This is a genomic window from Methylocystis echinoides, assembly GCF_040687965.1.
GTDB classification, from domain to species: Bacteria; Pseudomonadota; Alphaproteobacteria; order Rhizobiales; family Beijerinckiaceae; genus Methylocystis; species Methylocystis echinoides_A.
The window spans coordinates 945,796-1,000,963 of record NZ_CP156084.1 but is presented as its reverse complement, the minus strand read 5'-3'; the positions used below and the strand labels follow the sequence as shown (position 1 = coordinate 1,000,963).

The 55,168-nt window shown below is 65.9% G+C and carries 52 protein-coding genes (2 of these 52 running past the window's edge); 29 read left to right on the top strand and 23 right to left on the bottom strand.

What is annotated here, in order from left to right; all coding sequences use genetic code 11:
- Positions 1 to 995, top strand: the 3' portion of a protein-coding gene (locus RVU70_RS04800) for a zinc-dependent alcohol dehydrogenase family protein (protein ID WP_363349937.1). 1 nt of this gene lie to the left of the window's left edge; only the last 995 of its 996 coding nucleotides appear in the window; only part of the start codon is in view: it crosses the left edge, with 2 bases visible at positions 1 to 2; the stop codon is at positions 993 to 995.
- A 4-nt stretch (positions 996 to 999) separates the two neighbouring features.
- On the opposite strand, the gene RVU70_RS04795 is transcribed toward RVU70_RS04800, so the two are convergent.
- From RVU70_RS04795 to RVU70_RS04775, 5 genes are all read right to left on the bottom strand, one after another.
- Positions 1,000 to 2,505, bottom strand: a complete 1,506-nt coding sequence (locus tag RVU70_RS04795; RefSeq protein ID WP_363349936.1) for an AAA family ATPase — start codon at positions 2,503 to 2,505, stop codon at positions 1,000 to 1,002.
- Complete coding sequence (gene mgtA, locus RVU70_RS04790) at positions 2,498 to 5,092, bottom strand: magnesium-translocating P-type ATPase (RefSeq protein WP_363349935.1); 2,595 nt, start codon at positions 5,090 to 5,092, stop codon at positions 2,498 to 2,500. Before mgtA ends, RVU70_RS04795 begins: the two co-directional genes overlap by 8 nt.
- Positions 5,093 to 5,277: 185 nt before the next feature.
- Complete coding sequence (locus RVU70_RS04785; RefSeq protein ID WP_363349934.1) at positions 5,278 to 6,711, bottom strand: oligosaccharide flippase family protein; 1,434 nt, start codon at positions 6,709 to 6,711, stop codon at positions 5,278 to 5,280.
- Positions 6,712 to 6,742: 31 nt separating this feature from the next.
- Positions 6,743 to 8,332, bottom strand: coding sequence for an outer membrane beta-barrel protein (locus tag RVU70_RS04780; RefSeq protein ID WP_363349933.1), 1,590 nt, complete (start codon positions 8,330 to 8,332; stop codon positions 6,743 to 6,745).
- 89 nt (positions 8,333 to 8,421) lie between these two features.
- Complete coding sequence (locus RVU70_RS04775) at positions 8,422 to 8,664, bottom strand: DUF2312 domain-containing protein (protein ID WP_363349932.1); 243 nt, start codon at positions 8,662 to 8,664, stop codon at positions 8,422 to 8,424.
- A gap of 232 nt (positions 8,665 to 8,896) precedes the next feature.
- Between RVU70_RS04775 and RVU70_RS04770 the strand changes: the two genes are divergently transcribed.
- From RVU70_RS04770 to RVU70_RS04755, 4 genes are all read left to right on the top strand, one after another.
- Positions 8,897 to 9,379, top strand: coding sequence for an RDD family protein (locus tag RVU70_RS04770; protein WP_363349931.1), 483 nt, complete (start codon positions 8,897 to 8,899; stop codon positions 9,377 to 9,379).
- A gap of 70 nt (positions 9,380 to 9,449) precedes the next feature.
- A complete protein-coding gene (locus tag RVU70_RS04765; RefSeq protein WP_363349930.1) occupies positions 9,450 to 10,187 on the top strand; it encodes an arginyltransferase in 738 nt (245 codons plus the stop codon).
- A 99-nt stretch (positions 10,188 to 10,286) separates the two neighbouring features.
- Positions 10,287 to 10,829 carry a LemA family protein gene (locus tag RVU70_RS04760; RefSeq protein ID WP_363349929.1) on the top strand — a complete coding sequence of 181 codons (543 nt, stop codon included), beginning with the start codon at positions 10,287 to 10,289 and terminating at the stop codon, positions 10,827 to 10,829.
- 181 nt (positions 10,830 to 11,010) lie between these two features.
- Positions 11,011 to 12,309, top strand: coding sequence for a murein L,D-transpeptidase (locus tag RVU70_RS04755; protein WP_405044874.1), 1,299 nt, complete (start codon positions 11,011 to 11,013; stop codon positions 12,307 to 12,309).
- A 77-nt stretch (positions 12,310 to 12,386) separates the two neighbouring features.
- On the opposite strand, the gene RVU70_RS04750 is transcribed toward RVU70_RS04755, so the two are convergent.
- The 3 genes from RVU70_RS04750 to RVU70_RS04740 form a co-directional block, all read right to left on the bottom strand.
- A complete protein-coding gene (locus RVU70_RS04750; protein WP_363349928.1) occupies positions 12,387 to 13,637 on the bottom strand; it encodes an NAD(P)/FAD-dependent oxidoreductase in 1,251 nt (416 codons plus the stop codon).
- A gap of 86 nt (positions 13,638 to 13,723) precedes the next feature.
- On the bottom strand, positions 13,724 to 14,188 hold the full coding sequence (locus tag RVU70_RS04745; protein ID WP_363349927.1) for a hypothetical protein: 465 nt from the start codon (positions 14,186 to 14,188) through the stop codon (positions 13,724 to 13,726).
- A complete protein-coding gene (locus RVU70_RS04740) occupies positions 14,185 to 16,068 on the bottom strand; it encodes a methylmalonyl-CoA mutase family protein (RefSeq protein WP_405044845.1) in 1,884 nt (627 codons plus the stop codon). The genes RVU70_RS04745 and RVU70_RS04740 overlap by 4 nt, the downstream gene beginning before the upstream one ends.
- A 242-nt stretch (positions 16,069 to 16,310) precedes the next feature.
- Here RVU70_RS04740 and RVU70_RS04735 point away from each other — a divergent pair, with 242 nt between their 5' ends.
- From RVU70_RS04735 to RVU70_RS04705, 7 genes are all read left to right on the top strand, one after another.
- Entirely contained in the window at positions 16,311 to 16,586 is a 276-nt protein-coding gene (locus RVU70_RS04735) for a phosphopantetheine-binding protein (protein WP_363349926.1), read from the top strand.
- Positions 16,587 to 17,819, top strand: a complete 1,233-nt coding sequence (locus RVU70_RS04730; RefSeq protein ID WP_363349925.1) for a beta-ketoacyl-[acyl-carrier-protein] synthase family protein — start codon at positions 16,587 to 16,589, stop codon at positions 17,817 to 17,819.
- Entirely contained in the window at positions 17,812 to 18,201 is a 390-nt protein-coding gene (locus RVU70_RS04725; protein WP_363349924.1) for a hypothetical protein, read from the top strand. The genes RVU70_RS04730 and RVU70_RS04725 overlap by 8 nt, the downstream gene beginning before the upstream one ends.
- Positions 18,198 to 18,602, top strand: coding sequence for a MaoC/PaaZ C-terminal domain-containing protein (locus RVU70_RS04720; RefSeq protein ID WP_363349923.1), 405 nt, complete (start codon positions 18,198 to 18,200; stop codon positions 18,600 to 18,602). The genes RVU70_RS04725 and RVU70_RS04720 overlap by 4 nt, the downstream gene beginning before the upstream one ends.
- Positions 18,603 to 18,882: 280 nt before the next feature.
- The gene (locus tag RVU70_RS04715; RefSeq protein WP_363349922.1) at positions 18,883 to 19,677 is read left to right on the top strand and encodes an SDR family NAD(P)-dependent oxidoreductase; all 795 of its coding nucleotides are present in this window, start codon (positions 18,883 to 18,885) and stop codon (positions 19,675 to 19,677) included.
- The gene (locus RVU70_RS04710; RefSeq protein WP_363349921.1) at positions 19,674 to 20,834 is read left to right on the top strand and encodes a glycosyltransferase; all 1,161 of its coding nucleotides are present in this window, start codon (positions 19,674 to 19,676) and stop codon (positions 20,832 to 20,834) included. Before RVU70_RS04715 ends, RVU70_RS04710 begins: the two co-directional genes overlap by 4 nt.
- Positions 20,835 to 20,841: 7 nt before the next feature.
- The gene (locus RVU70_RS04705) at positions 20,842 to 22,143 is read left to right on the top strand and encodes a glycosyltransferase family 2 protein (RefSeq protein ID WP_405044873.1); all 1,302 of its coding nucleotides are present in this window, start codon (positions 20,842 to 20,844) and stop codon (positions 22,141 to 22,143) included.
- Positions 22,144 to 22,380: 237 nt separating this feature from the next.
- Here RVU70_RS04705 and RVU70_RS04700 read toward each other — a convergent pair whose 3' ends face one another.
- Entirely contained in the window at positions 22,381 to 22,584 is a 204-nt protein-coding gene (locus RVU70_RS04700) for a hypothetical protein (protein ID WP_363349919.1), read from the bottom strand.
- The gene (locus RVU70_RS04695; protein WP_363349918.1) at positions 22,581 to 23,399 is read right to left on the bottom strand and encodes a protein-disulfide reductase DsbD domain-containing protein; all 819 of its coding nucleotides are present in this window, start codon (positions 23,397 to 23,399) and stop codon (positions 22,581 to 22,583) included. The genes RVU70_RS04700 and RVU70_RS04695 overlap by 4 nt, the downstream gene beginning before the upstream one ends.
- A 77-nt stretch (positions 23,400 to 23,476) precedes the next feature.
- On the opposite strand from RVU70_RS04695, the gene RVU70_RS04690 reads away from it, so the two are divergent.
- On the top strand, positions 23,477 to 24,118 hold the full coding sequence (locus RVU70_RS04690) for a YqgE/AlgH family protein (protein ID WP_363349917.1): 642 nt from the start codon (positions 23,477 to 23,479) through the stop codon (positions 24,116 to 24,118).
- A 153-nt stretch (positions 24,119 to 24,271) separates the two neighbouring features.
- Here the strand turns inward: RVU70_RS04690 and RVU70_RS04685 are convergent, their stop codons facing one another.
- Genes RVU70_RS04685 through RVU70_RS04675 form a run of 3 tightly spaced genes read right to left on the bottom strand, consistent with a single transcriptional unit; the run spans position 24,272 to position 26,928 of the window.
- Complete coding sequence (locus RVU70_RS04685) at positions 24,272 to 25,321, bottom strand: aldo/keto reductase (protein ID WP_363351221.1); 1,050 nt, start codon at positions 25,319 to 25,321, stop codon at positions 24,272 to 24,274.
- A 9-nt stretch (positions 25,322 to 25,330) separates the two neighbouring features.
- On the bottom strand, positions 25,331 to 26,044 hold the full coding sequence (locus tag RVU70_RS04680) for a hypothetical protein (protein ID WP_363349916.1): 714 nt from the start codon (positions 26,042 to 26,044) through the stop codon (positions 25,331 to 25,333).
- A 35-nt stretch (positions 26,045 to 26,079) separates the two neighbouring features.
- On the bottom strand, positions 26,080 to 26,928 hold the full coding sequence (locus RVU70_RS04675; RefSeq protein WP_363349915.1) for a hypothetical protein: 849 nt from the start codon (positions 26,926 to 26,928) through the stop codon (positions 26,080 to 26,082).
- Between the two features lie 247 nt (positions 26,929 to 27,175).
- Between RVU70_RS04675 and RVU70_RS04670 the strand changes: the two genes are divergently transcribed.
- The 7 genes from RVU70_RS04670 to cysN are packed head-to-tail and all read left to right on the top strand — an operon-like array spanning position 27,176 to position 33,371.
- On the top strand, positions 27,176 to 27,544 hold the full coding sequence (locus RVU70_RS04670) for a 2Fe-2S iron-sulfur cluster-binding protein (protein ID WP_363349914.1): 369 nt from the start codon (positions 27,176 to 27,178) through the stop codon (positions 27,542 to 27,544).
- Positions 27,544 to 27,858: a DUF2849 domain-containing protein gene (locus RVU70_RS04665; protein ID WP_363349913.1), complete on the top strand. Its 315-nt coding sequence runs from the start codon at positions 27,544 to 27,546 to the stop codon at positions 27,856 to 27,858. Before RVU70_RS04670 ends, RVU70_RS04665 begins: the two co-directional genes overlap by 1 nt.
- Positions 27,858 to 29,579: a nitrite/sulfite reductase gene (locus tag RVU70_RS04660; protein ID WP_363351219.1), complete on the top strand. Its 1,722-nt coding sequence runs from the start codon at positions 27,858 to 27,860 to the stop codon at positions 29,577 to 29,579. The genes RVU70_RS04665 and RVU70_RS04660 overlap by 1 nt, the downstream gene beginning before the upstream one ends.
- Entirely contained in the window at positions 29,563 to 30,069 is a 507-nt protein-coding gene (locus RVU70_RS04655; protein ID WP_363349912.1) for a DUF934 domain-containing protein, read from the top strand. Before RVU70_RS04660 ends, RVU70_RS04655 begins: the two co-directional genes overlap by 17 nt.
- Complete coding sequence (locus RVU70_RS04650) at positions 30,066 to 30,824, top strand: phosphoadenylyl-sulfate reductase (RefSeq protein ID WP_363349911.1); 759 nt, start codon at positions 30,066 to 30,068, stop codon at positions 30,822 to 30,824. Before RVU70_RS04655 ends, RVU70_RS04650 begins: the two co-directional genes overlap by 4 nt.
- Entirely contained in the window at positions 30,821 to 31,738 is a 918-nt protein-coding gene (gene cysD, locus RVU70_RS04645; RefSeq protein WP_363349910.1) for a sulfate adenylyltransferase subunit CysD, read from the top strand. Before RVU70_RS04650 ends, cysD begins: the two co-directional genes overlap by 4 nt.
- A 1-nt stretch (position 31,739) precedes the next feature.
- On the top strand, positions 31,740 to 33,371 hold the full coding sequence (gene cysN / locus RVU70_RS04640) for a sulfate adenylyltransferase subunit CysN (protein ID WP_363349909.1): 1,632 nt from the start codon (positions 31,740 to 31,742) through the stop codon (positions 33,369 to 33,371).
- 50 nt (positions 33,372 to 33,421) lie between these two features.
- On the opposite strand, the gene polA is transcribed toward cysN, so the two are convergent.
- The 3 genes from polA to eno form a co-directional block, all read right to left on the bottom strand.
- Positions 33,422 to 36,418: a DNA polymerase I gene (gene polA, locus RVU70_RS04635; RefSeq protein ID WP_363349908.1), complete on the bottom strand. Its 2,997-nt coding sequence runs from the start codon at positions 36,416 to 36,418 to the stop codon at positions 33,422 to 33,424.
- 92 nt (positions 36,419 to 36,510) lie between these two features.
- A complete protein-coding gene (locus RVU70_RS04630; RefSeq protein WP_363351217.1) occupies positions 36,511 to 39,222 on the bottom strand; it encodes a valine--tRNA ligase in 2,712 nt (903 codons plus the stop codon).
- A 192-nt stretch (positions 39,223 to 39,414) separates the two neighbouring features.
- Complete coding sequence (gene eno / locus RVU70_RS04625) at positions 39,415 to 40,698, bottom strand: phosphopyruvate hydratase (RefSeq protein ID WP_363349907.1); 1,284 nt, start codon at positions 40,696 to 40,698, stop codon at positions 39,415 to 39,417.
- Between the two features lie 239 nt (positions 40,699 to 40,937).
- Between eno and RVU70_RS04620 the strand changes: the two genes are divergently transcribed.
- On the top strand, positions 40,938 to 41,693 hold the full coding sequence (locus RVU70_RS04620) for a hypothetical protein (RefSeq protein WP_363349906.1): 756 nt from the start codon (positions 40,938 to 40,940) through the stop codon (positions 41,691 to 41,693).
- Between the two features lie 192 nt (positions 41,694 to 41,885).
- The gene (queF, locus tag RVU70_RS04615) at positions 41,886 to 42,347 is read left to right on the top strand and encodes a preQ(1) synthase (protein WP_363349905.1); all 462 of its coding nucleotides are present in this window, start codon (positions 41,886 to 41,888) and stop codon (positions 42,345 to 42,347) included.
- Here queF and RVU70_RS04610 read toward each other — a convergent pair.
- Complete coding sequence (locus tag RVU70_RS04610) at positions 42,329 to 42,985, bottom strand: uracil-DNA glycosylase family protein (protein ID WP_363349904.1); 657 nt, start codon at positions 42,983 to 42,985, stop codon at positions 42,329 to 42,331. The genes queF and RVU70_RS04610 overlap by 19 nt on opposite strands.
- A gap of 8 nt (positions 42,986 to 42,993) precedes the next feature.
- A complete protein-coding gene (locus RVU70_RS04605) occupies positions 42,994 to 43,605 on the bottom strand; it encodes a glutathione S-transferase (protein WP_363349903.1) in 612 nt (203 codons plus the stop codon).
- 127 nt (positions 43,606 to 43,732) lie between these two features.
- Between RVU70_RS04605 and RVU70_RS04600 the strand changes: the two genes are divergently transcribed.
- The 4 genes from RVU70_RS04600 (at position 43,733) to ykgO (ending at position 48,602) form a co-directional block, all read left to right on the top strand.
- Positions 43,733 to 45,268 (top strand): ATP-binding protein, encoded by a 1,536-nt coding sequence (locus RVU70_RS04600; protein ID WP_363349902.1) that lies wholly within the window; start codon positions 43,733 to 43,735, stop codon positions 45,266 to 45,268.
- A gap of 49 nt (positions 45,269 to 45,317) precedes the next feature.
- Positions 45,318 to 46,049: a 7-cyano-7-deazaguanine synthase QueC gene (gene queC / locus RVU70_RS04595; RefSeq protein ID WP_363349901.1), complete on the top strand. Its 732-nt coding sequence runs from the start codon at positions 45,318 to 45,320 to the stop codon at positions 46,047 to 46,049.
- 149 nt (positions 46,050 to 46,198) lie between these two features.
- Positions 46,199 to 48,373, top strand: coding sequence for a TonB-dependent receptor domain-containing protein (locus tag RVU70_RS04590; protein ID WP_363349900.1), 2,175 nt, complete (start codon positions 46,199 to 46,201; stop codon positions 48,371 to 48,373).
- 103 nt (positions 48,374 to 48,476) lie between these two features.
- Complete coding sequence (gene ykgO, locus RVU70_RS04585) at positions 48,477 to 48,602, top strand: type B 50S ribosomal protein L36 (RefSeq protein WP_036283477.1); 126 nt, start codon at positions 48,477 to 48,479, stop codon at positions 48,600 to 48,602.
- Positions 48,603 to 48,723: 121 nt separating this feature from the next.
- On the opposite strand, the gene RVU70_RS04580 is transcribed toward ykgO, so the two are convergent.
- On the bottom strand, positions 48,724 to 49,608 hold the full coding sequence (locus tag RVU70_RS04580) for a histone deacetylase family protein (RefSeq protein ID WP_363351215.1): 885 nt from the start codon (positions 49,606 to 49,608) through the stop codon (positions 48,724 to 48,726).
- A 363-nt stretch (positions 49,609 to 49,971) separates the two neighbouring features.
- Between RVU70_RS04580 and RVU70_RS04575 the strand changes: the two genes are divergently transcribed.
- Together RVU70_RS04575 and RVU70_RS04570 are read left to right on the top strand one after the other, a co-directional pair.
- On the top strand, positions 49,972 to 50,580 hold the full coding sequence (locus tag RVU70_RS04575) for a L,D-transpeptidase (protein WP_363349899.1): 609 nt from the start codon (positions 49,972 to 49,974) through the stop codon (positions 50,578 to 50,580).
- 222 nt (positions 50,581 to 50,802) lie between these two features.
- A complete protein-coding gene (locus RVU70_RS04570; RefSeq protein ID WP_363349898.1) occupies positions 50,803 to 50,931 on the top strand; it encodes a hypothetical protein in 129 nt (42 codons plus the stop codon).
- 3 nt (positions 50,932 to 50,934) lie between these two features.
- On the opposite strand, the gene RVU70_RS04565 is transcribed toward RVU70_RS04570, so the two are convergent.
- From RVU70_RS04565 to RVU70_RS04550, 4 genes are all read right to left on the bottom strand, one after another.
- Entirely contained in the window at positions 50,935 to 51,522 is a 588-nt protein-coding gene (locus RVU70_RS04565) for a hypothetical protein (RefSeq protein WP_363349897.1), read from the bottom strand.
- A gap of 91 nt (positions 51,523 to 51,613) precedes the next feature.
- A complete protein-coding gene (gene lpdA, locus RVU70_RS04560) occupies positions 51,614 to 53,026 on the bottom strand; it encodes a dihydrolipoyl dehydrogenase (protein WP_363349896.1) in 1,413 nt (470 codons plus the stop codon).
- A 32-nt stretch (positions 53,027 to 53,058) separates the two neighbouring features.
- The gene (locus RVU70_RS04555) at positions 53,059 to 53,487 is read right to left on the bottom strand and encodes a DUF1772 domain-containing protein (protein WP_363349895.1); all 429 of its coding nucleotides are present in this window, start codon (positions 53,485 to 53,487) and stop codon (positions 53,059 to 53,061) included.
- A gap of 22 nt (positions 53,488 to 53,509) precedes the next feature.
- Positions 53,510 to 54,574, bottom strand: coding sequence for a GSCFA domain-containing protein (locus RVU70_RS04550; RefSeq protein WP_363349894.1), 1,065 nt, complete (start codon positions 54,572 to 54,574; stop codon positions 53,510 to 53,512).
- 155 nt (positions 54,575 to 54,729) lie between these two features.
- On the opposite strand from RVU70_RS04550, the gene RVU70_RS04545 reads away from it, so the two are divergent.
- Positions 54,730 to 55,168 carry the beginning of a WcbI family polysaccharide biosynthesis putative acetyltransferase gene (locus RVU70_RS04545; protein ID WP_363349893.1) on the top strand. 629 nt of this gene lie beyond the right edge of the window, so the window shows 439 of its 1,068 coding nt (coding positions 1-439); it begins with the start codon at positions 54,730 to 54,732; its stop codon lies off the right edge, out of view.

Genomic DNA, 55,168 nt, shown 5'->3' with positions numbered 1-55,168 from the left:
TGACCGAGACAGTCTCCGCCATGGTCCTGCGACGCCCGGGGACGCCGCTCGTGCGGGAGGAGCGCGCGCGTCCAACCGCGGGCCCCGGCGAAGTCTTGCTGCGCGTCGAGGCCTGCGGCGTCTGTCGCACGGATCTTCATGTCGTCGACGGCGAATTGACGCAGCCAAAGCTCCCGATCATTCCCGGCCACGAGATTGTCGGGCGGGTCGCGGCGGTCGGGCCGGGCGTTACGGGCTTCGCGCTCGGAAGTCGCGTCGGCGTGCCCTGGCTGGGGCGCGCCTGCGGCCATTGCCCCTATTGCGCCAGCGCGCGCGAAAACCTCTGCGACGATCCCCTTTTCACCGGCTATACGCGCGACGGCGGCTACGCCACGCATACCGTCGCCGACGCGTCCTTCAGTTTCCCGCTGCCGGAGGGCGTTGAGCCCGCGACCCTGGCGCCGCTGCTCTGCGCCGGCCTCATCGGCTGGCGCACGCTCAAAATGGCGGGGCCGGCGCAGGCGATCGGCGTCTATGGCTTCGGGGCGGCGGCGCATATCATCGCGCAGGTTGCGATCCTTCAGGGCAGGCGCGTGCACGCTTTCGTGCGGCCGGGCGACGCCGCCGCGGCGGCCTTCGCCTTGTCGCTCGGCGCGGCGAGCGCGCAAGGCTCAGACGCGCCCGCGCCGGAACCGCTCGACGCCGCGCTGATCTTCGCGCCGGTCGGCGCGCTCGTCCCGCAAGCGCTCGCGGCCGTGAAGAAGGGCGGCGCGGTCGTTTGCGGCGGCATCCATATGAGCGACATACCGAGCTTTCCTTACGCGCTGCTCTGGGAGGAGCGGCGGTTGCTCTCCGTCGCCAATCTCACCCGGGAAGACGCGCGCGAATTTCTCGCTTTGGCGCCGACGCTGCCGTTGAAGATGCACGCGACGCCCTATGCTTTGGCGCAGGCCAACGAGGCCCTGAGCGATCTGCGAGACGGGCGCCTGCAGGGCGCGGCGGTGCTCGTGCCCTGAGACGTCACCGCTCCCCTCGCCAAGCGGGCAGAACGTCCCGAAGTTGCCCCACGATCGCGGAAAGCTCACGCGCCGCGTCGATCGTTTCCCACGCGATCGCGCCCGTCTCCTTCTTCATCTGCGCCGCCAGCACCTCCGCCGTCGCGTCTGAGACGTCGTCGACGCGGCGCTCGACGCGCGCCCGTCGCTGCGCCAGATCGACGTCGAGCCAGAAGCCGAAGAAGGGAACGCCGGCCGTTGCGGCCGCCGTCTCGATCGCCGCGCGGTCCTGCGGCCGGTCGAAGACCGCCTCGACAATGACCGGCCAGCCGGCCCTCGCGACGCGGGCGGCGGCGGCGAACATTTCCTCATAAACCCGCTTAGAGACTTCGCTTGTGTAAGCTTGCGGCGGCAGCCGGTCGGCAGGCGCGGCGTTGAAGAGCCGCTTGCGAATCCTGTCGCTGTTCAAAATTCGCGCGGCCGGCGCCGGCGCCAAGCGAGGGGCGAGCGCCGCCGCGATGCTGGACTTGCCCGAGCCGCTGAAGCCGCCGATCGCGACTATGGCCCCCTCGCTGCGGCGGAGCACGGCGCGGGAGAGGTGGAAGAAGGCGCGCGCCGTCTCAGCATGACCCTGCGACGCCTCGACATGCGCGCGGATCGTCGCGCGCAGCGCCATGAAGAAGGGCAGGAGCGGCAACCCGTCGGCTTCGCTTTCGCGCCGCGCGTCCAGATAGCGGTTAAAGGCGACATTGGCGAGCGCGGGCAGGCCCACGCGCCAGAGATCCATCAGCAGAAAGGCGATGTCGTAAAGGACGTCGATCGTCGAAATCTCGTCCGAGAACTCGATGCAGTCGAAGGGCGTCGGTTCGTTCTCGAACAGACAGATGTTGCGCAAATTCAGATCGCCGTGGCAGGGCCGGACACGGCCCTGGGCGCGGCGCGCGTCGATGCGCCCGGCCTGCGCGGCGAGCGCGTCGCGCAAGGCTGCAAGATGCGCGTCGGTTTCCGCCGTGTCGGCGGCAGGGGCCCGCCCCAGGCTTTCCGCCATGCTGTCGACGATGCGCCGCATCGCGTCCGCGCCGCCATGGACCGTGTCCGGCGCCGCCTCGTCATGCGATCCCGCCACGCGTCGCGCCAGCGTCTCGATCATCTCGCCGGTGAGGCGGCCCGTGCGCGCCATATCTTCGAAGAGCGCGTCATCGGCGAAGCGGCGCATCTCCACGACCGCGTCGATAAATTCCCCGGCGCCGTCGAGCGCCAGCGCGCCGTCGGGCTCGCGCGTGACGCGCCGCACGCCGAGATAGAGCCCGGCCGAAAAGCGCTGGTTGAACGCCACCTCCCGCGCGCACATCTCGAGGCGCAGGGCGCGCGTCGAAAAATCCAGGTAGGGCAGACGCACGGCGCGCTTGAGTTTGTAGACGCGGTCGGCGCCCAGCAGGACGATTGAAATATGCGTCACGATCCGCCGCGGCGCGCCGAGCGTCTTTGAGAGGAAATCGACGATTTCCTGCTGGGGATCTCGGTCAGTCATCGCTGAATTGCTCGAAAAAGGCGGTCTTGGCGAAATGCGCGAGGATGGCGTAGCCGAGCAAGAAGAGACCGATCGCCGGCCAATAAGACCAGGGCAGGGGCGTAAAGCCAAAGATTGCGGCCAGAGGCGAATAGGGAAGGCTCGCGCCAATCAGGCAGACGACGATCGTCGTGAGCAGCAGCGCATTGCTCGCCCGGCTCTCGATGAACGGGATCTTGCGCGTGCGGATGATGTGAATGATGAGCGTCTGGGTGAAGAGCGATTCGACAAACCAGCCGGTTTGAAAGAGCTGGGGCTTTTCCCACGCGTTGAAAGCGACGAGCATCAGGATGAAGGTCGCATAGTCGAAGATCGAACTCACCGGCCCGAGATAGAGCATGAATTTGGCGATGCCGCCAATGTCCCATTTTCGCGGGCGCGCCAGAAATTCCTCGTCGACGTTATCGGTCGGGATGGCCGTCTGGGAGAAATCGTAAAGCAGGCTATTCGTCAGAATCTGGATCGGCGTCATCGGCAGGAAGGGCAGGAAGACGCTCGCGCCGAGCACGCTGAACATATTGCCGAAATTCGAGCTTGCGCCCATGCGCACATATTTGAGGATATTGGCGAAGACCTTGCGGCCCTCGAGCACGCCGTCGTTCAGCACGGCGAGGCTCTTTTCGAGCAGAATAATATCGGCGGATTCGCGGGCGATGTCGACCGCCGTATCGACCGAGATGCCGACGTCGCCGGCTTTCAACGCCGGGCCGTCATTGATCCCGTCGCCGAGATAGCCGACGACATGGCCTTGTCTGCGCAGCGCCGCGACGACGCGCGCCTTCTGCGGCGGCGACAGCTTGGCGAAGACCGTCACGTTAGAAACGCAGGCGGCGAGCGCGGCGTCGTCCATCGCGTCGAGGTCGGCGCCGAGCAGCAGGACGTCGATGTCGAGGCCGACGTCCCGGCAGACCTTGCGCGTGACGATGTCATTGTCGCCGGTAAGAATCTTCACGGCGACGCCGCCCTTGCGCAGATCGGCGATGGCGCGCGCGGCGCTCTCCTTCGGCGGGTCGAGAAATGCGATATAGCCGAGAAGCGTCAGCTCTCTCTCGTCCGCCGCCGTGAAGACCGACTGCTGCGGCGGAACCGTGCGATAGGCGACCGCGATCACGCGAAAGCCGTCGGCGTTGAGTTCGGCCGTCTCGCGCTGGGCGGTTTCGAGATGTGAAGGATCGAGGGCGCCGCTTGCCTCCGCGGTCTCGAACCAGCTGGCGACGGCGAAGATCTCTTCGACCGCGCCCTTGCAGATCAGCAGGCGTTGGCCGTCGTCGCTATCGACCACGACCGAGAGGCGGCGACGGTCGAAGTCGAAAGCAATTTCGTCGATCTTTTTGAAACTATGGCGAGGCGCGAGCCTTTCCTCGATCTCCGCGTGCTGAAGAACCGCGACGTCGAGCAGATTGCGAAGCCCCGACTGGAAATGGCTGTTGAGATAGGCGAACTCCAGCACCCGGTCGAAATTCTGGCCGTAGATGTCGAGATGGCGCTTGAGGATGATGCGGTCCTGGGTGAGCGTGCCGGTCTTGTCGGTGCAGAGCACGTCCATGGCGCCGAAGTTCTGGATGGCGTTCAAGCGCTTGACAATGACCTTTTCGCGCGAAATGGCCATGGCGCCCTTGGCGAGATTGACCGTGACGATCATCGGCAGCATTTCCGGCGTGAGGCCGACGGCGACGGAAATGGCGAAGAGAAACGCCGCGAGCCAGTCCCCCTTGAAATAGCCGTTGATGAAAAACACGGCCGGCGCCATCACCGCCATGAAGCTGATCATCAGAAGGGTGAACTTCTTCACGCTTTCGTCGAAGGCGGTCGAGTCGTCCGCTTCAGCGATCCGGTCGGCGATCTCGCCGAAAAGCGTGCCCGCCCCCGTGACGAGAACGACCGCCTCGCCATAGCCGCTCACCACATTGGAGCCCATGAAGGCGAGACAGGAGGCCTCGAAAGGCTCATGCGCCTGCGCGGCCGCGGCGAATTTTTCGACCGGCATTGACTCGCCGGTGAGCGCCGATTGATTGATGAAGAGATCCTTCGCTTCGATAAGCCGCACGTCGGCGGGGATCATGTCGCCCGCCGCGAGGCGCACGATGTCGCCGGGGACGAGCGCTTCGAGCGACGTTTCGACGAAGGGGTCGCCGCCGGAGTCGGGGCGACGCACGGAAACGTGGGTGCGCACCATGGCGCGGAGTTTTGCCGCAGCCGAGTTGGAGCGATGCTCCTGCACGAAGGCCAGCAGCACGCTGAGCACGACGATCGCCGAAATGACAATCGCGGCGCGCTGGTCGCTCAGCGCGAAGGAGGCGGCGGCGAGCGTCAGCAGCAGACCGTTCAACGGATTGAAGACATGCCGCGCCAAGAGGCGCAGGGCGCCGCCCGCCGCCTCGCGCGCGACGCGATTCGGCCCGAAGCGCTTCAGCCGCCGCGCCGCCTCGGTCTCCGAAAGCCCTTCCGGGGAGGCGCGCAGCTTGCGGAACAGCGCGTCGAGACTGACCGAGGAGGCTTGGACGAGCCTTGCGCGCGCGGCTTTGTCTTCATGGGGGCGAAAATTCATCCCGCTCCTCTTGGGCCAGATGGCCAAGCTCACGTCCAGGGTCACTGCCGGCCTGCAGGATAGAGAGCCGTCTCAATGGGAAAGTCCAGTGATCCTGTGACCGCCGAACGGGTCATCGTCAACACGACGCGCATATCGACGGGGACCGGCGAAGGTCGCGGCGGCCCGTCCGGGCCTCCTCGTCTCTAAGCCTTGCGGCGTCTGCGGAGCGCCGAGAGCGGCAGGCCAATGACGCTGCGAAGGCCGCCGATGTCGAAGGCGAAAGCGAGCGCGCCATACACGCCCGCGCCCACGACGAGTTGGAGGGAGAGAGTCGTGGCCCCGGGCGGCAAGGCGCGTAGCGGCAAGCCCGCGCCGATCATGACCGCAGTCGCGGCGATCGCGCCGAAAATGTCTCGCGCGCGCGGCCACACGGGCTCGAGCAGAAAGAGCATCGTCACCAGAGCGATGAGCCCGCTCATGCTCGAAATGGATTGCGCCGCGGCGAAGCGCGCGGCGCCCGGCGCCGGCGGCAAGAGCGCGAGGGACAGGAGGTTGGCGATCACCGCGACGAGCGCCGCAATGACGAGCGGCGCGAGACGATGCGCGAGCTGAAAGGCGGTGGCGACGCCGTAATTCAGCATGCCGAAAGCGAAGAAGGCGGGCGTCATCAGGGCGAAATAGGCGGCGAAGGCCCCATGGAACGCCCGCGGCGCGAACAGCGCCTCGAAGCTCGGCAGAATGAGCCAGGCGCCCGCGACCGCCGGCAGCAGCAGGGCGAAGACGACGCCGAGATTGCGCGAAATCTGCGCGCGCCCCGCGTCCGCGCCGAGCGTCGTCTCCCGATGCACCGCAATCTGAAACAAGACGACGTCGATCGCGGAGCCGACCGCGCCGACGACGCGGACCCCCGTCTCGAAGGCGAGCGACAGAAGCCCCACTTCCGCAAAGCCGTCGAGGCGCGAAAGCAGCGCGCGGTTGGCGAGCGGCACGCTCTGATAGAGCACGGCCGCGAGTATGATTGGCAGCCCATAAGCAAGATAGCGCCGCAGGCGCGCGGCCTCGGCCTTGTGAAAGCTCGTTCCCGGATCGATGAGGGTGCGGCGAGCGACGACGACGGCGCCGGCGACCGACGCCATCATGCCGATGAGCGCCGCTTCGGCGGAGCGAAAGACGAAGGCCCCGCCGACCGTGAAAATCAACGCCAGGCCGTTCTTGGCGATCACCAGGGCCCCATAGGCGCGGTTTTGGAAGCGGGCGCGTAGAAGAGCGGCCGAGACGTCGAACGAGGCGTTGGAAAGCGAGGCGCCCACGGCGAGCGCCGCGAGATCGGGCGCAAGCGGCAGGCAGGGGCGCAAAATCCACAGCGAAAAGGAGAGAAGAACGGCGAAACCGGCGAGCGCCGCGAAGGCGGCGTCGAGCGTCGAACGAATCTCGGGGCGTTCGTGTCGGTCGCGCTCGGCGTAAAAGCGCGTCGCGGCGAGGCGCAGCCAGTCGAAAACGAGCGTCTGAAAAACGACCGCGACGGCCAGCGCCAGCATGAAGCGGCCATATTCGGATGGTCCCAGCGCCTTCGCCACCATCAGGGCGACGGCGAAGTTCATCAGGCTGTTGAGAAGAAAGGGCGCCATCATCTCCATGGCGGGCGCCCCGGAGGGGGGAGCAGAAGCGTCAAAGCTGGAATCTCAGGCCGACGAGATAGACATTCGCCGTGTAGTCGGCGTTGGGGAAGGAGCTGTCGAGCAGCTCGTGCATGTAGCTGGCGCGAAGCGAGACGCTGCGGGTCACCTTGTATTCGAGCTTCGCGCCGAGATTGGCGCCGCGTTCGCGCACATCCGTTCCCTGGTAGTTGTTGACAAAATAAGCGCCGGTGAGCGTGACGTTGAGATTGCGCAGGAGGTCGTGCGAGAGGGTGGCGCTGATCGCGCGAGAGAGCGCGCCGCTCGCATAGGCGAGAGTCGTTTCGTTCATGCTCGTGGTCCCGCGCAGGGTCACGGTCGTCAACGCCGAGGGCGTGTAAATCAGCGCGGCGTCGATCACCGGCCCGCGAAGCGGCGGCAGGCGTGGATCGACATAGTCGCGTTGCCCGTAGCCGCCGGAGATCTCTCCCCTGACGAGCGACGTGACATTGACGTCGGCGCCGCCGCGCAGGATGTAGCCTTTGCTGTCGCGATAGAATCCATTGGGGTCGACGGGGGAATCGTGCACGCGCCGGTCGATCGTTCCCTCGACGAAGGGCTTGAGGTCGGGCGTCGCCTCATAGGCGACGCGCGCCAGGACGCCGTAACCATTGTAGCTCGTGCTCGCCAGATTGAAGGTGGAGCCGTCGGAATATTGCGCGTTCTGGTACCAGACCCGGTCATAGGTTCCGCGCAGCGAGACAGCGAACCGCCCGAGTTTGAGCGTCGGCCCCGCCTGCGTCCCGAAACCCAGAACCACCGGGCGGTTGATCACATAGACTCTGGGCTCGCCCGACGCGAGCGTCGGCGCGCCGGGGCGCAGGGTGTCGAGCGACATGCGACTGCGCAGGTCGATGGCGAGGTCCCGGGTCACGTCGTAGCGCGCCGCCGACTCGCCAGTCGCGTCCGGTCGGCTGGCGCTGGCATAGTTGAAATATTCCGAGTAGCCGCCGCGCAGTTCGCCTTCGAGACTATGGCGGTCCCAGTCGGATTTGACCTTCACGCCGCCCTCGCCGCGCACGAACGGCGACGGCCTGTGATTATAGCCGGGGGCGATGCGGTTGGGATTGTCGTCATAGCCGCTGCTCGCCTGGACGTATGGGAAAATCAGGGTCGATCCCACCGGGACGCCGAGCGGGTCGAACGGGTTCTGCTCCCGTCCGGGCTTCGGCCTCCCGGCCTTGGGGGCGGGCGACGTCGCAACGGTCGGGGCCGGCGCGGCGCGCGCCGTCGCCGGGCGCTGCCGCAGGCTCTGCCGCGCGGCATAGGAGGTTCGATAGGGCTCGAGCGGCGGCAGCGGATTTTTGGGCGAGAAGACCGGCGGATAGGCGACGCGGGGCGGCGGATAAGGCTTGGGGAGGGGCGGGCGCGGCTTGCCGAAGTTGGCGGCGGTGGAGACGGGCGGATCGCTTTCCCGGATGGGGCCGCGCAGCAGCGGCGCAGGCTGCGCCGGGATCGAGACGGGCTCGTCGGTCCGCGCCCGCGCCGCGGTTGACGCCGCCGCCGCTGTCCCGGCGAGCGCCGTCGACGCCGCGCAGAGCGCGGCGACGGCCATCCGGCTGCGCGGGTGTTGAGGCGGCACGTCATCCCTCGCCAAGGCGCGCGAAAAAAAAAGCGTAAGCGCAGCCTTAGCGTTAGGGGCCTATGGTTAACGCAACCTTACCGGCGGACCTACTCCATGCCGAGGGCGGAGAGGTAAAGACCGAGAATCTCTTCTTCTTCCTCGCGCTTGTGCTTGTCCTGCCGGCGCAGCGACACGATCTTGCGCATCACCTTCGGGTCGAAGCCCGTGCCTTTCGCCTCGGCGTAAACATCCTTGATGTCGTCCGAGATGGCGCGTTTTTCCTCCTCGAGCTTTTCGATTCGCTCGATGAAGGCGAGCAGATGGCCGCCGTCGACGGCGTTGGTGTCCATGTCGTTATCCTGCGAAGATTGCGCCGGAAGCCGCGTCGCGCCCGCCGGGAGTGGCCGCGAGGCTTGCGACAGCTTCTTGACCTCGTCAAGGCGCGCGTCCGCCTAATCCCCATAATCCCAAGCATGGACCTTCGCGCTCCTGCGGCGCGGCGGCCTTGAAAGCCTTTCGCGCGCGTCCGACATTGGATCGACGCCAGGCCGACTTCGGCCCGCGCGCATCTGGAGCCAAGACATGAGCGGCGACTTTCGTGGGGATTACCCGGGCGGCGCGCCCTATTCGCGCCCGCAGCCTCAGGCCCCCTACATCCCGGCGGCGGCGCTCGAGGGCGTGCGCACGCGCCGGATCATGGCCGTGGGCCTGGATCTGATCCTGGTCTCGGGACTCTCGGTGGCGCTGTTCTTCGCGCTCTTCATCCTGAGCTTCGGCATGTCGGCGCTGCTGCTGCCGCCGATCTTCCCGCTCGTCGCGTTCTTCTATAACGGGCTCACCGTTTCGGGCTGGCGCATGGCGACGCCCGGCATGGCGTTCATGGATCTGGAAATGCGCACCATGCAGGGCGCGCCGGTTCCCTTCCTGCAGGCGGCGGTCCACGCCGTGCTTTTCTACGTGACGTGGATGTTTCCGCCTCTGTTCCTGACCTCTTTCGTGACCCGCGACAAACGCTGCCTCCATGACATTTTGGCGGATGTGATCGTTTTGAGGCGCTCGGCCTGAAAAAGAGACATTGGCGGGCCGCCGGTCGCCGCCCTATTCTCGAAAGAGCGAGCCAGCGAACGAGACGAGCGTGACCAGAGAACCTCGTGATGCGCCACAATTTTACCTCACCTCGCCGGCGCCCTGCCCCTATCTGCCGGGCCGGGCGGAGCGCAAGGTGTTCACGCATCTCATCGGGCTGCGGGCTCCTGCGCTCAATGATTCTCTGACCCAGGCGGGCTTCCGTCGTTCGCAGACCATCGCCTATCGGCCGGCCTGCGAACATTGCCGGGCCTGCGTCTCGGTCAGGGTCAAGATTGCCGACTTCATCGTCTCGCGCGGCCTGCGCCGCGTGCAGCGGCGCAACGCCGACGTCATGGGCGAAGCGCGCCCGGCGCGCGCGACGCCCGAGCAATATGCGCTGTTCCGGCGCTATGTCGGCGCGCGCCACGCCGATGGCGGCATGGCCGACATGAGCATGGTCGATTATCAGATGATGATCGAGGACAGCCATGTGGACACGCGACTCATCGAATATCGGCTGCCGGCCGACGCGCCCGGCGCCGACGCCGACCGCCTCGTCGCCTGCTGCCTGACGGACCGGCTCGCCGACGGCCTGTCCATGGTCTATTCCTTCTACGAGCCCGACTTCGAGCCGCGCTCGCTCGGCGCTTTCATGATTCTCGACCATATGCGCCGGGCCGAGGCCGCGGGGCTGCCGCATCTCTATCTCGGCTATTGGGTCGAGGGCTCGCGCAAGATGGCCTATAAGGCGCGCTTCCTGCCGCAGGAGCGGCTCGGTCCGGAAGGCTGGACGCGGATTGGGTGAGGGCGCTTTACTTTTTGTGAACCATGCGCCCAAAGGCTTCGGTAAGGTAACTTTTTTGCAAGTGCTGGTAAGCGATTGTCTCTCACGAAGAGGCTCGCCATGCTGGTTTTTTCGATTGCATTCGCCTTGCTCGGCGTCACGGGGGCGATTTTGCTGAACGCCCGGCGCCGTCTCCTTGCGCTCGACGCGAGCTGCGCGGCCGCGGCGGCCGAAGTGGAGGTGCAGGCGTTGCGGCTGCACGCGCTGTTTCCGGCGCTCGTCGGCCTGATGCGCGCCTTCGCGCCAGAGGAGCGCGTGGCGATCGACGCCGTCGCTCTGGCCTATGCCGGCGCCCGGCGCGCGCATTCCCCACAAGCCAAGCTCTTCGGCGAAACCCGCCTCACGGACGGCGTCCACGCCCTCCTCGGCCGTGCGCAGGCGGTTCCGCACATCCACAATCTCGAGGATTTTCGGGAGCTTCGGCAGCGGATGGACGACGCCGAGCGCACGCTCGCCGCGGCCCGCCGCCAGCTCAAGGCGACAACCGACGCCTATAATTCGGCGCTCGGCCAATTCCCCGAGAGCCTTTTCGCGAAGCGGCTGCGGCTCGCCCCGCGAGTCTTCTATGACATTGGCGTCGACGAGCCCGCTGAGGAGGCCTAAAGTCAAGACCAAGTTTTTTCGGCCGCCCCGCGGGCGGCCACAAAATCGCCGGCTGTTCGAGCTTTGTTAAGGTTAACAGCCGCGAACTTGAAAAACCGAATCGGCGCTGCGCCGCCGCGGCGCCTTCATATTCTCTCCGCAGCCGCGGAACTGACTGCGACTGGAGCGACTCGTGAAAAAAATACCGATTTTGCCGCTTTCTCTTACGCTTGCGCTGGGCGCGGCGCTGCCCGCGCTGGCCGAGACCGGACAGGCCGAATGGGCCCAGCGCTACGACGCCGACGCGCGTCTGACGGTGTCGCGCTCGACGACGCCCATTCTTTCTGAACAGACGGTCGCGGCGACCGAGGCCGCGATCGAGCGCTACCGCCAGATCGTCGAGACGGGCGGCTGGCCGGCGGTGCCCAATCAGACCTTGCGGCTCGGCTCCAACGGCGCGGCCGTTTCGGCGCTGCGCCGTCGCCTGATCGTCTCCGGCGACATTGGCGCCGAGACCGGCACGAGCCCGATTTTCGATTCTTACGTCGAGGCCGGCGTGCGCCGTTTTCAGGCCCGCCACGGCATCATCGAGACCGGCGTCGTCAACCAGCAGACGCTCGCGGCGCTGAACGTTCCCGCCGAAACCCGCCTGCGCCAGCTCGAGACCAATCTTGTGCGCCTGCGCAGCTTCTCGCACGAGCTCGGGGCGCGTTACGTCACCGCCAACATTCCGGCGGCGCAGGTCGAGACGGTCGAGAACGGACAGGTCGTCACCCACCACATCGCCGGCGTCGGCAAGATCGACCGTCAATCCCCGGTGATGCAGACCAAGGCCTATCAGGTCAATTTCAACCCGTTCTGGACCGTGCCCGCCTCGGTGATCCGCAAGGATCTCATCCCCAAGATGCAGGCCGACCCCAACTATCTGCACGACAACCACATCCGCGTTTACAACAAGGAAGGCCAGGAGCTGCAGCCGGAGCAGATCAACTGGCGCTCGCTCGACGCGCTCAATTACAAGTTCCGCCAGGACATCGGCGGCGACTTCAACTCGCTCGGCGTGGTGCGCATCGACATCGCCAATCCTTACGGCGTCTATATGCACGACACGCCGGCCAAGGGCGTCTTCGGCGACGATTTCCGCTTCGTCTCGTCGGGCTGCATCCGCCTCCAGAACGTGCGCGACTATGTGGCCTTCCTGCTGCGCGAGACGCCGGGCTGGGACCGCGACGCCATCGACCGCGCTATCGCCTCGGGCGAGCGCATCGACGTCAAGATCAACCCGGCGGTCCCGGTCTATTGGGTCTATATCACCGCCTGGGGCACGCCCGACGGCGTCACCCAGTTCCGCGAGGACATTTATCAGCGCGACGGGCTGAACACGGCGCAAATCCAGGCGCCCGACTATTCTCAGGCGCAGACGCCGGCGCCGACGCCGGTCGCGCAGCAGGCGGCGGCCCCGCGCGGCGGACGGCTGCTGCCGCGCGACGAAGAGAACTGATCGAACTGCGGCCCCGCCTCTAGCGGGAGGGGCCGCCTCGCGGCAAACGCAAGCGCGGGCGTCCTCCTTAAGGGCTCCTACCGCGTAATGAGCCGCGCGCCCCGGTGGAAAGTGAAATAGGCGGCGATCCAGCTGATCGCCACGAACAGCCGGCTGCGCAGATTGACCAGAAAATAGACGTGGACGACGCTCCAGAAGAGCCACCCCACGAAACCCGTCAGCTCGAGGCGCCCGAGCTTCACAATGGCGGACTTTCGGCCGATCGTCGCGAGATTTCCATGATCGCGGTAGCGGAACGGCTTTCTGGGCCTCTCGCCGCGCAGGCGACGGCGGATGGCGCGGCCGGCGTACCAGCCCATCTGCTTGGCCGAGGCCGCGAGCGCCGGGACGGAAACCCCGTCCGGTCCCGTGACATGGGCGAGATCGCCGACGACATAGACGTCGGGGAATCCCGCGACCGTCAGCTCGGGTCCTACCGGAATGCGCCCGGCGTCATCGCCCGCGACGCCGAGCCAGTTCGCCGCGGGCGAGGCGCGCACGCCCGCCGCCCAAAGAACGACGCCGGCGGGGATTTCCTCACCTGCGGCGACGGCCCCGGCGGGGCGCACCTCGGCCACGGCGGCTTCCGTCCGCACCTCGACGCCCATGCGTTCGAGCGCGCGGCGGGCATAGGTCGACAGCCGCTCGGGGAAGGCGGAGAGGAGCCGCGGTCCCGCCTCCAGCAGGAGGATGCGCGCCCGCGCCGGGTCGACGCGATGGAACTCCGGGGGCAGGGTTCGTCGCGCCAGCTCTGAGATGGCGCCGGCGAGCTCCACTCCCGTCGGTCCGCCGCCGACGATGACGAAGGTCAAGAGCCGCGCCCGCGCCAGCGGGTCGACGCTCGCTTCCGCCTGTTCAAAGGCCGCAAGCAGGCGGCTGCGGATCAGCGTCGCGTCGTCGATTGATTTCAAGCCCGGCGCGAGCCGCGCCCAGTCGTCGTGGCCGAAATAGGAATGGGCGGCGCCGGTCGCGATAATCAGAAAGTCATAGGCGATGTCGACCACGCGGGTCTTGACGGTCTTTCGCGCCGTATCGATCCCTTCGACGGCGAGCATCAGCACGGTGACGTCCGGACGCCCTCGCATTACATAGCGGATCGGCCAAGCGACGTCGGGCCCGGCGAGGGCGGCCGTCGCGACCTGATAGAGCAGGGGCTGGAAACAATGGTGGTTCTGGCTGTCGAGCAGCAGGATCCTGGCGCCGCTCCCCTTCAGGGCCTGCGCCGCGGCGATTCCCGCGAACCCGCCGCCGATAATGATGACGCGGGGCGGGCGGTCGGTAAAGGTCATGGGCGGGCGTCCCGGGAGCGATCCCCGCAACAGCTAGCCCGCGAAAGGCGTCTGAAAAGTCTTTTTTCGAAGAGGGTGCGCGCGGCTCAGCGTTGACGAGCCGCCTCCGCCGCCTCGTCGGGCAAGCTGGCGACCGGGGAGGAAAGCGCCGATTTCTGCCGCTCGGCGCGCCACACGCCGCCGCACATGTCGGTCGAGGAGGACCAGGCGCCCGAGCCTCTGGCGCCCTTCAACAAGCCGTGGAAACGCACGACGTGCTGGCCTTCGCCGGTGAAGCGCGCGACGATATTGCCGGTCTCGTCGACATAGCCCCAGCTTGCGACGCGGGAGCCCGTCGATTCCGCAATCCTGTTGTCGGCGACGGTCAAATCCGAGGGGATCAGCGTCGGACACTCGCCGACGGTCGTGGTCGCCTCGATGCTCCAGGAGCCATTGGGATCGGTTGGTCCCGTCGCCGCCGCGGGCGCGGCCGGCTTGCGATGCGTGTGGGGCTTCGCCAGGGCGCCGCCCGCCGCGAGGGACGCCGCCACGGCCACGACAAAAAATCTCATTTGGCCTCCTCCAGCGCGCGCTGCAGCACGTCATACATGTCGCAGCCGACGTAGATGAATTCAGTGACGCCCGCGTTGCGCAGCGTCTCCTCCAACTCGCCCGGCCGCCCGGCGGAATAGAGCTTGGCGCCGGCGCCTTTCAGCGCAAGCGCGGCCGGCGACGCAGCATCTGCATAAATCCGATCCGACGCGCACAGGCAAGCGAGTTTTGCGCCAGACGCCCGGAAAGCGGCCGTCAAATCCGCGGTCGACTCCGTCTCGGGGCCGAAAACGGCTTCGATTCCGCCCGCTTCGAAGAAGTTCTTGGCGAAGTTGGCGCGCGCCGTGAAAGCTGCGACCGTGCCGAGATTGGCAAGGAAGATTTTCGGCCGACTGCCGCTTTTCTGGGCGCAGGCGTCGGACTCGTCGCGCAGCCGCTCGAAGGGCTGAGAAAGGCGGTGGGGCGGCAGCGGCGTGGTCTTGATCGCGCCGGCGGGCGCATCGGCCGACTGGCGTGACGCGTCGAAGGGCGCGAGGACGTCGAGCGGCTTTTCGTGAATGTCGGGGAACTCGTTGGCCCCGATCACCTTTTCTTTCGCGCGGGCCGCTCGCTTGGCGCGTTCGCCGGCGGTCGCCGCCACGCGGCCCTGGAAGGTCCCCTTTTCGAGCGCCGCCGGCAGGCCGCCGTCGGCCTCGATCTCCTGGAAGGCGGCCCAGGCGCGCGCGCAGAGCTCCTCCGTCAGGGACTCGAAGCCGCCCGCCCCGCTCGTCGGGTCGTCGACGACGTCGATATGGGACTCGTCCTGCAAGACGAGCTGCGTGTCGCGGGCGAGGCGGCGGGCGAAGCCGTCGGCGACGCCGGAAGCCTGGGTGAAGGGCAGGACGGTGATCGTGTCCGCGCCGCCAACCGCCGCCGAGAAGGTCGCGAGCGTGCCGCGCAAGATGTTGTTCCAGGGGTCGCGGCGCGACATATTCCGCCAGGCGGTTTCGGCGAAGATCAGGACGGGCTTGGGAGAAAGTCCGCAGGCTTCCTCGACGCGGGCCCAGAGGCGGCGCGCGGCGCGGAACTTGGCGACGCCGAGAAATTCGTCGGCGTCGGCCGCCAAGCGCAGCGCGATGAGCGACCGCGCCGTCTCGACGTCGAGGCCATTGTCGGTCAGCGCGCGCAGATAGGCGACGCCGGCGGCAAGGGCGAAGGCGAGCTCCTGCGTCTCCGAACCGCCTGCGGCGTGGATCACGCGCGCGTCGGCGACCGCCACGCCCGCCCCGAAGCCGGCTTTGGCGATCGTCTTCACCGCCTCGGCGAAGCTCTTCGCGCCTTGCGCCCAGGGGGCCGGCGCAAAGCCGTGCAGCGCCTGCAGGCCGAGCGGATCGAGGCCGAAGGAGATGCGCGTGATCGACGGCTCGATGTGATGGCTGTCGACGTAGCGCATGATCGCCGCCGCGGCGTTCGGCGCGCGCGGGGAGGCTTCGACGAGCAGGGGGATGCCGTAATCGAGGCGAACGTTCTCGAGGAGATGCGCGATCGTAGCGTCGCCGTCGCTCGTCAGGCCCGCCCCATAGGCGCCCTGCGATCCGGCGAAAACGATATGAAGGCCGTCGGCGCCGCCTTCGAGATCTTCGAGCGCAAGCTTGTTGGCGGCCTCGGCGTCGGCGAGGTCGACGCGCCCGAGGATCGACCAGCGGCCCGGCGTGCGGCGCAGCGCCCGCGGCCCGGCGTCCCTGGCGCGGGGGTAGAGCGGGGCGAGGGCCGCGCCGTCATAGGTCTTCGAGATGAGCGCGTCGAAGGAGCCGCCTTTCAGGGCCTTGTCGACGAGTTTGCGCCACTGCTCCTCGGTCGGCTGTGGAAAAACCCCGGCAATGGCTGTCTCATTGGCGCTCATGTCGTGCTGACCCCTCATGTTTTGCGGGGCCTTTTGCCACGAAGCGCCCGCTGGGGGAAGCGGCCCGCCGCCGCAGGGCCCGGGCCGGGCTTTATTTTCGCGCCCAAAACCCGTAACCAAGGCGCACCCGCGCGCCAGGCGGGGGGCGCGAGGACCGCCTGCCTGCGTCAATGCGCCGCGCGCGGCGCAAAGCTTGAAAAAGCGCCGCGCGAAGGACCTTGCTCTTTCGCGGGACCGTGAGACCCAAACGGAGCCATTTCGTGACCGATCAGCCCCAAGACCTTTCCAAGCTGAAGGAAGACATCATCGAAGTCATCGCCTCCGAGGGCATGGTCGACCGCAGCAAGGTCACGCCCGATGCGACGATCGAGAGTCTGGACCTCAAGTCCGTCGACATCGTCATGATCCTCACGGCGCTCGAGGAGAAGTTCAACGTCTACATTCCGATGGATGGATCGTTGCAGGAGGCGAAGACCGTCGAAAGCCTCATCGACGCCATCGCCCAGCACATTCAGAAAGAGCGCGAGACCCAGTAAATGCCGGCTTCGCGCGGGGGAGACCGAGGACGCAGGGTCGTCGTCTCGGGCATGGGCGCCGTCTGCGCCTCGGGCGTCGGCGCGCGCAGGCTGTGGGAAGCCGCGCGCGACGGCGTCTCGCAAATCCGTCCCCTCAAGACGGAGCGCCCCTATGACGGGCGCATCAAGATCGCCGCGCAAGTGCCGGATTTCGATCCCGCCGCCTACATCGAGCCTGCCGTCCTGCCTTTCTGCGACCCCTTTACGCAATTCGCGGTGGTCGCGGCGGACGAGGCGATGGCGCAGGCGGGGCTCAGCCGCGCCGACGTCGCCGGGCCGCGCACCGCCGTCATCATGGGCACGGGCATCGGCGGGATGACGACCATCGAGGACGGCATCTACAAATACTACGTCGAGCGCACGCGGCCCGACACGCTGAGCGTGCCCAAGCTCATCCCCAGCGCCATGCCGACGACGATCAGCGCGCGCTTTTCGGCGCTGGGTCCGACATTCGCCGTCGGCAGCGCCTGCTCGTCGGCGAGCCAGTCGGTGGGGATCGGCCTGCAGATGATCCGGGCCGGCATGGTCGACAGGGCCATCGTCGGCGGCGCCGAGGCCTGCGTGATCAACGCGACGATCCGCGCCTGGGAGGGCCTGCGGGTGATGACGCCCAATCTCTGCCGCCCCTTCTCCAAGGGCCGCAACGGCATGTCGCTGGGCGAGGGCGGCGCCGTCTTCGTGCTGGAGACGGCGGAGGCGGCGCGCGCCAGGGGCCATGCGCCGCTCTGCGAACTCGCCGGCTACGCCACGACGAGCGACGCCAAGGACCCGGTGCGGCCGGACCTCGACGGGGCGTCGAGCTGCATTGCGCTGGCGCTGGAGGACGCCGGGCTCGCGCCGCGCGACGTGCATTACGTCAACGCGCATGGCACCGCGACCCACGCCAATGACATCACCGAGTCGGAGGCGATCCTGCGCGTCTTCGGCGATTACGGGCGCGACGTGCCGGTTTCGTCCACCAAGCCGATCCACGGCCATGCGCTGGGCGCGAGCGGCGGGCTGGAGCTTGCGATCACCATCGAGGCGCTGCGCGCCCAAACCGTCCCGCCGACCATCAATTTCCTCGAATTCGATTCGAGCTGCCCCATCGACGCCGTGCCGAATGCGGCGCGAGCGCACAAGATCGACGCGGCGATGTCCAATTCCTTCGCCTTTGGCGGCATCAACGCCGTTCTTGTGGTGCGGCATGCCTGAGGCGCAATCGATCCTCGGACCTTTCCGTTTCCGGGTCGACCCGGAGCGTGCAGCCGCCTTTGCGCGCGAGATCGGCGACGACGGCGCAAGCGTGCCGCTGTCCTATCCCGCCATCTGGATCGCCGATCCCAGGCTGTTCGATCCGGTGCGCGCGTTGTGCGCCGCGGAGCGCGTCGTGCCGGTGCACGAGTCGCAGAGCTTTTCCTTCGCGGCCCCGCTCCGCGCCGGGGTCGATTATGACGTGACGGTCGCCCTGCGCCGCGATGAGACGCCGCCGCGCCTGATCCTCGACGCGACGATCGCCGTCGAGGGCGTCGCCATCGCCAAGAGCGAGACAATGCTGCGTCTCGTGCCGCAGGCGAGTTTCGGGGGCGCGGCATGAGCGGCGAGATCGCCGTTGGCGACAAGCTGCCTGAAAGCGTCATCGGCCCCTTCGACGCCGCGGCCCTGACGCGCTATGCGGACGTCTCGGGCGACGACAATCCGCTGCATCTCGACGACGCGCTCGCGGCGAAGATCGGCCTCGCCGCGCCGCCGGTGCATGGCATGAAGCTCCTCGCCGCTTTCGAACCGATGCTGAAAAACTGGCGCGGGGATTTGCAGCTGGTCGGGCTCTCGGCGAAGTTCATTCAGCCGATCCTGCGCGGCGAGACGGTGACGCTCTCCGGCCGGGTGCTGCGCGCGTCGCGCGACGAGATTTTCGTCCGCCTCTTCGCTCATGGCGCCTCGCGCACGCCGGGGATTATTGGCGAGGCGACGCTGCGGCGGGAGACGCCGACATGACGGCGGCAGGTGGATCTCGTCCACGCTCCAAGGGGATTGATTGTTTCGCCGCTCCAATCCCTCTCCCTTACGGGGAGGGTGGCGCGCGAAGCGCGACGGGTGGGGTTCAAGCCGCCACGACTGTCGTTGCGGCCTTACCCCACCCGACCCCGCTGCGCGGGGCCACCCTCCCCGTAAAGGGGAGGGATAAGCCGGCGCCAGCGATGTCGACAAAGCCGCGCGGACGGTTTTGCGGCGAGGCTTTCGGCCCCTCTCGCCCCGGCCGGCAAGAGGGTTTCCGGTGACGCAGCGCCTGCTCATCACCGGCGCCTCGTCGGGCATCGGCCGCGCTCTGGCGCTCGCTTATGCGAAAGACGGCGCGAGCCTTTTCCTGCTCGGCCGCGACGCGGCGCGGCTCGAGGCGGCGGCCGAGGCCTGCCGCGCCGCCGGCGCCGCCGAGGTCGAGGCCCGCGTCGCGGACGTGCGCGACCGCGCGGCGATGGCGCGGCTGGTCGAAGCGGCCCATGCGGCGCGGCCGCTCGACATTCTCGTGGCCAACGCCGGGGTGGCGACGGGCCTGTCGCCGGGGCAGGTGCTCGAGACGCCCGACGCGGTTCGCGCCATGATGGCGATCAACGTCAACGGCGTCTTCAATACGGTCGAGCCGGCGATCCCGGCGATGTGCGGGCGCGGCGGGGGCCAGATCGCGATTGTCGGCTCCATGGCGGGCGTGCGGAGCCTGCCCTATTCGCCCGCCTATTGCGCCGCCAAGGCCAGCGTGCACATGTGGGCCGACTGCCTGCGCGGCCGGCTTGCGCCGCATGGCGTCAAAGTGAGCCTCATCGTGCCGGGCTTCGTCGAGACGCCCATGTCGGCGCGCACCAAATCATGGCAGCCAGGGGCCATTTCGGACGCGAGGGCGGCCGAGATCATCAAGCGGGGCCTCGACCGGCGCCGCCCGGTCATCGCCTTCCCCGGCTACATGTATGTCGCCATGCGCTTCTTCAGCCTGCTGCCGCCGGCGCTGGTCGACGGGGTCATGCGGCGTTTCCATGTCGAGGTGCCCGAATCTCTCGAGCGCGGCGAGGGAACGTGAATCCTGCCGTCATCCTGACATGGGCCGCCGCCCTCTATTGGCTGGCGGCGATGGCGCTTCTTGTGATTTCGGTCGTGGGCACAATCCTGCAGCCGCGCATCGCCGCGCGCCGCGCGGCGCGGCGCGACCAGCCGCCGGTTTCGATCGTGCTGCCGGTCAAGCTTCTCGAGGACGGTTTCGAGCGCACGCAGGAGTCGGCCTTCGCGCAGCTCTACCCGGCGTTCGACGTAACCGTCTCCTCGACCGAGGGGGAGTCCCCGGCCGTGAGAAAAATGCGGGAGATTTTCGCCCGCCACCCCGAACGGCCGGCGCGCGTGCTGCTTTCCACCGCGCGTTTCGCCGCGAGCCCCAAGGTCGATAATCTCTACGCGCCCTTCATGCAGGCCGCTCACGACGTGATCCTCATGAAGGACGCCAATGTGATGCTCGAGCCCGAGGCCTTGGCCGAGCACATCCGCCAGCTGACCGCGGAGGTTGGCCTCGTCTGCGCCATTCCCTATTGCGCCAAGCTCGACAATTTCCCCGCCCATGTCGAGGCGGCGATCATCAACGGCCCGCATGCGCGCATGCTGTTCCTCGCCTCCTGCCTCGGACAGGGGCACGGCGTGGGCAAGATCATGCTGTTTCGGCGTTCGGATTTTCTGCGGGCAGGCGGTTTCGACGCAATCTCGCACACTGTCGGCGAGGACAATGCGCTCGCCAAGGCGATACGCCGAATCGGCAAGCGGCCGGTTTTTTCGCACTGGCCGGTGCGCCAGGAGCTCGGCGCGCGCGCCTTCGCGGACGTTTATCACAGACAAGTGCGCTGGAGCGTGATTCGCCGCAACGACGAGTTGCTGTCCTTCCTGCTGGAGCCGATTTGCCAAGCTTTTCCGGCGGTTATGGCAGGAGGGCTGGCGGCGCCGCTGATTGGCGCGCCGCCTGCCGCGGGCGTCGTCGCCACCTTTCTGGCGTGGTTTGCCCTCGAGACATTGCTTTCCATGGCCAAAGGATGGCAGTTATCTCTAGCGGCGCCAGCGGTTTTTATCGTCCGTGAGGCAATGATGCTCGCGGTCTGGGTGAACGCCTGGATGACCGACCGGGTGGTCTGGGCGAGGGACAAGGTCCACGCGCGCGTCGCGGCGCCGCCGGCGCCTCCCGCGCAAGAAGAAGGATAACCTTTTGCTGCTCGGACTCCTCCAGTTCCTGGTCGACGCGGTCGCCTATTTCTGCGTCTTGATCCTGGTCGCCATCGGCGTCGGCTATCTCGTGGTCATCGGCCGGTTCCTCTACGATTGGCTGCGCGGCGCGCGCGACCCGCAGGCGCCGGCGGTTGCGGACACGGATTTGCCGCATGTTCTGTTGCAGATCCCCGTTTTCAACGAGCCGCTTGTCACCGAGCAATCCTTGCGCTGCGTCGCCCAACTCGACTGGCCGAAGGATAAGTTGCGAATCCAGCTTCTCGACGATTCGACCGACGAGACGACCGCGCGCGCCGCGGCCGTCGCGGAGGAATTGCGCGCCGATGGGACGGTTATCGACCATGTGCGGCGCACCGATCGCTCGGGCTTCAAGGCCGGGGCCTGCGCCCACGGGCTGACCCTGACCGATGAACCCTTCATCGCCATGCTGGACGCGGATTTCCGTCCCCCGGCGGATTGGCTCAAGCGGACCGTGCCGCTGTTCCTCACCGACCCGCGCGCCGGCTTCGTTCAGTCGCGCTGCGAATTCCAAAATTATGAGACCAATTGGCTCACGCGGGCGCAGGGCCTGATCCAGGACGGCCATTACATGGTCGAGCAGCGCTCCCGCGCGCTTGCCGGCTGGCTGTTCCAGTTCAACGGCACGGGCGGAATCTGGCGGCGCGCCACGATCGAGGACGCCGGCGGCTGGTCCGATTATTCGCTGTGCGAGGACCTCGACCTGACCGTGCGCGCAGAACTTAAAGGCTGGCGCGGCCTCTTCGTCTCCGAGCCGCCGATCCCCGGACAGGTGCCGGACGGCATCCGCGACTTCCGCCGGCAGCAGCGGCGCTGGTCCAACGGCTTCGTTCAGGTCGCGCAGAAGACGATCCTGCCGATCTGGGAGGCCCCCTGGCCGCTCGCCAAGCGGGTGATGGCGATTTCGCTCATCGCGCACCAGATTTTCTTCCCGGCGGCGGCGATCGGGCTCATCGCCTTCGTCGTCGGGGCGCTGTTGCACGGCTCGTTCGAGCCTTATTTGGGGCTTCTCGAACTCGTCGGCGTGATGACGCTGCTGGTGGCGCTCGGCATTACGCTCGCCCCCTACCTTGCGCTGAAACGCGGCACGGTGGCCGATTACGCCAAGACCGTGGGCTCGGTGCCGCCGCTGTTCATCTATCTCGCCTTCGCCAATGGCGCGAAGATCCTGCAGACGCTGCGGGGTCGCAAATCGACCTTCAAGCGCACGCCCAAGCAGGAGACGGCGACGGCCGACGCGGCGACCGTGGAGGTCGAGGCGGAGTAACGGGAGACGCCGGCATGCGGCCGAGCGCGAATGGGCGAATCTGGACCGTCTTGGGTCTGGCGAGCCTTGCCGGCCTTTACGGCCTCCCAGTGCGCGCGGAGGGGCCGCTGATGATCGTCGGCTGCGCCGAACAGAGAGGGTTCTCTTTCTATGACGAGCCCGGCCACCAATCGGACCGTCCGTATATTCTGCTGCGCAACAAAGCAACAAAGAGGACTCGAAGGAGTTTTTCCGCATCTACGCCGACGCCGCCGCGACCAAGACGCAGCCATGGCCTTCCGCCGGCGCCGTGACGGCGGCGATTGTCCCGCAGCGGACGTTCGACTGGATCGCGGGGCTGGCGCGCCCCATCGTCGTCGAGGCCCGGCGGTCGGGTTTCACCACGATCATCATCCGCACCGCCGTCGCAGCGGAGAAATGCCCCTGAAAGCGGGGTTTCACTCGAGGCGCGCGGGGGCCTCGAAAGCGCCCTTGTCGGTCACCACGGTCACTGTCGCGTCCGCGCCTTTCGGATTTTGGCCGGCTGAGAACAGCGTCAACAAGAACGCTGAGCCGTCGGACTTGCTCTCGATGAAGAGCGGCTCCTGAACCTCCGCAAAAACGTCCTGCGCCTTGCCGGGACCCGCGACGCTCAGCCGCCAGGCGCCGTCGGCGGCCTTGCTGATCGAGAGCCGCTTCCCGGCCTCGGCGGCGCCGATCTTGGCCGGCACGCGCTTTTCCGCGGCCGCGATCGTCGCGGCGAAAGGCGAGGCGCCGGACTGCGGCAGAGCGAGGGACAGCTCCGCCTTCGCCGGCAAGCAGATTTTGCCGCAGGCGGCGTAGTCGAGCCTCATGGCGAGCGTCACCGGCGCCTTTGGGTTCTTCGGGGTGATTGTCAGCGGAAAGACGACGGTCTCGTCATAGCCGGCGACGACCGAGCCCGCTTCGTCGATATGTTTCGGCGCGGGGAAAGCGGTTTCGATTTTTGCAACATTCGTCGATTTCGAGAAATCGAAAACCGGCGGCGTGCCGGCCTCGCCCGGCTGACGCCAATAGGTGACCGTCTTGGGCGCGAGAGCGATTTCGACGCCGGCGCGATAGGCGCCGCCCTGTATCGGGCCGGCCGAGAGCAGGCGGACGGCGGAGATGGTTCCTTTCGCGGGGGCCGTCGCAAAGTCGGAGTCGGCGGCGCGGGCCGGGCCGACGGCCAAGGCGGCGAGGGCGATGAAAGCGGCGGGAACGGCGCCGCGGACGGACTTGAGCGTAAGATTGGGCATGGTCTTTGACGATTGATTGGACCCGATCTTCTTTCACGCCGCTTGTTAAGGGGGCGTTGCGGGCGTAGCATGACCCTATGAGCGGACTGCACAGGAAGCAAGAAGCGGCGAGACCGGAACGATTCGTGGAGAGCGGCGGGCGCCGGTTTCTTGACGGACAGCTTTTGGTCGCCATGCCCGGGATGGCGGACGAGCGCTTCGCGCGCTCGGTCATTTATCTCTGCGCGCATTCGGAAGACGGCGCGATGGGCATTGTCGTCAATCAGCCGTCGCGGGTGAAGAACTTCCCGGAATTGCTGGTGCAGCTTCAGGTGATCGCCCCGCAGGAGCGCATCAGCCTGCCGCGCGGCGCGGAAGAGATCCAGGTGCTGTCCGGCGGGCCGGTTCAGACGGATCGCGGCTTCGTGCTGCATACGCCCGACTTCTTCCTCGATAATTCCACGCTCCCCATCGACGACGGCGTGTCGCTCACCGCCACGGTCGACATTCTGCGCGCCATCGCCGCCGGAGAGGGGCCGAATCGGGCGCTGTTGGCGCTGGGTTACGCTGGCTGGGACGCCGGCCAGCTCGAAGACGAAATCCAGCGCAACGGCTGGCTGCACTGCCCTGCCGATCCGGCGCTGCTGTTCGACCGGGATCTTCCCAGCAAATACACGCGCGCGCTGCGGTCCATGGGCGTCGATCTGGAGCGGCTGTCGTCGAGCGCGGGTCACGCTTAGGCGGCCCCAGCCTTCTCCTTCTCCTTGCGAGACCGCTTTCGCCTTTCGGCGCGGAGAGCTTGGACAAGCCGGCCATGACGGCTGGCGGGACGCGCCCTTTTCAGCGCCTTGCCCGGCCTCGCGCCGGGCAATCTGGGACCATTAGCCGGACCCTCACGGCGCCGGATTGCTGTGCAGCTGGTGAATCGCGTCGATACGTTTCTCTATCTCGGGCGTGATCGAGAGCCGCATCGAGTCCAGATCTGTTCTAAGCTGCGCCATCGTTGTGGCCCCGATGATGTTCGACGTCACGAAGGGCCGCGACGTCACATAGGCGATCGCGAGTTGCGCCGGATCGGCCCCGAGGTCGCGGGCGAGCGCGAGATAGGCGTCGATCGCCGCCGCCACCCCCGGCTTTTCATAGCGCTGGGCGCGTTCGAAGAGCGTCGTGCGCGCGCCGGGCGGGCGGGCGCCGCCCTGATATTTCCCGGTGAGATAACCTTGCGCGAGCGGCGAATAGGCGAGCAGCCCGACCTGTTCGCGCTCGGAAAATTCCGCGAGCCCCATCTCGAAGGTGCGGTTGAGCAGGTTATAGGCGTTCTGGATCGAAACGACGCGGGGGCCGTGTCCAAGCTCGGCGGCGCGCAGAAAGCGCGCGACGCCCCAGGGCGTTTCATTGGAGAGGCCGATATGGCGGACCTTGCCGGCCTTCACCAGTTCATCGAGCGCCGCGAGCGTTTCCTCGATCGGGACCTCGGCCCGGCTGGACGGGCGCCGATAGGTCGTGCCGCCAGCGCCCCACAGCGGCAGGGAGCGGTCGGGCCAGTGCAACTGATAAAGATCGACGTAGTCGGTCTGCAGGCGCTCCAGCGAGCGCTCGATGGCGAAATGAATGTTCTGGCGGTCGAGGACGGACTTGGCGCCGTCGTCGCGCAACCAGCTTGCGTCGCCTCGGCCGGCGACTTTCGTCGCGATGATCACCTTGTCGCGGTTCTTTCGCGCCGCGAGCCAGGAGCCGATGATGCGTTCGGTCGATCCCTGCGTCTCGGGTCGCGGCGGGATCGAATAGATTTCCGCTGTGTCGACGAAATTGACCCCTTGCGCAAAGGCGTAGTCGAGCTGCTCATGCCCTTCCTTCTCCGTATTCTGCTGACCCCAGGTCATGGAGCCGAGGCAAATCGCCGAAACGGAGAGATCGGTGCGTCCGAGTTTTCGGTAATCCATCATCTCAACCTAACGTAAAAATTGACTCGATTGCAGCGCGAGCCGCAGCTCGAAGCTGTGAAGCTGGGTGAAAGTCGGGAGGAGCCAGTTCCGGATCGCCGCCCGCACGACGAGCGACATGGCCGCAGGCGGTTCACGCAGGAAGTTGGACAGCGAGAACTCGGGATTGTCGAGAAACCTCACGATCGGCCGCTCGAGCTTGGGAATGACCAGCCTGCCGCGCGCCCGATAGCTGGCGAGCGTCTCGCGCGCGTCGAAGCCCAGCGGCGAGGCGCCCTCGTTGTGGACGACGCTCACCCACAGGTCCGGCCAGGTCGTAGTGAGGAGGCGGCAATTGTTCGCCGCCATCTGCGACATGTCGGCCTGGAAGAGAACAATGGGCATGACCGCGCTGCGCGCCGCCTCCTCCAGAAAGCCGATTTCCGCGATGGTGGCGAAGAGACGATCGAAGGAGCGGCTCCAGACGTCGACGATTTTCGGCCGTTCGTCAGCGATCAGCAACTGGTCGAAAAGCGCGATCTGGCCGCGTACGTCGTAAATGTCGACGATCCGCGACAGCTCGGGAAAGCGTTGGGCATAGGACGGTTCGCGGGCGTCCGTGTCGAAACCGTCGACCGGAACGCCGCGCGAAAGGTAGTAGTCGGTCAGCAGGCGCGCGGTGGTTGTAACGCCAGTGCGCGAATGGGGCGAACAGACAAAGTAGACGAGCGTGCGGCGACTCATATGACCCTCGCGGACGAGGCGGCGCCGCCTTCGCCTTACGCCTTGGCTGCCCCGTTGATGAGGTCGAGAAGGCCGACCCGCTCGAATTCATCCGCGACCCGAGCGAGCCAGGTGCGGACATAACCGCGCAGGACGAAAGAGTGATCCGCGGGCTCGCCATCCGCCGTCTGATTGGCGATGAAGACCGAATAGGGCGCTCCCGCCAGCTCGACCTGCTCATAGGCGAGTTCGCCGAGCTTGGGGATGGTGATTTCGCCCGTCGTGGTCACTTCCTCGAAGTAGCGCGCATGGGTCTGCGGGTCCCATTCGAAGAAGGTCGTGTCGTTCACATGGTTTTTCACCATGAAATAATTCGCGTCCGTCATATAGGGCGCGATCTCCGCGATCTCGTCGAGCGAGGCGATCGACGGGCCGATGACATGCAGCAGGATGAAACGGAATTCGCCCGCCTTCACCGCGTCGAAAAAGCCGATTTCGTCCAGGGCCTCGAGCGCGGGGCTCAGCCCGCCGGCGCGCACGTCGATGACGCTCACCTTTGCTTGCGCCGAGTTCAGCGTATCGATGATCTTCATCTGATCGGCCGTCGAGGTCAGATCGACGATCATGGTCTCGTCCGGATGGAACCGGTGAAGCGTGCCGCGCGGCGTCTCCGTGTCGAAGGCGCGGGCCTCGATATCGTTGAGCGACAGAAAGTCGAGGATGGCCCGCGCGATCGTCGTCTTGCCGACGCCGCCCTTGTCCGCGCCCACGACAATCACCGCCGGCCGGACATCGGCGACGGGGGCCTTCGCGGCGGCCGCCTTGGGCGCGGGCTCACGCCGCGGCTCCGGCTCCGGCTTCGGAGACGGCGTTTGTTTTGCGGGTTTTATTGGTTTTTTTACCATGCGGTCTCCTGTGGCGCTTGAGCGTCGGCCGCTCGTGGACCCCTGATTCTTAGCAAACATATTTTAACCTTGCTTGTCATGCCCCAGCTTTCCCAGGCCTATTACACTGGTAATGGATGTGAAATAAATGATAGGGCGAATTTTGAAAGTGAATTGACTTCCGGGCGATTTAAGGTATCTAACCGTTCGAAATACAGAACGCCACAGCCGAGGGCGGCGTCGTTTCCGCAAATCGAAAAACGAGCGCATGAGTATTGCATTGGACATTGTCGACACGCGCGCTGCGCCGCTGGAGCCCGAGACGCCGTTTCTGCGCGTCGAGGACCGCAATGGCGTCGTTCATGAGCTCGCGGCCGTTGAAGGCTGGAGACTTATGGAAATCCTCCGCGATTACGGCATCGGTATGGAGAACACCTGCGGCGGCGCGCTCGCTTGCGCCGAATGTCACGTCGTGCTCGACGCCGTTTCCGCCGCCCGCGTGCCGCCGCCGCGCGAGGACGAGCTGGAAAAGCTCGACGAATTGCCGATGCTTTACGAAAATTCTCGCCTGAGCTGCCAGATCATCTGGTCGGACGAGATGACGGGGCTGTCGCTCAAACTGGCGCAGGAGACGTGATGCCGGCGCTCAAACATCCACAGATTTTACTGGCGTCCAATCTCACCGACGGGGAGGTGGTGTTTCTCGGGCCCTCGGGCTGGGAGCGCGATCACGTCAAAGCGCGCGTCGCGCACGACAAGGACGAGGCGGCGGCGCTGGAGGCCTTCGGAAAAGCGGAGATCGCCGCCAATCGCGTCGTCGACGTTTATCTCGCCGACGTCGCCGTTGGCGCGGACGGCGTTCCGGCGCCGCTCCATTACCGAGAAAAAATGCGGGTCAAGGGACCGAGCGTGCGCCTCGATCTCGGCAAGCAGGCGGCGGGAGGCGCATGATGACCGCACATGATCCCAGTCTCGCCCGGCCCAATGCGCCGGTCACGACCTATCGCTACGACGCTTTTGACGCCGCTTTCGTGCGCGAGCGCGTCGCGGAATTTCGCGAGCAGGTGCGCCGGCGCCTCGAAGGCAAGTTGACGGAAGACGAGTTCCGTCCGTTCCGTCTGATGAACGGCCTCTACCTTCAGCTCCACGCCTATATGCTGCGCGTCGCCATTCCCTATGGCACGCTGACGGCGCTGCAGATGCGCCGCCTCGCCGATATCGCGGACAAATATGACCGCGGCTACGGCCATTTCACGACTCGCCAGAATCTCCAGTACAATTGGCCGAAGCTCGTCGACACGCCCGATATCCTCGAGGCGCTCGCCGAGGTCGAGATGCACGCGATCCAGACCTCCGGCAATTGCATCCGCAATGTGACCGCCGATCATTTCTCGGGCGTCGCCCCGGATGAAATCGAAGACCCGCGCCCGACAGCCGAATTCCTGCGCCAGTGGTCGAGCGCGCATCCGGAGTTTTCGTTCCTCCCGCGCAAATTCAAGATCGCCGTCACCGGCGCGGCGCAGGATCGCGCCGCGATCATGGTTCACGACATCGGCCTGGCGATCGTGAAGAACGACGCGGGCGAGATCGGCTATAAGGTGGTCGTCGGCGGCGGCCTCGGACGGTCGCCCTTCATCGGCAAGGTTATTCGCGACTTCGCGCCGCGCGCCGATCTCCTCGCCTATCTCGAAGCCATCATGCGCGTCTATAACCGCTTCGGCCGTCGCGACAACAAATACAAGGCGCGCATCAAGATCCTCGTGCACGAAAAGGGGATCGACGAGGTGCGCGCGGCCGTCGAGGCCGAATTCGCGGCGATGGACCGTTCCGTCTTCGCCTACGATCCTGCAGAATTCGACCGCATCGCCGCGTTTTTCGCGCCGCCGCCCTATGAGACGCTGCCGGCTGACTCGCAGAAGCTGCGCGCCGCCCGCGTCGAGCATCCCGCCTTCGGCAATTTCGTCGAGGTGAATGTCGCGCCCCACAAGATTCCAGGCTACGCCGTCGTCACCGTGTCGCTGAAGCCTATCGGCGGGATTCCCGGCGACGCCACATCGGCGCAGATGCGCGCGCTCGCCGAGGCGAGCGAGCGTTTCGGCTTCGGCGAATTGCGCGTCTCTCATGAGCAGAACATCATCCTGCCGCATGTGAAGCAGGACGATCTCTTCGACCTTTGGAAACTGCTCGACGCCGCCGGCCTCGCCACGGCCAACGCCGGGCTCGTCTCCGACATCATCTCCTGCCCCGGCCTCGATTACTGCTCGCTGGCGACGGCGCGCTCGATACCGATCGCACAGGCCATCTCGAAGCGCTTCTCGGATCTCTCTCGCCAGCGCCGCATCGGCAAGCTCGGGATCAAGATCTCCGGCTGCATCAACGCCTGCGGCCATCATCACGTCGGCGCGATCGGCATTCTCGGCCTCGAAAAGAAGGGCCAGGAATCCTACCAGATCACGCTGGGCGGCGATCCGACCTTTTCGGCGTCGATCGGCGAAATTCTCGGCCCCGGCGTGACGGCCGAGCAGGCGCCCGACGTGATCGAGCATCTCGTCGATTTCTATCTGGCCGAGCGCCACGAAGGCGAGACTTTCATCGAAACCTGGCGGCGCATCGGCCATGCGCGCTTCAAGGACGTGCTGAGACGGGAGGGCGAGGATGGCGCTGATATCTGACGGCCGCTTCATCGACGACGTCTGGCGCCGACTCGCCGAGGAGGAGGCGCTGCCCAAGAGCGGCAAGGTCATCGTGTCGCTCGCGCGGCTCGACCATGCGATCGAGGTTCACGGACCCGGCGTCGATCTGGGCGTCATCGCGCCCAACACGACGGACCCCGCGGCGCTCGCCGACGCGCTGCCGAAACTGGGCCTCGTTTCGATCGTTTTCCCGGCCTTTGCCGACGGGCGCGGCTTTTCGCTGGCGCGCCTTCTGCGTCGCGCCGGTTTTGCGGGCGAATTGCGCGCGAGCGGGCGACTGCTCGCTGATCAATATGCCCATGCGCTCGGCTGTGGCTTCGACACGGTGGAAATCCCCGACGACATCGAGGCGCGGCAGGACGAGACGCAATGGCGCGCCGCGCGCGACGCGCACGCCCGCACCTATCAGCGCGGCTATGTCGCGCCGGGCTCCATTCTCGACGCGCGGCGAAAGGCGGCGGCGCAATGACGGCCTCCATTCCCGAGATTCTCGCGCCGCGGCTGCTGCCGCTCGATCTCGATCACCGGCTGCAGCTCGTGCGCGAACTCATCCCTGGCCGCATCGTCTTCACGACGAGTTTCGGCATAGAGGATCAGTTCATTACCCATTCCATCTTCACCCAGGGTCTCGACATCGACGTCGCGACGATCGACACGGGCCGCCTCTTTCCCGAAACCTATGCGCTTTGGGAAGACACGGAGGCGCGCTACGCCCGCCGCATCCGCGCCGCCTATCCGCCGACCGAGCCGCTCGAAAAGCTCGTCGAGGAACAGGGCGTCAACGGATTCTACAAATCCGTCGAGGCGCGCAAGGCCTGCTGCCATGTGCGCAAGGTCGAGCCGCTCGGCCGGCTTCTCCATGGCGTTTCCGGCTGGATCACCGGTCTGCGGGCCGATCAGTCGGCGGCGCGGGCCGACGTCGCCATGATCGCTTTCGACACAAACTACAGGACGATCAAGATCAACCCGGTTCTCGATTACACGCGCGACGCCATCGCCGCCGCGACGGAAGAGTTCTCCATCCCTGTGAACGCGCTGCACGCACATGGCTTTCTCTCCATTGGCTGCGCGCCCTGCACGCGCGCCGTCAAGCCCGGCGAGGACGAACGCGCCGGCCGCTGGTGGTGGGAGCAGGACGACAAGAAGGAATGCGGCCTGCATGTCGGCGAAGACGGAGTTCTGCGCCGCGGCTCGGCCCCGAAATCGCCGGAGGCGTTCCAATGACGGCGCTGCCCACACGCTCGCTCGGCCATCTCGACCGGCTCGAAGCGGAAAGCATTCACATCATGCGCGAGGCTGTCGCCGAATGCGAACGGCCCGTGATGTTGTTCTCGGTCGGCAAGGATTCCATGGCGATGCTGCATGTCGCCATGAAGGCCTTCTACCCGTCGAAGCCGCCCTTCCCGTTGATGCATATCAACACGACATGGAAGTTCAGGGAGATGATCGACTTTCGCGACCGCATCGCGAAAGAGTGGGGCCTCGAGCTTATCGAATACATCAATCCCAGGGGGATTGAGATGAACATCAGCCCCTTCGTTCATGGCTCGAAGCTTCATACCGAGATCATGAAGACCGAGGCGCTGAAGCAGGCGCTCGACAAATATAAATTCGACGCGGCCTTTGGCGGCGCGCGCCGTGACGAGGAAAAATCGCGCGCCAAGGAGCGCGTGCTGTCCTTCCGCACAGCGCAGCATCGCTGGGATCCAAAGAACCAGCGCCCGGAATTCTGGCGTCTCTACAATACGCGCAAGGCGCCGGGCGAAAGCCTGCGCATTTTCCCCATGTCGAATTGGACGGAAGCGGACATCTGGGACTATATCGCGCGCGAGAACATCCCCGTCGTGCCGCTCTATTTCGCCAAGGAACGGCCCGTCGTGCGCCGGAGCGGCACGCTGATCATGGTCGAAGACGACCGCCTGCAGCTCGAGCCGAGCGAGGTCGTGGAGCACAAGAAAGTGCGTTTTCGCACCCTAGGTTGCTATCCCCTGACCGGCGGCATTGAGAGCGAGGCGGAGACGCTCGACGAAATCATCACCGAAATGCGCGAGAGCCGCTCCTCCGAGCGGCAGGGCCGCCTCATCGACCATGACGGCTCGAGCTCGATGGAACAGAAAAAGCAGGAAGGGTATTTCTGACATGCAGGGCGTCGAGCTCATCGAAGGCGCCGCCCAGACGGCCGTCGCGCGTGTTCCAGCCGACAAGCCGCTGCTGCGCTTCATCACCTGCGGCTCGGTCGACGACGGCAAGTCGACGCTGATCGGACGCCTGCTCTATGACGCCGATCTCGCGCCCGACGATCTGATCGCCGCGCTCGAGGCCGATTCGAAGAAGCACGGGACGCAGGGCGACGATCTCGATTTCGCATTGCTCGTCGACGGCCTCGCCGCGGAGCGCGAACAGGGCATCACCATCGACGTCGCCTATCGCTATTTCGCGACCGACAAGCGCAAGTTCATTGTCGCCGACACGCCCGGCCACGAGCAATATACGCGCAATATGGCGGTCGGCGCCTCGACGGCCGATCTCGCCATCCTGCTCGTCGACGCGCGCAAGGGCATCCTGCCGCAGACGCGCCGGCACAGCGTCATCACCTCCATGTTCGGGGTGCGCCATGTCGTCGTCGCCGTCAACAAGATGGACCTCGTCGACTACAGCGAGGAGACCTTCCGCAAGATCGAAGCGGATTTTCGCGACTTCGCCAAGCATCTGCGCTTCGCCTCCGTCTATGTCCTGCCGCTCGTCGCCAAGGACGGCGACAATCTGGTGCATGGCGCCAAGACCATGCCCTGGCACGACGGCCCGCCGCTCTTGACCTATCTTGAAGGCGTAGCGGTCGAGGACGTGATGCGCATCGCGCCCTTCCGCATGCCGGTGCAATGGGTGAACCGTCCCAATCTCGACTTCCGCGGCTTCTCCGGCTTCATCAGCGGCGGCAATATCCGGCCCGGCGACATCGTCCGCATTCTGCCGGCCGGGCGCGACACGCGCATTTCCCGCGTCGTGACTTACGACGGCGATCTCGACAGCGCAGTCTCGGGCCAATCGGTGACGATCACGCTCACGGAGGAAATCGACTGCTCGCGCGGCGATCTGTTGAGCTCGCCCGTGTCGCCGGCGAAGGTCGGCGACCGGCTGGAGGCGAAGTTGCTGTGGCTCGTGCGCGAGCCGCTCTCGATCGGCAAGAGCTATCTCCTGAAGATCGGCGCGAAGACGACGCCGGCCAATGTTACGGCGGTCGACGCGCGCATCGAGATCGAAACGGGCCTCGCGGCGCCGATCCCTTCGGACGAGACGCTGGCCTTCAACGAGATCGGCGAGGCGAGACTCTCGCTCGAGACCGTCGTGGCCTGCGATCCCTATGTCGAGAACCGCGAGACGGGCGGCTTCATTCTGATCGATCGCATCACCAATGAAACCGTGGCCGTCGGCATGGTGAAGACGGTCGCGGCCTCGGATCGTCGCGCCGAGACGCCGCTCACCGATCTGAGCTACGCCTCCATGGAAGGCGTCGCGATCGAGCGCGAGAGCTACCGCCCCGCGCCGAAGCGCAGCCTCGCCAAGGCTGTCACCTGGCTTTTGCCGGCGGGCGTCTCGACCTTCTTGGTCGTCTACGCCTTTCTGGAAGACGCCGCCCGCGCGGCGGAGATTGCAGGCGTGCAAGTCGGCGTGATGTTTGTGCTCTATTATCTTCATGAGCGCATCTGGACGCGCTACGCTTATGGCCTGGAGAGCGACAAGCCGCCGCCGGCGAATGATCCGGGGATTTAAAGGTTCAGCCGCTTCAGTCCCTCCCCGCAAAGGGGAGGGCGAGCGCATTCTTAGTGCGCTTCGTCCCAATCATGGGCGGCGCGGGCGTCGACCTTCAGCGGCACGCTGAGGTCGACGGCGGGGAGCGGCGCCTGCTCCATCACCCGGCGCGCGACGGCGATCGTTTCTTCGGCTTGCGCCCTCGGCGCCTCGAAAACGAGTTCGTCGTGCACCTGCAAGAGCATTTGCGCCGCAAGGCCCGCCTCGGCGAGCGCGGCGTCCATGCGCGTCATCGCGCGGCGGATGATGTCGGCGGCCGCGCCCTGGATCGGGGCGTTGATCGCCGCACGCTCATAGAAGGCGCGGTCAGAAGGGTTGGCCGACGCCATGCGCGGGAAATGCAGCGCGCGGCCGAAGATCGTCGTCACGCACATTTTCTCGCGCACGATCTTTTTGGTTGCGTCCATGTAGTCGCGAATGCCGGGGAAGCGCTCGAAATAGCGCTTGATATAGGCGCCAGCCTCTTCGCGTGGGATGGAGAGCTGATTGGCGAGGCCGAAGGCCGAAATGCCGTAGATAATGCCGAAATTGATCGCCTTGGCGCGGCGGCGGACCTCCGGCGGCATGCCCGCAACCGGCACGCCGAACATTTCGGAGGCCGTCATGGCGTGAATGTCGATATCGTCGGCGAAAGCCTGTCTGAGTTGCGGAATGTCGGCGATATGCGCCAGCAGGCGCAGTTCGATCTGCGAGTAATCGGCGCTGATCAGCACATGGCCGGGGCTCGCGACGAAAGCCTTGCGGATCTTGCGTCCCGCCTCGTTGCGCACGGGAATGTTTTGCAGGTTTGGCTCTGATGACGAGAGCCGCCCCGTCGTCGTCGACGCGAGCGAATAGCAGGTGTGGACGCGGCCGGTTTCTTTGTTCACGAAGCCGGGCAGGGCGTCGGCGTAGGTGCTCTTGAGTTTCGACAATTGGCGCCAGTCGAGGATGCGACGGGAGAAGTCGTTGCCTTCGCTCGCCAGATCTTCGAGCACGCTCGCCGACGTCGACCAGGCGCCGGTCGCGGTTTTCTTGGCGCCGGGCAGGCCCATCTTGCCGAAGAGAATATCGCCGAGCTGCTTCGGCGAGCCGAGATTGAACGCTTCGCCCGCGAGGTCGAAAATCTCGGCCTCCAGACGCGCCATGTCCTGCGCGAACTCGCCCGAGAGCCGCGACAGCATGTGACGGTCGATCGTTATCCCGCGCCGCTCCATGCGGGCGAGCGTTTCGACCATCGGCCGCTCGAGCGTCTCGTAAACCGCGGTCTTCTGCTCCGCGGCGAGGCGGGGCTTGAGCGCGCGCCACAGGCGCAGCGCAACGTCGGCGTCCTCGGCGGCGTATTCCGTCGCGCGATCGAGGGGCACGCGCGCGAAACCTTTGAAGTTGCGGCCCGTCCCGGCGACTTCGCCGAAGGTGAGATTTTGATGGCCAAGATGTTTTTGCGCCAGTTCGTCGAGGCCGTGATTGTTGCGGCCGGCGTCGAGCGCGTAAGAGATCAGCATCGTGTCTTCGATCGGCGCGACGGTGACCCCGTAGCGGGCGAGCACGAGCAAATCATATTTCATATTGTGCGCCACCTTGAGGGTGGCGTCGTCCTCGAAAAGCGGCTTCAGCCTATCGAGCGCGGTCTCGAGCGGCATCTGGCCGGCGACGAGCTCCGCGCCGCCAAAGAGATCCCCGTCGCCCGCCTCGCGGTGCTGCAGAGGGATGTAACAGGCGCGGCCGGGCTCCAGCGCCAGCGAGACGCCGACAAGCTCGCAGCTCATCGGATCGAGCGAGGTCGTCTCGGTGTCGAGCGCCACGACTCCGGCGGCGAAGGCGTCGGCGATCCATTCGTCGAGCCGCGCAGGCGACAGCACCGTCTCATAGGTCGAGCGGTCGATCTTGGACGCGAGAGCGGCGGCCTTGCGCGCGGCCGCGAGCGTCGAGGGCGCGAAGGCGGCGGCGGCTTTCGCGGCTTCGGGTTCGGCTGTGCGCGTCGGCGCGGGCCGGGGCGCGTCGCTCACCTCGCCGTTGCGCGCCCGCCAGCCGGCGGCGCCGACGAAGTCGGGGTCGGGCTCGACCTCGTGGACATCGACGCCATAGAGCTCGCCGACGCGGCGGGTGATGGTCGTGAACTCCATCGCCTGCAAGAATGCAATCAGCTTTTTCGCGTCCGGCTGATGCAGGCCGAGGTCCTCGAGCTTGGTTTCGAGCGGCGCGTCGCGCACGAGCTCGACGAGCTGCTTGGAGAGGCGAATGAGCTTCACCGCCTCGGGATCGGTCAGGGCTTCGCGGCGCTTGGGCTGCTTGATGCCGGGCGCCTTCTCCAGAAGCGTGTCGAGATCGCCATATTCATGGATGAGCTGGGCGGCGGTCTTGACGCCGATGCCCTTTGCGCCCGGCACATTGTCGGTCGAGTCGCCGGCGAGCGCCTGCACGTCGACGACCTTATTGGGCGGGACTCCGAAATAATCGACGACCTCGGCTTCGGTGATCAGCCGTTCCTCGCGCGAGCCCTTTGCGCCCGCGGTTCCGGAAGCGGGATCGTACATGATGACGCCCGGCCCGACGAGCTGCATGAGGTCCTTGTCGGCCGAGACGATGAGAACGTCCGCGCCCTTTTTGCGAGCCTGCGCCGCATAGGTCGCGATGAGATCGTCGGCCTCATACATGTCCTGCTCGATCGGCGTGAGGCCGAAGGCGCGCACGGCGGCGCGCATGAGCGGAAACTGCGGGACGAGGTCTTCCGGCGGCTCGGTGCGGTGCGCCTTGTAGTCCGGATAGATGTCCTTGCGGAAGGACTTCTCGCTCTTGTCGAAGATGATGGCGAGATGGGTGGGCTTCGCCCCCGCCGCTCCCTCGCGCACGAATTGCAGAAGCTTGGTGCAAAAGAGCCGCACTGCGCCGGTCGGCAGGCGGTCGGAGCGATAATTGTATTTGGCGTCCTGGCGGATCGACTGGAAATAGGCGCGAAAGACGAAGGACGAGCCATCCACGAGAAAGACATGGCTGCCGGGGCCGACGGGTTTGTGCGTGAGGGTCATGGGTTCATTCTAGCGGGAATATGCCGATGAAGGCCACGATCTCTTCCCTCCCCCTTGCGGGGAGGGATGCGGCGCGCGATCGGCGTCGGGCGTTACCCCAGCCGCCCGAGCGCCGCGGTGAGCTTCTCGATGCGCGCCAGCGCTTCCTCGCGGCGCTCCTTGTGCTCTTCGATGACGTCCTCGTCGGCCTTGGCCATGAAGCCGGGATTGCCGAGCTTCGCCTCGACCTTCTTCGCCTCGCCCTCGAGCTTGGCGATTTCCTTGGCGAGGCGGGCCTTTTCGGCGGCGAGGTCGATCACGCCTTCGAGCGGCATGGCGACGACGCCGCCGCGCACGATGATCTGCGCCGAGGATTTGGGCGCGGCCTCGGCGAAGCCGACGCGGGAGAGACGCGCGAGCTTGCGGATCGTTTCATCCCAGCGTGAGGCGCGCGCCTGCACTTCGGCGTCGGCGCCGATGAGCAGAAGCTCGGTCTCGCTCGTTAGATTCATCTCCGCGCGCAGCGAGCGGATTTCCGAGACGAGGTCGACGACCCAGCCGATCTCGCTCTCGGCGAGCGCATCCTCGAGCCCGTGGAGGGATGGCCATTGGCTCAGCGCCAGCAGGCTCTCGCGCTTGGGCCCCTCGGCCCCCTTGATCGCCCACAGCTCCTCGGTGATGAAGGGCATGAAGGGATGCAGCAGCGCGTAAATCTGGTCGAGCACGAAGGCGGTCGTCGCCCGCGTCTCGTCCTTGGCGACGCCGTCGGGGCCGGTGAGCAGCGGCTTCGACAGCTCCACATACCAGTCGCAGAAGACGTTCCAGACGAAGCGATAGGCGGCGCCGGCCGCCTCGTTGAAGCGATAGGCGTCGATGGCGGCGGAGACCTCCTGCGCGGCGCGCGCCGCTTCGCCGACGATCCAGCGGTTGAGCGTGACCTGATTGGCCCGCGGGTCATAGCCCGAGACGCGCGCGCAGCCGTTCATCTCGGCGAAGCGCGAAGCGTTCCACAGCTTCGTCGCGAAATTGCGGTAGCCTTCGACGCGCTGGGTCGAGAGCTTGATGTCGCGGCCCTGCGCCGCCATGGCGGCGAGCGTGAAGCGCAGCGCATCGGCGCCGTATTCGTCGATCAAATGCAGCGGGTCGATGACATTGCCCTTCGACTTCGACATCTTCGCGCCCTTCTCGTCGCGGACGAGCGCGTGGATGTAGACGTCGCGGAAGGGGATCTCCTTCTTGAAGTGCAGGCCCATCATCATCATGCGGGCCACCCAGAAGAAGATGATGTCGAAGCCCGTGACGAGGACATTGGTCGGATAGAAACGGGCGAGCTCCGGCGTCTCGTCCGGCCAGCCGAGCGTCGAGAACGGCCAGAGCGCCGAAGAGAACCAGGTGTCGAGCACGTCTTCGTCGCGGGTGAGCGCCACTTTCTCGCCGGTGCGCGCGCGGGCGGCGGCGTGGGCCGCCTCTTCGCTCTCCTCGACATAGACATTGCCGTCGGCGTCGTACCAGGCCGGAATGCGATGACCCCACCACAGCTGGCGCGATACGCACCAAGGCTGAATATTGTCGAGCCACTCGAAGTAGGTCTTTTCCCAGTTCTTGGGCACGAAGCTGGTGCGGCCCTCGCGGACGGCGGCGAGCGCCGGTTGCGCCAGCGTCTTCGCGTCGACATACCATTGGTCCGTCAAGCGCGGCTCCAGCACGGCGTTGGAGCGGTCGCCATGCGGGACCATGTGCTTGTGGTCGTCGATTCCGTCGAGCAGGCCGCGCTCTTCCATCATCTCGACGACGCGCTTGCGGGCGACGAAACGATCCTGTCCGTCGAGTGCGGCGACAACGGCCGCGAGTTCGTCTGAGGGCGGCGTCCCCTCGTGAAACTCGGCGTTGGCGGCAAGCATCATGCGCGCCTGCGCGTCGAGCACATTGACGAGCCGCAGCCCATGCCGCTTGCCGACCTCGAAATCGTTGAAGTCATGCGCGGGAGTAATCTTCACCGCGCCCGTTCCCTTTTCGGGATCGGAATACTCGTCCGCAACCACCGGAATCAGACGGCCGACGAGCGGCAGGCGCAGCTTCTTGCCGACCAGCGCCTTGTAGCGCTCGTCTTCCGGATGCACGGCGACGGCGGTGTCGCCGAGCATCGTCTCGGGGCGCGTCGTGGCGACGACGATGAATTCGCCGGTCTCTTTGCCGTTGTCGTCGACAACGGGATATTTGAAGCGCCACAGATGGCCCTTCACTTCCTGCTGCAGCACTTCGAGATCGGAGATCGCCGTGTGCAGCGCCGGGTCCCAATTGACGAGGCGCTTGTCCTTGTAAAGGAGCCCGTCGCGATAGAGCTGCACGAAGACTTTCACGACTGCGCGCGACAGGCCGTCGTCCAGCGTGAACCGCTCCCGCGACCAGTCGCAGGAGGCGCCGAGGCGCTTCAACTGCTCGACGATCTGGCCGCCGGACTCCGCCTTCCATTCCCAGACGCGTTCGAGGAATTTCTCGCGGCCCATGGCGCGGCGGCCCTGCTCTTGCCGCTCCATGAGCTGGCGCTCGACCACCATCTGCGTCGCGATGCCGGCGTGGTCCGTGCCCGGCTGCCACAGCACGTCCTCGCCCTTCATGCGGTGGTGGCGCACGAGAATGTCCTGCAGCGTATTGTTGAGCGCATGGCCCATGTGCAGGCTGCCGGTGACGTTGGGCGGCGGGATAACGATGGAATAGGGCGCGGCCTGCGCGCGTTCGGGACGCCCGGCGCGGAAGGCCTGGGCCTCTTCCCAGGTTTCGCGGATGCGGCTCTCGATGGAGCGGGGGTCGAAGGTTTTTTCCATGGTCATCGGTAAAGCCGAACGCCTCAGTTACAAAAATCCCTCCCCTTTACGGGGAGGGTGGCCCGGCGAAGCCGGGTCGGGTGGGGTATAGGCCGCAACAGCGAGAAACTCGGAGCCGGACCCCACCCGGCTCGCTCCGCTCGCCACCCTCCCCGCTAAGGGGAGGGATGTGAGCGGAGAGATCGTCAGCGATCAGGCCAGCGCCTTCAGCGCGCTCCTGCCGGCGTAGATCGCCGCGTCGCCCAGCTCTTCCTCGATGCGGATGAGCTGGTTGTATTTGGCGGTGCGGTCGGAGCGGGCGAGCGAGCCGGTTTTGATCTGGCCGCAGTTCAGCGCCACCGCGAGATCGGCGATCGTCGAATCCTCGGTCTCGCCGGAGCGATGCGACATGACGCTGGTGTAGCCGGCGCGATGCGCCATATCGACCGCCGAGATCGTCTCGGTGAGCGAGCCGATCTGATTGACCTTGACGAGGATCGAATTGGCCGTGCCGGTCTTGACGCCCTGACTCAGGCGGGTGACGTTCGTCACGAAGAGATCGTCGCCGACGAGCTGCACCTTCTTGCCGATGGCGTCGGTGAGCTTCTTCCAGCCCTCCCAATCGTCTTCGGCCATGCCGTCCTCGATCGAGACGATCGGATAGTTATTGGCGAGCTTGGCGAGATAGGCGACCTGCTCGTCGATCGAACGCGTCACGCCCTCGCCTTCATAAACATATTTGCCGTCCTTGAAGAACTCGGTCGCGGCGCAGTCGGAGCCCAGCATCACGTCGACGCCCGGCTTGAAGCCCGCGGTCTCGATCGCCTTCATGATGAAGTCGAGCGCCGCTTCGGCGGAAGGAAGATTGGGCGCGAAGCCGCCCTCGTCGCCGACCGAGGTCGAATGGCCGGCCTTCTTCAACGCGCTTTTCAGCGTGTGGAAAATCTCCGCGCCCCAGCGGATCGCGTCGCGGACGTTATCGGCGCCCGTCGGTAGAACCATGAATTCCTGGAAGTCGATCGGGTTGTCGGCATGGACGCCGCCATTGACGATGTTCATCATCGGGGTCGGCAGGACGCGCGCCTGCGTGCCGCCGACATAGCGGTAGAGCGGCAGGGCGGAGGCTTCCGCGGCGGCCTTGGCGACGGCGAGCGAGACGCCGAGAATGGCGTTGGCGCCGAGGCGCGACTTGTTCGGCGTGCCGTCGAGCCGGATCATGGCCTGGTCGATGCCGACCTGGTCCTCGGCGTCGAGGCCGAGCAGCGCGCCGGCGATCTCGTCATTCACATTGTCGACGGCCTGCAGGACGCCTTTGCCGAGGTAGCGCTTGGGATCGCCGTCGCGCTTCTCCACGGCCTCATGTGCGCCCGTCGAGGCGCCCGAGGGGACCGCCGCGCGGCCGGAAGACCCGTCTTCGAGCGTCACATCGACCTCGACGGTTGGATTCCCGCGCGAGTCGAGAATTTCACGGGCGTGGATGTCGATGATCTCGGTCATGTGAAGGGCCTCTTTTGGGTGCGCCGCGGAGCAGCGCCGCCTTTTAGCCTTATTAGCCGGCGCGGGAAAGCCTTGGCGCGCGTTATGAGCGGCATTTCGGGACGCCCCTGCCGCAGGCCCGCGGGAAAGCGGTTGACTGGCGCGGGTCGGGGGCTACCTTGAGCTTTATCAAGAAAAAACGCGAGTCGGCCGAGCTTTGCTCAGCGTCACGCCGAAAAAGACAAGAGCGGGAGAGAAACATGACGTTCGACAGGAGAGCGCGGGCGCTCGCCGCGGCGGCGATGTTGACGGCCAGTTACGGCGCTTTGGCGCAGACGGCGGAACATACGGCGGCGGTGAAAGCCATGTTCGACAAATCCCCGGTTCGGGCGGGAGCGTGCGCCCCGCTTTCCGAGGATTTCATGGGCTGGCCGGCGGCGCTGGCGCAGCGCTGCGACTATCCGCAGGGCGTCGCCTATATTCTCGACGTCAAGCCCGAGACCATGGCCAAATGGATCGAGACGAGCTGCGCCGCCCATGAGTCGGGCGTCGCCGCCTGTTTCGACCGCATGCTCAAATGCGCGGGGGAAAAGTCCAGCGCGACCTTCGTCATCGGCGGCAATCTGGCGGCCGCGCGCAAGGGGGCGGTGACCAACCTCTTTTTCCGAAATGGCGTCGTCGTCGCCGCGCCCCAGAACGGCACGGCCGAGCCCGTGCCTGTCGCCGAACAGGAAAAGCTCGCCCGCCTGCCCGAATCGGCGATCGAGGCCATGCCGGGCGGCGGCGCCGTCGCCTTCTGGCATACGCAACCGTTTCAGTTCGCGGTCAAGGCGATCGACCTCGGCGTGCCGGCCGAGATGAACACGCCCGACCGGCGGCAGAAATGGCTGGAGGTCATTCGCGCCGAAATGCAGGCGGCCCTGAACTCCGACACGAACCGCTTTCTTTCGGGCTGGATGACCGCGCATCCGATCACCCTGCGCACCGGCGAATGCGCCGACGATCGCGATCCGTGACGGGGCGTCTTCCGGGTTGACGGATTTCCTCGTCCTTCGAGACGCCTGCTTCGCAGGCTCCTCAGGATGAGGAAATCCTTCTGTCAGCGTTGCTTCCTTCATCCTTCCTTTCTTCGTCCTTCCTTTCCGCCGGCCACGCCGCCGCGCGCGTCCTTCTTGACGGGCGGGCCGCAGCGTTATCTTTAGCCTTCCATGACGAAGATCCACGAAGGCGCGTCGCTTCTCGGCGTGCAAGCCAAGCTCCCCGCTTCGCCCGACGAGGCGAAGCTCGATCTCGTGCCCAATCCGCACAAGGGCGTCGCTTATCTGGTCCGCTTCACGGCGCCGGAATTCACCTCGCTCTGCCCGGTGACCGGCCAGCCCGATTTCGCGCACATTGTCATCGACTATGCGCCAGGCGAATGGCTCATCGAGTCCAAGGCGCTGAAGCTTTATCTCGGAAGCTTTCGCAACCACGGCGCCTTTCACGAGGACTGCACGCTGCGCATCGCCCGCGATCTCGTCGCGGCGATGACGCCGCAATGGCTGCGCATCGGCGGCTATTGGTATCCGCGCGGCGGCATGCCGATCGACGTGTTCTGGCAGACCGGCGCGCCCCCCGAGGGGCTGTGGCTGCCCGATCAGGGGGTGCCCCCTTATCGCGGGCGGGGGTGAGTCGCGCCTTGAACGAGACGCGCCACTTCTGCGCGCAACACCGGCAGGACTTCCGCCTCGAACCAGGGGTTTTTCTTCAGCCAGCCCGTGTTGCGCCAGGAGGGATGCGGCAGCGGGAAGAGCAGCGGCCGCCCGCCCTGAAACTCCCGCCAGCGCGCGACTATCCCGGAGACGCTGGCGCCTCTGGGCAGAGCGTGGCCGAGCCGGGCGAAGTGGTAGTCCTGCGCATAGCGGCCGATCGCCAGCACGGTCTCGATCTGCGGCATGGCCGAAAACAGCGCGTCGTGCCAGAGCGTGCGGCATTCGGGGCGCGGCGGCAGATCGCCGCCCGCCGCGTCATTGCCGGGAAAGCAGAAGCCCATTGGCGCGATGGCCACGCGCGAGACGTCGTAGAACGTGTCGCGATCCACGCCCATCCATGCGCGCAGCCGTTCGCCCGATGGATCATTGAAGGGAATGCCGGTCTGGTTGACGAGATTGCCGGGCGCCTGGCTCGCGACGAGCAGCCGTGCGGTCGGCGAGACCCGAAACACCGGACGCGGGGCGTGCGGCAGGGGCGCGGGCGCCTGCGCGCAATGGCGGCAGGCGCGAATCCGCGCCGACAATTCTTCCAACGTCTCGGGTCTGTCGCGCCTCATGTTGCGCGTCAGGCGGCCGCGCTCGGCCGCGCCGCCACGTCCGAGCGCCACCGCGCCAAATGCGCCAATTCTCCCGGGACGTCGACGCGGGCGAGCGGCGACAGCTCCAGCGCGACGAAGGCGGTGATGTCGGCGACGGTGAAGGCGTCGCCCGCGACATGGCGGCGCGCGGCGAGTTCGCCGTCGAGCCAGCGCATCGCGTCCACGGCCCGCCCGCGCTGCGCCTGCGCAAAGTCCGGGAACTGCGGCTGCTCCAGCGCGGCGAGCCGCGGGTGGCTGTGGCGGAAGGCGTGCGCCACCGGCATGAACAGCTCGAACTCCATCCGCCGCTGCCACATGTCGATAAAGGCCGCCTCGCGGCCGTCGCGCCCGAAGAGCGGCGGCTCGGGATAGAGGGTTTCGATATAGCGGCAGATCGACACGCTCTCCGTCAATACGGCGCCGTCGTCGAGCACGAGCGCCGGCACGCGGTGGAAGGGGTTGATGCGCGCGTAGTCGTCATTCTTGTGCTCGAGCGCGAGGAGATTGATCTCGCGGGTGGGGATGGGGACGCCTTTTTCCGCGAGAAACATACGAACCCGCTTGGGGTTGGGCGCGCGCGGCGTATCGTAGAGCAGCATTTTCGAAGTCTATCATCGCCACTGCGGCGCGTTCAATTTAAACCCTGCCGTGAGCGCGCCGTTAATGTTTCCGGGCGATTATCGCGCTTCGCCGATTTTGACGGCGGTCCTGCATGCACAGTTGAGCATGAGCGAAGTCACCGCTGAGATGATTGAACGCGGGCGCGGACTCGATCCCCAGGCCGCGACCAGGAAACGCCGCATGGGCGCGCACATGCGCGCGGCGCGCGAGCGCTTGACGACCTCCGACACGGGACACAGGGGCACGGATCTCGAATTGCTGCGCGCCTATGCGGAAGCGCGGAGCAAATCCGCCTTCGGCGCCGCCTGTCTCATTCTGATGCTGGCGCTTCTCGCCCTGTTCTGGGTTCCGGCGACGAAGACTCTCGTCTGGCTCGTCCTGGCGCTTTCGAGCATGGCCCTTTGCGTCAACATGGCGCGGGGCCTCGCTGGACTCGAGGACACGAAGGTGACCGTCATCGAGTGGCGCAGGAGATTCGTTGTGACCGAGCTCCTGCACGGCTTCCTCTGGGCCGGCTATGCGGCGGTGTTGCTCAGCGTCAACGACCCGAACGCTCGCACGCTCGTGGTTGTGATGCTGCTCTTGTCCTCGGCCTTCAACACCATGGTGACGGCGACAATTCCCGCGGCCGTGTATGCGGCGATCGCGCCGAGTTCGCTCGCGGCCGTCGCTTACATCACGCTCGTCAATCGCGCCGGCGCGGACACGCTCGGCGTGCTGCTCGCCATGGTCGCGGCGGCGCAGTTGTTTTTCTACACTCTCGCCAAGCGCTTCCATCAGCTCGCCTCCGAAAGCCTGTTCTTCCGCGCCGAAAAGAACGAGCTGATTGCGGAGCTCGAGCAGGCGAAAGCCAATTCCGACGAAGCGCGCCGCCGCGCCGAGGAGGCCAATCTGGCGAAGTCGCGCTTTCTGGCGACGATGAGCCATGAGCTGCGCACCCCCTTGAACGCCATCCTCGGCTTTTCCGAAGTGCTGAAAGGCGAGCTGTTCGGCGCGCACGCCAATCCCGCTTACCGGGATTATTCCGCCGACATTCATTCGAGCGGTCAGCATCTGCTCATGCTGATCAACGAAATCCTCGATCTGTCGCGAGTCGAGGCGGGCCGATACGAACTCAAGGAGGAGAGCGTCTCCTTGGTCAATATCGCGCAGGATTGCCGACATCTGTTGATGATTCGCGCCAAGAAGCGGGACATCACGCTCATAGAGGCGGTCGAGCCGAGCCTGCCGCGCATCTGGGCGGATGAGCGCGCCGTGCGGCAGATCGTGCTCAATCTCCTGACCAACGGCATTAAATTCACGCCGCAAGGCGGGCAGGTGACGCTGAAGGTCGGCTGGACCCGGGCGGGCGGCCAATATATCGCCATTACCGATACCGGCCCCGGCATCCCGGAAGAAGAGATCGCCGTCGTCATGTCCTCCTTCGGCCGCGGCTCGCTCGCGAGGAAAAACGCCGAAGAAGGCACCGGCCTCGGTCTGCCGATCGTCAAGGGGCTCGTCGAGCTTCACGGCGGGCAGTTCATGTTGCGCTCCAAGATTCGCGAGGGCACGCAGGCGATCGTCGTGTTCCCGCCGCAGCGGGTGATGAACGCCCTGCCGAAGTTCGAAACCCAGGGACGCGCCAGCCGGCCCGCCGCCTGAACGAGAAAACCTCTGACGGCGAGCAAAAACTGCTCTAGGCTGCCGCGTCATGACGACCCATGACGCACATCCCGCGCCCGATTCCGCCGCGCTCGTGCTCTTTTCTGGCGGGCAGGACTCCACCACCTGCCTCGCCTGGGCGCTCGCGCATTTTGCCCGCGTCGAGACGGTCGGCTTCGACTATGGCCAACGCCACCGCATCGAACTCGATCAGCGCAAAAAACTGCGCGACGGGCTCGCGGCGTTGTCGCCGCTCTGGCGCCAAAGGCTCGGCGACGACCACACGATGACCATCGAGGCGCTCGGCGCCATCTCGGACACCGCGCTCACCCGCGACGCGGAGATCGCGTTGCGCGAGGACGGTTTGCCCAACACCTTTGTCCCCGGGCGCAATCTCATCTTCCTCGCCTTCGCCGGCGCGCTCGCCTATCGCCGCGCCGTTTCCGACATCGTCGGCGGCATGTGCGAGACCGATTTTTCCGGCTATCCCGATTGCCGCCACGAAACGATCCGCGCGATGAACCGGGCGCTTTGTCTCGGCATGGCCTCCGACATCGAAATCCATACCCCCCTGATGTGGATCGACAAGGCCGCGACCTGGCGCCTGGCCAAGGATCTCGGCGGCTGGGGCCTGGTCGATTTGATCGTCGAGGAGAGCCACAGCTGTTACCTCGGCGAGCGCGGCCGACGCTTCGACTGGGGCTACGGCTGCGGCGAATGCCCGGCCTGCGCGTTGCGCGCGGCCGGCTGGGCGAAGTTTTTCGCCGCTACCCCGGCTTGACCGCCCGCCGCCACGTAATGTTATAACATGCATGTTATAACATTACGTGGGTGGGCGCTTTGCTGTTACGTCACGCTCTTGGCCGCGCAGAGGCCCCGAGGCCCGCGTCACAGCTCGTAAGATGCGCCGTCGCGGGGCTTTTTGCGCTCATGTCCTATGCGGCGGCGGCGCAGCAGTCGCTGCCCACGATCGAAGTCCGGACCGCCAAGCGCCACACGGATGCGAAGACCCCGCCCGCGCGGAGGCCTGCCGCGCTGCGCCAGCCGCTTGTCGCTGCGCTCCCGCCCACGCCCTCGGCGCCGCGTGACAGTCTGCCGATCGTCGCCGATCGCTTCGGGTCGACATTGGTTGTGCCGCGGGAGGAACTCCGCCGCTTGCCCGGCGCGACGCTCGGCGACCTGCTCTTCGACAAGCCGGGCGTCACCGGATCGGGCTATGCCCCGGGCGCCGCAAGCCGCCCGATCGTGCGCGGGCTGGATAATTACAGGGTGCGCATCCAGGAGAATGGCGTCGCCGCCAGCGGCGTCTCGGAACTGGGCGAAGACCACGCCGCCCCGCTCGATCCGCTCGGCGCAAATCGCGTCGAGGTGATTCATGGCCCGGCCACGCTGCGCTGGGGCGCGGCCGCGATGGGCGGCGTCGTCAATGTTGAAAACAATCGCATCCCGGACCATCCGCCCTGCGCTGACGCGGCCCTGTTTCGACAATCCGGCTGCGCAGCGGTTGAAACCCGCGCGGCGGCGTCGACCGTCGACGGCGCGCTCGAAAATGCGACGCTTCTGGACGCCGGGCGCGGCGCGTTTCTCCTCCACGCCGACGTCGCGGGCCGACGCGCCGGCGATTACGCGATTCCCGCCTATCCCTATCTCTTTCCGCCCGACCCGCCGCCGCCGGTCTATGGCCGCCAGCCCAATTCGGCCATGCGCATGGGCTCGGCCTCGCTCGGCGGGACTTATCTTTTCGACGCCGGCTACGTCGGCTTTTCAGTGACGCAGTTTTTCACCCGCTACCACATTCCCGGCATAGAGCCGACGGCGACCAATACGCGGATCGACATGCGCCAGACGCGCGTCGCCTCGAAAGGCGAATTGCGACCGCGGTCGGCCTATGTCGATACGATCCGCTTCTGGATGGGCCTCGGCGACTACCGCCACAACGAGCTCGCAAATGTCGATGGGGTCGACGGCGCTCAGCAGACCTTCACGAATCAGGAGCTCGAAACCCGCGTTGAAACCCTGCTTCAGCCGCTCGCGCTGCCCTTTGGGACGCTGAAAACCTCTTTTGGTTTCCAGGGCGCGCATCAGTTCTTGCGCGCGCCGGGCGTCGAAGGCGGGCTCTTCGACCCCAACCGCACGAAAAGCGTCGCCGGCTATCTGTTCAACGCGCTCGCGTTCAACGCGGCGCAGCGTCTCGAAATCGCCGGCCGCGTCGAACATGCGCAAATCAGCGGAGCCATGCCGGATTTCTCGGTCGACCCCGGCTTCTCGACACCCCGTGACCGGCAATTCACGCCGGTCAGCGGCGCGTTCGGCTTTCTTCAAGATCTTCCCGGCGACATGGTCGCGAGCCTTTCGGCCCAATATGTTCAACGCGCCCCGCGCGCGCCCGAACTCTTTTCGCGCGGCGCCCACGAGGCCACCGGCACCTTCGACGTCGGCGATCCCAATCTGAAGATCGAAGCGGCGAAGACGGTCGAGATCAGCCTGCGTCGGGCGCCCGGGCCGCTGCGTTTCGAGGCCAATCTCTTCTACACGCGCTTCGATAACTTCATTTTCCGCAATCTCACCGGCGAGAGCTGCGAGGCGACCGTCGCAAGCTGCACGCCCTTGGGCGAAGGCGGCGATCTCGCGCAGGCCTTCTATGCGCAACGCAACGCAGTCTTTCGCGGCGGCGAATTCCAGGGCCAGCTCGACGTTGCGACGCTCGCGGGCGGGACCGTCAGCGTCGAGAGCCAGTTCGACGTGGTGCGGGCGAGCTTCACGGGCGGCGGAAACGTGCCGCGCATCCCGCCCGTGCGGCTCGGCGGCGGTCTCGTCTGGCGCGACGCCAATTGGCTCGCCCGGGTCAATCTGCTGCACGCCTTTGCGCAGAATGCGATCGCCGAGACGGGCGAGACGCCCACGAAAGGCTATAATCTGCTCAAGGCGGAGCTGAGCTACCGGATGGTTTTCGGCCCGAACGATCCGCTCGGCCGCGAGATGACGTTCGGCCTCGCGGGCAATAATCTGCTCAACGCGGACATGCGCAACAGCGTCTCGTTTCGTAAGAATGAGGTGTTGCTGCCCGGCGCCAATCTGCGGCTTTTCGCCAATATCCTGTTCTAGACGCGGCTTCGAGACTTGATCGGCGGCGCGAAATTTGGCATAGGCGTCGCCAACGAGGCGCTGGGCGTATCCCGGCCTGTCTTCTATTGCCGAGGATAAACACATGAAAGTCCGCAACTCCCTGAAATCCCTGCGTTCGCGCCATCGCGCCAACCAGATCGTGCGCCGCAAGGGCCGCGTTTACGTCATCAACAAGGTCCAGAAGCGCTACAAGGCCCGCCAGGGCTAAAGCCCGTCCCGGCCTTCAGCCATTAGAAAAAGACCGCGGGACATTGTCTCGCGGCTTTTTTTTTACGCCGCAGGGGCTTGGCGGCGGCTCTCGGCGGCGGCTCTTGCCGGGGGCCTGGCGGTCACGCCCCCATCAGGGCGCGCACATGCGCCGCGACGCTTCGGCCAAGCCCTTCGAGGTCATAGCCCCCTTCGAGCAGCGACACGATGCGGCCGCCGCATTTCCTGTGGGCCACGTCCATCAGGCGCTTGGTCGCCTCGCTGAAATCCTCCTCGGTGAAGCGCAGGCCCCCGAGCGGGTCGCGCTCATGGGCGTCGAAGCCCGCCGAGATCAGGATGAGGTCCGGGCTGAAGTCCCGCAGCCGCGGCAGGACGCGTTCAAGGAGCGCCTCCTGAAAGACATCGCCCGTCGAGCCGGCGCGCAGCGGGGCGTTGACGATGGTGTCGTGCTCGCCGGTCTCGTTGTAGCCGCCGGTGCCGGGATAGAAGGGCGCCTGGTGGGTCGAGCAAAACAGCACGCTCCCATCCGACCAGAAAATATCCTGCGTGCCATTGCCGTGGTGCACGTCGAAGTCGACGATCGCCACCCGCTCGGCGCCATGGGCGGCCTGCGCGTGGCGCGCCGCCACGGCGACGTTATTGACAAAGCAGAAGCCCATCGGGTTGCGGGCGCCCGCGTGATGGCCGGGCGGCCGCGCCGCGACGAAGGCCGTGTCCGCGTCGCCGCGCATCACCCTGTCCACCGCCGCGACGGCGCCGCCCGCCGCCCGCCAGATGGCTTCGAGCGTCTTCGTGCACATGACCGTGTCGCTGTCGAGCGCCGCATAGCCCTCGCGCGGCTGCGCCTCCTCGAGCGCCGACAGATAGCTTTGCGGATGCACGCGTCGCAGCGCCTCGACGGGCGCCCGCGGGGCTTCGGCGCGGGTCAGGATTTGGAATGCTTCAGCTTCGAGTTCGCGCTCGATGGCGCGCAGCCGGTCTGGACGCTCCGGATGGCCCGGGCCCATCTCATGCTCGAGGCCGCTCGCATGCGTGAACAGAAGGGTTCTCACCAGCCCGCCGCTCTACTGGCCGCCACTGCGGACCGCCTTTTATTGGGCCGTTTTTCGACAAAGTCCATGAAAATTGAAAGACAGCGGTTTTCGCCGCGGCCGTCATGGCCGGGCTTGTCCCCGATTGTCCCTGCCTTTGGGGGGGCGCGATTGCGCGCCTTCGCCCGCCGATCCGCTGCAACCAGAGGATGTGCGCGTGGCCCATAGGCCACACCTCCACATTATTGGCGATAGCAGGGCGGCAGGCGGATTAAACGGGGCGGGTTCGTGGTAAGGAAATTTTCAAGAAATCTGATTGCGGCGGAAAGGAGCGTGCTGATGAAGTGGAAAACTATGGCTGCGATGTCGCTAACCGCTCTCGCTCTGGCGGGTTGCTATAGCGGCGTCCGGGTGCCCGACCCCAAACTCTCGGCGCGCGACGCGGAATTTCTGGCGCTTGCTCCCAAGGCCCAAATCAGCTCCGAATTCGACCGCTATCTCGTTGATTACAAGACGAACGAACCGGTGGGGTCGATCGTCGTCGATTCGAGGGCGCATTTCCTTTACTACGTCATGCCCGGCGGCAAAGCCATTCGCTACGGCGTCGCGACGGGGCAGGAGGCGATGGGCTGGACCGGCCGCGCCTATGTGGGCGCCATGCAGGAATGGCCGCGCTGGATCCCCCCGAAGGACATGCTCGAGCGCTGGCCGCATCTGCAGCCGACGGCCGACGCTGGCGGCCTGCCCGGCGGCCCCGACAATCCGCTCGGCTCGCGCGCGCTGTATTTGTATCAAAATGGGAAAGACTCGCTCTATCGCATCCACGGCACCAATGAGCCGGAGAAGATCGGTCAGGCCGTGTCCTCGGGCTGCATCCGCATGCGCGATATCGACGCGATCGACCTTTATAGCCGCGTCAAGGTCGGCACCCAGGTCGTTGTGCTCTAACCGAGCGAGCTGACGCCGATTGAGCCCTTCCCCCTTCGGGGAGGGGCTTTTTCGTCTTTGGCGCGGGGGCGATCCACAACAATTTTTCGAAGCTCGGCCTTTATTTGCGGAACGGTCACGCTCGAACTGCGTTATCGGGGCAAGACGGCGTCCGGCTGGTCAAGACAGAGCCGGGCAAGCGGCGATTGCAACGCAAGTCATTTGACGGGGCGGGGAGGAAAAATGAAAAAGGCCATCGTGTTTGGGTTATTTGCCTTGTTGTTGGCCGCAAGCTTCGCGAGCGCCGCGTCGATGATCGAGCCCGCCGACACTGACAAGGATTTTTGTTTCGGCTATGCGATTTGCGAATGAGCCTCAGGCGCGCGGCTTCTGACGCATCATGTCCCGCAGCTGCGCGACCCGGCGCAGAACGTCTCCCCCGTTCGTTCTGACGAAAGCGGTCGCCGCGGCGCGCAGTCGGGCGACTGATTCCAATGCGCGCAATTTCAGTGGCTTCACCAGCAGGGAGGCCCAGGCGCGCGCATCGAGGACGATCGAATAGAGACGGGCGAACCACGGCATTTGCAGGAGCTTGTCGCGGCAGATGTCGAAGAGGAACGCTTCGACGCCGAGGGTGAGCGACTTCACCAGGAAGATAAACAGAACGCCGAGGAAGACGTGGCCCTTCGCCAGCAGCGCCAGCGCGGCGACTTTGAAGGGCAGGACCCCCAGCATCGGGACGGCGAAAAGCGCCAGCGTCATCGGCGGCGACAGTTTCTCGACGACGCCCGCGAGCCAGGGCTCGATGCGCTCAAGCCCGAGCGCCCGTTCGAGCTGGCGCAGCCAGTCCCGCACATGGTCCCAGATCCAGCTCTCGATGAGGAAGATCACCGCGAGCGCGAACCAGAAGGCGCGGATCAGCAGAGGTTTCAGTCTGTCGACGAACGCGTCGAAGCGTCCCATGCAATCGTTCCTTCCAACGGGCGGATCGTAGCGCTCGGAACCATGTAGGCGCCCGGGAGCAAGACCCCAAGGCGGGCGGACGCGGCGCGCGTCAAATGTGAATCGCCCGCTTAGCGACTGCGAGCGCCGCCTCCTTCATCGCTTCCGACATGGTCGGATGGGCGTGGCAGGTGCGCGCCAGATCTTCGGACGAGCCGGAGAATTCCATGAGCACGGCGGCTTCCGCGATCAATTCGCCGGCGCCGGCGCCGAGGATATGGACGCCGAGCACGCGGTCGGTGACGGCGTCGGCAACGAATTTCACGAAGCCGTCGGTCTCCCGCATCGAGCGCGCGCGGCCATTGGCGGAGAAGGGGAATTTGCCGACGGCGACATCGAGTCCCTTGGCCTTCGCCTCTTCTTCGGTGACGCCGATGGACGCCACCTCGGGCGAGGTGTAGACGACGCTCGGAATGACGTTGTAATTCACATGGCCGGCCTGGCCCGCGAGAATTTCAGCGACGGCGACGCCTTCATCCTCCGCTTTATGCGCGAGCATCGGGCCGCGAACCACGTCGCCAATGGCGTAGACCCCTGGAACATTGGTTGCAAAATGGTCGTCGATGACGATGCGCCCGCGTTCCAGAGCGACGCCCGCCTCCTCGAGCCCCAGTCCCTGCGTATAGGGAATGCGACCCGTGGCGATCAGCACGACATCGGCCTCGATCTTGTCCGACGTCGCGCCGTCGACCGACGCGTAGGAGACGACGACGCCCGTCCCTTCGCGCGCGACGCCCGTGACCTTCGACGACAATTTGAAGGCGAAGCCCTGCTTCTCCAGTATTTTTTGAAAGCGTGCGGCGACTTCGAGGTCGAAGCCGGGCAGCACGCGGTCGAGATATTCGATCGCGGTCACCTGCGCGCCGAGCCGGCGCCAAACCGAGCCGAGTTCGAGCCCGATGACGCCCGCGCCGACGACGACGAGCTTTTGCGGAACTTTCTCCAGCGTCAGCGCGCCCGTCGAGGAGACGATCGTCTTTTCATCGATTGCAATCTCCGCTCCAGCCGCGTCGCGCAGCGGCGCGACCGCCGAGCCGGTCGCAATCACGATATTCTTGGCGTCGAGCGTCTGCGCCCCGCCGTCCGACCCTCTGACCTCGACCTTTCCGGGGCCGGCGAGCCGACCGACGCCGCGAATGCCGTCGACCTTGTTTTTCTTGAAAAGAAAGGCGACGCCGTTGACGTTGGCGCCCACGGTGTCGGCCTTGTGCTTCATCATGGCCGCGAGATCGAGCCGGGGCGGATCGACGATGACGCCGAGCGGCGCGAGGCCATGCGCGGCTTCGTCGAACATATGCGAGGCGTGCAGCAGCGCCTTGGACGGAATGCAGCCGACGTTGAGGCACGTGCCGCCATAGGTCGCGTCCTTTTCGACGACGGCGGTCTTCAAGCCCAGTTGCGCCGCTCGGATGGCGCAGACATAGCCGCCCGGCCCGGAGCCAATCACTACGAGATCATAAGTCATGAAGGCCGCTCTTCAAAAATGGCGCCGAAGCGTCAGCCTGCCGCCCAGGCGAAAATCGCGATGCCCAGAACGCCGATCGCGGTCTGTCCGAGCTCCAGGCTGCCCCACAGGTCGATGACCTTGCGGGCCTCATGCGCCGCATCGGCGCCGATGAGCCCGAGGATGCGGTTGTTGAGCGGCACAATCGCCCAATAGGTGTAGGGCCACGAGGCGAGCATGACGAGGGCGCCGAAGAGCCAGCGCAAATCATTGAGCTCTCGATAGGCGATGAAGCCGAAAAGAGCGGCAGCCGCCGCCAGTCCCGCGAGCACGATGAAGCCGCGATGGTCGGAGGGCTCCCACTCCTTGATCAGCGCGTCGTCGCTCAAGGCCAGACGCGCAGGCTGCTCGACATAATTGACATAAAGCGACGCGCCGGTGAAAGCGCCCGCCGCCGCGAGCGCAAGCGAACCAATGATCATCTGTCGTTCCCTCGTGAAGTCTTCAAGCCGATTCGATCGCTTCCTCGTCGCAGACGACGCGGGCGTTGGCTTCGGCCTCGGCGGCGACGTCGACCTTCAGGGCTCGGACCGCCTCCTGTTCGCGCGCGCGATCGGTGAAGTGGTCGAAGAACATCTTCATCGTCCGATCGATGCCGTGTGAATTGATCCGCCTCGTATCCTCCCGATAGAATCGTCCAGCGTTCGGCGAGACGTTCACGAGATCGTAAGACGGGAAATAAGCGATGTTGGGCCGGGCCCGCACCACTTCGTCGGCGGCCGCGCGCAGGATCGACTTCACGGCCGTATTCGACACGATGACATGCCTGTCCTCATAGGTCGCGATAATGCCGACGGGCGAGACGCTGAGAACAATGCGAACCTTGGGATTGACGGCCCGGATGCGGTCCACGGCGGCGAGAAAGTCGCGAACGACTTCGCTCACGGTCATATTGTAAAACTCGTAGACATTTTCGTCCCAAACGCCGCCGGCGACGCCGGGAGCGAGTTGCAGAATCGCGCCGTCGGCCTTGTGTCGCCAGGTTTCGGTGTGACCGAAGGTGAAGACGAAGACGTCCATCGTCTCGAACATGTGACGCACGGCGGCGAAATGGCTTTCGCGATCCGCGTGCATCTCCTCGAGCGTCTCATAGGCGTCGGGTTCGATTCGCGGACGGAAGGGGTCGACGAAGCGGCCGTCCTCGGGACGATTCCAGAAATCGAGCGTCGGCTTGAAGTCGCCATAGGCGCGTTCGATGAGCTGACGAAATTGCGCCGTCGTGTAGATATTGCCGTAGCGGCAGGAATACATCGAATAATTGCGACGCAGCGCCTCTTCGGCCGACATCCCCTGCGGCGGCTTTTCCGCGAGGTAATAGGTGTAGCCGCTGGTCTGGAGCCGATGGGCGATTTCCTGCGCGAAGCAGCTTCCGGCGGTGGCGACCCTGTCTTCGCGGGCGATCTTGAAGGGCGCGGAGAGCAGCGGGTCGATCGCGAAGGGCGGCAGGCCGGTCACAGCCTTGCGCCAGAAGCGATGGTCGGGTAGGGAGCTATAGGGATTGTCCGCCACGGGGCAAACTCCTGATCGCGATGTGAATAAGTCGCAAATGGCGCTTGGCGTCGTGTGGCGCGCCATCCTTCGTCAGCGGACCATAGACGAAGGCGCCGCCGCTTGTCACCAGCCGGGGGCCGGCGGGCGACGCGCCCAAGCGGCGAAGCCGGTGAATGACGCAGATGTTCTCCCAGATCGAGAAACAGATTTCCAAGTCCTGGATTCAATATGCGGTCGAGCCGCGAATCGCCAAGCTGACAGGCCGCCAGATCCGCACTACCGGGCCACGCATCGCCGTCATGGGCAATTGCCAAGCCTTTGGCGTGGCCTATGCGATGAAGGTCATGGACCCGAGCGCGACGGTTCATCATTTCTCGGCGATCGGCCGCTCTCGCTTCGCCAATTTCGATGTTCTGGTCAAGACGCTCGACACCTATGATTACGTCTTCTCGCACGAATTCCTCTCGGGCCATCTGCGCGGCCCTGGCGATTCGGCGGAGCTGCGCCAACGCCTGCCGAAAGTGACGCGCCTTCCCGCAGTGACCTTTGCGGCCTTTCATCCCGATCTGATTTACATCCAGGACCCCACGCAGCCGCTGCACGGCTTCATCT

What these genes read in the sequence shown, in the direction of transcription:
- RVU70_RS04795 (WP_363349936.1), bottom strand. Translation starts at nt 2,505, where the DNA reads ATGACTGACCGAGATCCCCAGCAGGAAATCGTCGATTTCCTCTCAAAG.
- mgtA (WP_363349935.1), bottom strand. Translation starts at nt 5,092, where the DNA reads ATGAATTTTCGCCCCCATGAAGACAAAGCCGCGCGCGCAAGGCTCGTC.
- RVU70_RS04785 (WP_363349934.1), bottom strand. Translation starts at nt 6,711, where the DNA reads ATGGAGATGATGGCGCCCTTTCTTCTCAACAGCCTGATGAACTTCGCC.
- RVU70_RS04775 (WP_363349932.1), bottom strand. Translation starts at nt 8,664, where the DNA reads ATGGACACCAACGCCGTCGACGGCGGCCATCTGCTCGCCTTCATCGAG.
- RVU70_RS04770 (WP_363349931.1), top strand. Translation starts at nt 8,897, where the DNA reads ATGAGCGGCGACTTTCGTGGGGATTACCCGGGCGGCGCGCCCTATTCG.
- RVU70_RS04760 (WP_363349929.1), top strand. Translation starts at nt 10,287, where the DNA reads ATGCTGGTTTTTTCGATTGCATTCGCCTTGCTCGGCGTCACGGGGGCG.
- RVU70_RS04750 (WP_363349928.1), bottom strand. Translation starts at nt 13,637, where the DNA reads ATGACCTTTACCGACCGCCCGCCCCGCGTCATCATTATCGGCGGCGGG.
- RVU70_RS04745 (WP_363349927.1), bottom strand. Translation starts at nt 14,188, where the DNA reads ATGAGATTTTTTGTCGTGGCCGTGGCGGCGTCCCTCGCGGCGGGCGGC.
- RVU70_RS04740 (WP_405044845.1), bottom strand. Translation starts at nt 16,068, where the DNA reads ATGAGGGGTCAGCACGACATGAGCGCCAATGAGACAGCCATTGCCGGG.
- RVU70_RS04730 (WP_363349925.1), top strand. Translation starts at nt 16,587, where the DNA reads ATGCCGGCTTCGCGCGGGGGAGACCGAGGACGCAGGGTCGTCGTCTCG.
- RVU70_RS04725 (WP_363349924.1), top strand. Translation starts at nt 17,812, where the DNA reads ATGCCTGAGGCGCAATCGATCCTCGGACCTTTCCGTTTCCGGGTCGAC.
- RVU70_RS04720 (WP_363349923.1), top strand. Translation starts at nt 18,198, where the DNA reads ATGAGCGGCGAGATCGCCGTTGGCGACAAGCTGCCTGAAAGCGTCATC.
- RVU70_RS04695 (WP_363349918.1), bottom strand. Translation starts at nt 23,399, where the DNA reads ATGCCCAATCTTACGCTCAAGTCCGTCCGCGGCGCCGTTCCCGCCGCT.
- RVU70_RS04690 (WP_363349917.1), top strand. Translation starts at nt 23,477, where the DNA reads ATGAGCGGACTGCACAGGAAGCAAGAAGCGGCGAGACCGGAACGATTC.
- RVU70_RS04685 (WP_363351221.1), bottom strand. Translation starts at nt 25,321, where the DNA reads ATGGATTACCGAAAACTCGGACGCACCGATCTCTCCGTTTCGGCGATT.
- RVU70_RS04680 (WP_363349916.1), bottom strand. Translation starts at nt 26,044, where the DNA reads ATGAGTCGCCGCACGCTCGTCTACTTTGTCTGTTCGCCCCATTCGCGC.
- RVU70_RS04675 (WP_363349915.1), bottom strand. Translation starts at nt 26,928, where the DNA reads ATGGTAAAAAAACCAATAAAACCCGCAAAACAAACGCCGTCTCCGAAG.
- RVU70_RS04670 (WP_363349914.1), top strand. Translation starts at nt 27,176, where the DNA reads ATGAGTATTGCATTGGACATTGTCGACACGCGCGCTGCGCCGCTGGAG.
- RVU70_RS04665 (WP_363349913.1), top strand. Translation starts at nt 27,544, where the DNA reads ATGCCGGCGCTCAAACATCCACAGATTTTACTGGCGTCCAATCTCACC.
- RVU70_RS04660 (WP_363351219.1), top strand. Translation starts at nt 27,858, where the DNA reads ATGACCGCACATGATCCCAGTCTCGCCCGGCCCAATGCGCCGGTCACG.
- RVU70_RS04655 (WP_363349912.1), top strand. Translation starts at nt 29,563, where the DNA reads ATGGCGCTGATATCTGACGGCCGCTTCATCGACGACGTCTGGCGCCGA.
- RVU70_RS04650 (WP_363349911.1), top strand. Translation starts at nt 30,066, where the DNA reads ATGACGGCCTCCATTCCCGAGATTCTCGCGCCGCGGCTGCTGCCGCTC.
- cysD (WP_363349910.1), top strand. Translation starts at nt 30,821, where the DNA reads ATGACGGCGCTGCCCACACGCTCGCTCGGCCATCTCGACCGGCTCGAA.
- cysN (WP_363349909.1), top strand. Translation starts at nt 31,740, where the DNA reads ATGCAGGGCGTCGAGCTCATCGAAGGCGCCGCCCAGACGGCCGTCGCG.
- polA (WP_363349908.1), bottom strand. Translation starts at nt 36,418, where the DNA reads ATGACCCTCACGCACAAACCCGTCGGCCCCGGCAGCCATGTCTTTCTC.
- RVU70_RS04630 (WP_363351217.1), bottom strand. Translation starts at nt 39,222, where the DNA reads ATGGAAAAAACCTTCGACCCCCGCTCCATCGAGAGCCGCATCCGCGAA.
- eno (WP_363349907.1), bottom strand. Translation starts at nt 40,698, where the DNA reads ATGACCGAGATCATCGACATCCACGCCCGTGAAATTCTCGACTCGCGC.
- RVU70_RS04620 (WP_363349906.1), top strand. Translation starts at nt 40,938, where the DNA reads ATGACGTTCGACAGGAGAGCGCGGGCGCTCGCCGCGGCGGCGATGTTG.
- queF (WP_363349905.1), top strand. Translation starts at nt 41,886, where the DNA reads ATGACGAAGATCCACGAAGGCGCGTCGCTTCTCGGCGTGCAAGCCAAG.
- RVU70_RS04610 (WP_363349904.1), bottom strand. Translation starts at nt 42,985, where the DNA reads ATGAGGCGCGACAGACCCGAGACGTTGGAAGAATTGTCGGCGCGGATT.
- RVU70_RS04605 (WP_363349903.1), bottom strand. Translation starts at nt 43,605, where the DNA reads ATGCTGCTCTACGATACGCCGCGCGCGCCCAACCCCAAGCGGGTTCGT.
- RVU70_RS04600 (WP_363349902.1), top strand. Translation starts at nt 43,733, where the DNA reads ATGAGCGAAGTCACCGCTGAGATGATTGAACGCGGGCGCGGACTCGAT.
- queC (WP_363349901.1), top strand. Translation starts at nt 45,318, where the DNA reads ATGACGACCCATGACGCACATCCCGCGCCCGATTCCGCCGCGCTCGTG.
- RVU70_RS04590 (WP_363349900.1), top strand. Translation starts at nt 46,199, where the DNA reads ATGTCCTATGCGGCGGCGGCGCAGCAGTCGCTGCCCACGATCGAAGTC.
- ykgO (WP_036283477.1), top strand. Translation starts at nt 48,477, where the DNA reads ATGAAAGTCCGCAACTCCCTGAAATCCCTGCGTTCGCGCCATCGCGCC.
- RVU70_RS04580 (WP_363351215.1), bottom strand. Translation starts at nt 49,608, where the DNA reads ATGGGCCCGGGCCATCCGGAGCGTCCAGACCGGCTGCGCGCCATCGAG.
- RVU70_RS04575 (WP_363349899.1), top strand. Translation starts at nt 49,972, where the DNA reads ATGAAGTGGAAAACTATGGCTGCGATGTCGCTAACCGCTCTCGCTCTG.
- RVU70_RS04570 (WP_363349898.1), top strand. Translation starts at nt 50,803, where the DNA reads ATGAAAAAGGCCATCGTGTTTGGGTTATTTGCCTTGTTGTTGGCCGCA.
- RVU70_RS04565 (WP_363349897.1), bottom strand. Translation starts at nt 51,522, where the DNA reads ATGGGACGCTTCGACGCGTTCGTCGACAGACTGAAACCTCTGCTGATC.
- lpdA (WP_363349896.1), bottom strand. Translation starts at nt 53,026, where the DNA reads ATGACTTATGATCTCGTAGTGATTGGCTCCGGGCCGGGCGGCTATGTC.
- RVU70_RS04555 (WP_363349895.1), bottom strand. Translation starts at nt 53,487, where the DNA reads ATGATCATTGGTTCGCTTGCGCTCGCGGCGGCGGGCGCTTTCACCGGC.